At 68.6% G+C, this 57,131-nt stretch carries 47 protein-coding genes and 1 pseudogene; 19 read left to right on the forward strand and 29 right to left on the reverse strand.

Annotated features, from left to right (window positions below; genetic code table 11):
- Positions 1-349: 349 nt before the first annotated feature.
- The gene (locus tag AB8810_RS23565) at positions 350-1,387 is read left to right on the forward strand and encodes an SMP-30/gluconolactonase/LRE family protein (protein ID WP_369915078.1); all 1,038 of its coding nucleotides are present in this window, start codon (positions 350-352) and stop codon (positions 1,385-1,387) included.
- Positions 1,388-1,425: 38 nt separating this feature from the next.
- Entirely contained in the window at positions 1,426-2,142 is a 717-nt protein-coding gene (locus AB8810_RS23570) for a hypothetical protein (RefSeq protein WP_369915079.1), read from the forward strand.
- Between the two features lie 7 nt (positions 2,143-2,149).
- Here the strand turns inward: AB8810_RS23570 and AB8810_RS23575 are convergent, their stop codons facing one another.
- On the reverse strand, positions 2,150-3,019 hold the full coding sequence (locus tag AB8810_RS23575; protein WP_369915080.1) for an aldo/keto reductase family oxidoreductase: 870 nt from the start codon (positions 3,017-3,019) through the stop codon (positions 2,150-2,152).
- A gap of 112 nt (positions 3,020-3,131) precedes the next feature.
- On the opposite strand from AB8810_RS23575, the gene AB8810_RS23580 reads away from it, so the two are divergent.
- Positions 3,132-4,028 (forward strand): LysR substrate-binding domain-containing protein, encoded by an 897-nt coding sequence (locus tag AB8810_RS23580; RefSeq protein ID WP_369915082.1) that lies wholly within the window; start codon positions 3,132-3,134, stop codon positions 4,026-4,028.
- A gap of 186 nt (positions 4,029-4,214) precedes the next feature.
- Here the strand turns inward: AB8810_RS23580 and AB8810_RS23585 are convergent, their stop codons facing one another.
- Together AB8810_RS23585 and AB8810_RS23590 are read right to left on the reverse strand one after the other, a co-directional pair.
- Positions 4,215-4,778 carry a hypothetical protein gene (locus AB8810_RS23585; protein ID WP_369915083.1) on the reverse strand — a complete coding sequence of 188 codons (564 nt, stop codon included), beginning with the start codon at positions 4,776-4,778 and terminating at the stop codon, positions 4,215-4,217.
- A 219-nt stretch (positions 4,779-4,997) separates the two neighbouring features.
- Complete coding sequence (locus tag AB8810_RS23590; protein WP_369915084.1) at positions 4,998-5,435, reverse strand: SymE family type I addiction module toxin; 438 nt, start codon at positions 5,433-5,435, stop codon at positions 4,998-5,000.
- A 571-nt stretch (positions 5,436-6,006) separates the two neighbouring features.
- Here AB8810_RS23590 and AB8810_RS23595 point away from each other — a divergent pair.
- The 4 genes from AB8810_RS23595 (at position 6,007) to AB8810_RS23610 (ending at position 8,946) form a co-directional block, all read left to right on the forward strand.
- Entirely contained in the window at positions 6,007-7,020 is a 1,014-nt protein-coding gene (locus AB8810_RS23595; RefSeq protein WP_369915085.1) for a hypothetical protein, read from the forward strand.
- 58 nt (positions 7,021-7,078) lie between these two features.
- Positions 7,079-7,843 carry a hypothetical protein gene (locus AB8810_RS23600; protein ID WP_369915086.1) on the forward strand — a complete coding sequence of 255 codons (765 nt, stop codon included), beginning with the start codon at positions 7,079-7,081 and terminating at the stop codon, positions 7,841-7,843.
- Positions 7,844-7,860: 17 nt separating this feature from the next.
- Positions 7,861-8,196, forward strand: a complete 336-nt coding sequence (locus tag AB8810_RS23605; RefSeq protein WP_369915087.1) for a hypothetical protein — start codon at positions 7,861-7,863, stop codon at positions 8,194-8,196.
- A gap of 363 nt (positions 8,197-8,559) precedes the next feature.
- Positions 8,560-8,946: a metal-dependent hydrolase gene (locus AB8810_RS23610; RefSeq protein WP_369915088.1), complete on the forward strand. Its 387-nt coding sequence runs from the start codon at positions 8,560-8,562 to the stop codon at positions 8,944-8,946.
- A gap of 240 nt (positions 8,947-9,186) precedes the next feature.
- On the opposite strand, the gene AB8810_RS23615 is transcribed toward AB8810_RS23610, so the two are convergent.
- From AB8810_RS23615 to AB8810_RS23675, 13 genes are all read right to left on the reverse strand, one after another.
- Positions 9,187-10,737 carry a cryptochrome/photolyase family protein gene (locus tag AB8810_RS23615; RefSeq protein ID WP_369915090.1) on the reverse strand — a complete coding sequence of 517 codons (1,551 nt, stop codon included), beginning with the start codon at positions 10,735-10,737 and terminating at the stop codon, positions 9,187-9,189.
- A gap of 142 nt (positions 10,738-10,879) precedes the next feature.
- Positions 10,880-11,122, reverse strand: coding sequence for a hypothetical protein (locus AB8810_RS23620; RefSeq protein ID WP_369915091.1), 243 nt, complete (start codon positions 11,120-11,122; stop codon positions 10,880-10,882).
- Positions 11,123-11,184: 62 nt separating this feature from the next.
- The gene (locus tag AB8810_RS23625; RefSeq protein ID WP_369915092.1) at positions 11,185-11,508 is read right to left on the reverse strand and encodes a hypothetical protein; all 324 of its coding nucleotides are present in this window, start codon (positions 11,506-11,508) and stop codon (positions 11,185-11,187) included.
- A gap of 560 nt (positions 11,509-12,068) precedes the next feature.
- Positions 12,069-12,431, reverse strand: a complete 363-nt coding sequence (locus tag AB8810_RS23630) for a hypothetical protein (protein ID WP_369915093.1) — start codon at positions 12,429-12,431, stop codon at positions 12,069-12,071.
- A gap of 70 nt (positions 12,432-12,501) precedes the next feature.
- On the reverse strand, positions 12,502-12,900 hold the full coding sequence (locus AB8810_RS23635; RefSeq protein ID WP_369915094.1) for a hypothetical protein: 399 nt from the start codon (positions 12,898-12,900) through the stop codon (positions 12,502-12,504).
- 127 nt (positions 12,901-13,027) lie between these two features.
- The gene (locus AB8810_RS23640; RefSeq protein ID WP_369915096.1) at positions 13,028-13,510 is read right to left on the reverse strand and encodes a hypothetical protein; all 483 of its coding nucleotides are present in this window, start codon (positions 13,508-13,510) and stop codon (positions 13,028-13,030) included.
- On the reverse strand, positions 13,507-13,911 hold the full coding sequence (locus AB8810_RS23645; RefSeq protein WP_369915097.1) for a hypothetical protein: 405 nt from the start codon (positions 13,909-13,911) through the stop codon (positions 13,507-13,509). The genes AB8810_RS23640 and AB8810_RS23645 overlap by 4 nt, the downstream gene beginning before the upstream one ends.
- A 174-nt stretch (positions 13,912-14,085) precedes the next feature.
- Complete coding sequence (locus AB8810_RS23650) at positions 14,086-15,549, reverse strand: mannitol dehydrogenase family protein (RefSeq protein ID WP_369915098.1); 1,464 nt, start codon at positions 15,547-15,549, stop codon at positions 14,086-14,088.
- A gap of 452 nt (positions 15,550-16,001) precedes the next feature.
- Positions 16,002-18,746, reverse strand: coding sequence for a glycoside hydrolase family 3 C-terminal domain-containing protein (locus AB8810_RS23655; RefSeq protein WP_369915099.1), 2,745 nt, complete (start codon positions 18,744-18,746; stop codon positions 16,002-16,004).
- A 3-nt stretch (positions 18,747-18,749) separates the two neighbouring features.
- Positions 18,750-20,450, reverse strand: coding sequence for a glycoside hydrolase family 43 protein (locus AB8810_RS23660; RefSeq protein ID WP_369915100.1), 1,701 nt, complete (start codon positions 20,448-20,450; stop codon positions 18,750-18,752).
- Between the two features lie 5 nt (positions 20,451-20,455).
- Positions 20,456-21,715, reverse strand: a complete 1,260-nt coding sequence (gene manD / locus AB8810_RS23665; RefSeq protein ID WP_369915101.1) for a D-mannonate dehydratase ManD — start codon at positions 21,713-21,715, stop codon at positions 20,456-20,458.
- 10 nt (positions 21,716-21,725) lie between these two features.
- Entirely contained in the window at positions 21,726-23,717 is a 1,992-nt protein-coding gene (locus AB8810_RS23670) for a sialate O-acetylesterase (RefSeq protein WP_369915102.1), read from the reverse strand.
- Positions 23,714-25,888 carry an alpha-glucuronidase family glycosyl hydrolase gene (locus tag AB8810_RS23675; protein ID WP_369916715.1) on the reverse strand — a complete coding sequence of 725 codons (2,175 nt, stop codon included), beginning with the start codon at positions 25,886-25,888 and terminating at the stop codon, positions 23,714-23,716. The genes AB8810_RS23670 and AB8810_RS23675 overlap by 4 nt, the downstream gene beginning before the upstream one ends.
- A 209-nt stretch (positions 25,889-26,097) precedes the next feature.
- Between AB8810_RS23675 and AB8810_RS23680 the strand changes: the two genes are divergently transcribed.
- Positions 26,098-27,174: a LacI family DNA-binding transcriptional regulator gene (locus tag AB8810_RS23680; RefSeq protein ID WP_191826135.1), complete on the forward strand. Its 1,077-nt coding sequence runs from the start codon at positions 26,098-26,100 to the stop codon at positions 27,172-27,174.
- Positions 27,175-27,200: 26 nt separating this feature from the next.
- On the opposite strand, the gene xylA is transcribed toward AB8810_RS23680, so the two are convergent.
- Complete coding sequence (xylA, locus tag AB8810_RS23685) at positions 27,201-28,541, reverse strand: xylose isomerase (RefSeq protein ID WP_369915103.1); 1,341 nt, start codon at positions 28,539-28,541, stop codon at positions 27,201-27,203.
- Positions 28,542-29,063: 522 nt separating this feature from the next.
- On the opposite strand from xylA, the gene ttcA reads away from it, so the two are divergent.
- The 3 genes from ttcA (at position 29,064) to AB8810_RS23700 (ending at position 32,421) form a co-directional block, all read left to right on the forward strand.
- On the forward strand, positions 29,064-29,939 hold the full coding sequence (ttcA, locus tag AB8810_RS23690) for a tRNA 2-thiocytidine(32) synthetase TtcA (protein ID WP_179570175.1): 876 nt from the start codon (positions 29,064-29,066) through the stop codon (positions 29,937-29,939).
- Positions 29,940-30,071: 132 nt separating this feature from the next.
- Positions 30,072-30,980: a recombination-associated protein RdgC gene (locus tag AB8810_RS23695; RefSeq protein WP_179570177.1), complete on the forward strand. Its 909-nt coding sequence runs from the start codon at positions 30,072-30,074 to the stop codon at positions 30,978-30,980.
- A gap of 661 nt (positions 30,981-31,641) precedes the next feature.
- On the forward strand, positions 31,642-32,421 hold the full coding sequence (locus tag AB8810_RS23700) for a SprT family zinc-dependent metalloprotease (RefSeq protein WP_369915105.1): 780 nt from the start codon (positions 31,642-31,644) through the stop codon (positions 32,419-32,421).
- A gap of 122 nt (positions 32,422-32,543) precedes the next feature.
- Here the strand turns inward: AB8810_RS23700 and AB8810_RS23705 are convergent, their stop codons facing one another.
- From AB8810_RS23705 to hemH, 4 genes are all read right to left on the reverse strand, one after another.
- Positions 32,544-32,849 carry a hypothetical protein gene (locus tag AB8810_RS23705; RefSeq protein ID WP_369915107.1) on the reverse strand — a complete coding sequence of 102 codons (306 nt, stop codon included), beginning with the start codon at positions 32,847-32,849 and terminating at the stop codon, positions 32,544-32,546.
- 343 nt (positions 32,850-33,192) lie between these two features.
- Positions 33,193-35,373, reverse strand: coding sequence for a methyl-accepting chemotaxis protein (locus AB8810_RS23710; protein ID WP_369915108.1), 2,181 nt, complete (start codon positions 35,371-35,373; stop codon positions 33,193-33,195).
- 321 nt (positions 35,374-35,694) lie between these two features.
- Positions 35,695-36,537, reverse strand: a complete 843-nt coding sequence (locus AB8810_RS23715) for an alpha/beta fold hydrolase (RefSeq protein ID WP_369915109.1) — start codon at positions 36,535-36,537, stop codon at positions 35,695-35,697.
- Complete coding sequence (hemH, locus tag AB8810_RS23720; protein ID WP_369915110.1) at positions 36,534-37,493, reverse strand: ferrochelatase; 960 nt, start codon at positions 37,491-37,493, stop codon at positions 36,534-36,536. The genes AB8810_RS23715 and hemH overlap by 4 nt, the downstream gene beginning before the upstream one ends.
- 164 nt (positions 37,494-37,657) lie before the next feature.
- Between hemH and AB8810_RS23725 the strand changes: the two genes are divergently transcribed.
- The 4 genes from AB8810_RS23725 (at position 37,658) to tatC (ending at position 40,180) form a co-directional block, all read left to right on the forward strand.
- Positions 37,658-38,569, forward strand: coding sequence for a lipid-binding SYLF domain-containing protein (locus AB8810_RS23725; RefSeq protein WP_369915111.1), 912 nt, complete (start codon positions 37,658-37,660; stop codon positions 38,567-38,569).
- 87 nt (positions 38,570-38,656) lie between these two features.
- Entirely contained in the window at positions 38,657-38,884 is a 228-nt protein-coding gene (gene tatA / locus AB8810_RS23730; RefSeq protein WP_179570189.1) for a Sec-independent protein translocase subunit TatA, read from the forward strand.
- A gap of 16 nt (positions 38,885-38,900) precedes the next feature.
- On the forward strand, positions 38,901-39,443 hold the full coding sequence (gene tatB / locus AB8810_RS23735) for a Sec-independent protein translocase protein TatB (RefSeq protein WP_369915112.1): 543 nt from the start codon (positions 38,901-38,903) through the stop codon (positions 39,441-39,443).
- Positions 39,440-40,180: a twin-arginine translocase subunit TatC gene (gene tatC / locus AB8810_RS23740; protein ID WP_145704247.1), complete on the forward strand. Its 741-nt coding sequence runs from the start codon at positions 39,440-39,442 to the stop codon at positions 40,178-40,180. The genes tatB and tatC overlap by 4 nt, the downstream gene beginning before the upstream one ends.
- A gap of 177 nt (positions 40,181-40,357) precedes the next feature.
- On the opposite strand, the gene AB8810_RS23745 is transcribed toward tatC, so the two are convergent.
- The 7 genes from AB8810_RS23745 to AB8810_RS23775 form a co-directional block, all read right to left on the reverse strand.
- Entirely contained in the window at positions 40,358-41,257 is a 900-nt protein-coding gene (locus tag AB8810_RS23745) for a BPSS1780 family membrane protein (RefSeq protein ID WP_179570193.1), read from the reverse strand.
- Positions 41,258-41,304: 47 nt separating this feature from the next.
- A complete protein-coding gene (locus tag AB8810_RS23750; protein WP_179570194.1) occupies positions 41,305-42,054 on the reverse strand; it encodes a glutamine amidotransferase in 750 nt (249 codons plus the stop codon).
- Between the two features lie 171 nt (positions 42,055-42,225).
- Complete coding sequence (locus tag AB8810_RS23755) at positions 42,226-44,919, reverse strand: bpX6 domain-containing protein (RefSeq protein WP_369915113.1); 2,694 nt, start codon at positions 44,917-44,919, stop codon at positions 42,226-42,228.
- Positions 44,912-46,762 (reverse strand): hypothetical protein, encoded by a 1,851-nt coding sequence (locus AB8810_RS23760; protein WP_369915114.1) that lies wholly within the window; start codon positions 46,760-46,762, stop codon positions 44,912-44,914. Before AB8810_RS23760 ends, AB8810_RS23755 begins: the two co-directional genes overlap by 8 nt.
- Positions 46,759-47,169, reverse strand: a complete 411-nt coding sequence (locus AB8810_RS23765) for a hypothetical protein (protein WP_206230215.1) — start codon at positions 47,167-47,169, stop codon at positions 46,759-46,761. Before AB8810_RS23765 ends, AB8810_RS23760 begins: the two co-directional genes overlap by 4 nt.
- Complete coding sequence (locus AB8810_RS23770; RefSeq protein ID WP_369915115.1) at positions 47,166-48,296, reverse strand: AAA family ATPase; 1,131 nt, start codon at positions 48,294-48,296, stop codon at positions 47,166-47,168. The genes AB8810_RS23765 and AB8810_RS23770 overlap by 4 nt, the downstream gene beginning before the upstream one ends.
- Before the next feature lie 269 nt (positions 48,297-48,565).
- Complete coding sequence (locus AB8810_RS23775) at positions 48,566-50,386, reverse strand: GspE/PulE family protein (RefSeq protein ID WP_369915116.1); 1,821 nt, start codon at positions 50,384-50,386, stop codon at positions 48,566-48,568.
- A 75-nt stretch (positions 50,387-50,461) separates the two neighbouring features.
- Between AB8810_RS23775 and glyQ the strand changes: the two genes are divergently transcribed.
- The 3 genes and pseudogenes from glyQ (at position 50,462) to AB8810_RS23790 (ending at position 53,812) form a co-directional block, all read left to right on the forward strand.
- A complete protein-coding gene (glyQ, locus tag AB8810_RS23780; protein ID WP_003469925.1) occupies positions 50,462-51,370 on the forward strand; it encodes a glycine--tRNA ligase subunit alpha in 909 nt (302 codons plus the stop codon).
- A 159-nt stretch (positions 51,371-51,529) separates the two neighbouring features.
- Positions 51,530-53,269, forward strand: a pseudogene (glyS, locus tag AB8810_RS23785) (glycine--tRNA ligase subunit beta); the annotation flags it as partial.
- A gap of 54 nt (positions 53,270-53,323) precedes the next feature.
- On the forward strand, positions 53,324-53,812 hold the full coding sequence (locus tag AB8810_RS23790) for a DALR anticodon-binding domain-containing protein (RefSeq protein ID WP_369916716.1): 489 nt from the start codon (positions 53,324-53,326) through the stop codon (positions 53,810-53,812).
- Between the two features lie 384 nt (positions 53,813-54,196).
- Here AB8810_RS23790 and rep read toward each other — a convergent pair whose 3' ends face one another.
- Complete coding sequence (gene rep / locus AB8810_RS23795; RefSeq protein WP_179570198.1) at positions 54,197-56,173, reverse strand: DNA helicase Rep; 1,977 nt, start codon at positions 56,171-56,173, stop codon at positions 54,197-54,199.
- Between the two features lie 135 nt (positions 56,174-56,308).
- Here rep and AB8810_RS23800 point away from each other — a divergent pair, with 135 nt between their 5' ends.
- The gene (locus AB8810_RS23800; protein ID WP_179570199.1) at positions 56,309-56,929 is read left to right on the forward strand and encodes a thymidine kinase; all 621 of its coding nucleotides are present in this window, start codon (positions 56,309-56,311) and stop codon (positions 56,927-56,929) included.
- Positions 56,930-57,131: the final 202 nt, after the last annotated feature.

The raw sequence follows: 57,131 nt of genomic DNA on the forward strand, positions 1-57,131 counted from the left end.
TTGTAGTGGGAATCGATGAAGGTGGGGGTTGCGCACCGGCGCAGGCGGCCAGCAGCGCCGCCGCCAGCAGGGCAGTGCCGCGCTGCACGAGCCGGCGCCCAGCGCGCGGCGGTGGGCGGATGTCGCCGGGGGAAACAGAGTCCATGGTGCGCCTCTCCTTTGAACGCCTGTCGCGCGTGTCCGCGGCCAGGCATGTTGCCGGCGATTGTAGCCATCGCGTCGGCGCGCTGCAGCCCGCACGGGCGCGCCACCTTGGCCGCGAGCATACGCAGCCGTGCGGGCGCGCGGAGGTGAAGAGCACGCGCCCGGCAGATGGCATCATCGCCCCACACCACCCAGGAATCCTCCGATGCGATTGCCGACCCGCGTCCTGCTCGCCGCCTCCGTGCTGGCGTTGCTCGCCTGCTGTGCGAAGAGCCAGCCGCCCGCGCCGCGCTTCCCCGTGATCGGCCATGTCACTGCGTTCGACCCCGCGTTCAGCGACACGGTGGCGGCGGACGCGCGCATCGAACGCATCGCCGAAGGCTTCACCTGGTCGGAAGGCCCGGCCTGGGTCCGCGACGGCGGCTACCTGCTGTTCAACGATGTGCCGCAGAACACCATGTACCGCTGGTCCGAGCGCGACGGCCTGTCGGTGTTCCTCAAGCCCTCCGGCTACGCCGGCCCGCCGCTGGACGCCCTGCGCGAGGCTGGCGCCAACGGCATGCACGCCGAGCCATCCGGCAGCGTGCTGCTCGCCGATTCAGGTACGCGCGCCGTGGCCCGGCTCGATCCGGCCACGCGGCGCAAGACGATCCTGGCCAGCGCTTACGACGGCCACCGCCTCAACAGCCCCAACGACCTGATCCAGCGCAGCGACGGCGTGGTGTTCTTCACCGACCCGCCGTACGGCCTGAAGGACGGGGACAACTCCCCGGTCAAGGAACTGCGCTTCAACGGCGTCTATCGCCTGGACACCGACGGCAGCGTGCACCTGCTCGACGACAGCCTGAGCCTGCCCAACGGCATCGCCCTGTCGCCGGACGAGCGCACCCTGTACGTGGCCAACTCCGATCCGGCGCGGCCGATCTGGACCGCTTACACGCTCGACGCGCGCGGCGGAGTCACCGGCAAGCGCCTCTTCGCCGATGCCTCCGACATCGTCGGCGACGCCAACCCCGGCCTGCCGGACGGCATTGCCGTGGCCAGCGACGGCCGCCTGTTCGCCACCGGCCCCGGCGGCGTGCTGGTGTTCGCACCCGACGGCCGCCGCCTGGGCCGCATCGAAACCGGCGGCCCCGTCGCCAACTGCGCCTTCGGCGACGACGGCCGCACCCTGTACATGACCTCGCACAAGATTTTGGCGCGGGTGCGGGTGAAGGCGACGGGGCTGGGGTTTGCGCCGTAGGGCGGCGCGGATGCATCTGTTCGACGCTGACGAGTTGCGTGCCAAAAAGCCAGACGAAAGAGATTCAAGGCACGAAAAGATTCCTACCATCGCCTGGCTCCAAAGCGCTGATTCGCCCGGATATTCATCGATCGCCGAAGGCGCGTTTGAGCGAATGGCATTATCGCGATGCAATGGAGCATTCGCGCCAGCGCCTCTGCACGACTCGACCAGACTTAGGGCTTAGGCACATGCTCTTCGGCAATTCCGACACCTTCGCGCTCGAAGCCATTGTCGAACCTGGCCCTGACTTCCCCTCCTTTCTCGGGGCTAATGTCACAGGAAGATTCCGGCTCTTTTTCGACAGGCTTGAAGTTGGCCTGTTCTCGGAGCCTTGTTGCGTCTTGGGAACATTGAGCGGGCACTTGATGGACAAGTGCGCAAGCAGCAATGCGCTCTGGCATCCATCGCTTGCGGGCAAGACGCCTGATGTCTGGTTCAAGCTCCTGGACGACGCGCTTTACCGTGTTGGCCACCCAGAGCAGCAAGATGCCTACCATTGCATGGATTTCCTAACCAACGTCTCCGAAGCATTGAACAACGTCAAAGGCTTTCTGCTCGCCCCTCCGGGTGGGACGTTGCATGTGCTCTTGCAGCTGCCGGGCTCCGACGTCGTTCACCACAAGACCGTTCCATTGCCCGAGTTCTGCGCTGTTTCATCCCAGTTCTCGTTATGGCTGGGAGAACAAGAACGCCGGCGCGTGGAAAGCGACTGACCACTCGCTACTCTTGCCCGATCCGATCCAACGCAGCCAACACATCGTCCGACAACGACAACTCAGCCGCCGCCAGGTTCTCCCGCAGATGCGCGACAGACGAGGTGCCTGGGATCAGCAGGATGTTCGGCGCACGCGCCAGCAACCATGCCAGCGCCACCTGCATCGGCTTCGCGCCGAGATCTTGCGCGATGGACGACAACGAATCGGACTGCAGCGGGCTGAAGCCGCCGAGCGGGAAGAACGGCACATAGGCGATGCCGTCGCGGCCCAGCGCGTCGATCAGCGCATCGTCGGCGCGGTGCGCCAGGTTGTAGTGGTTCTGCACGCACACCACCTTGGCGATGCCCCGCGCTTCCTGCACCTGCGCGGCGGTGGCGTTGCTGATGCCCAGATGCCGGATCAGCCCGCGCTGCTGCAGCTCGGCGAGCGCGCTGAACTGCGCCTCGATCGAACCCTCGCTGGGCTTGTACGCATCCAGCATCACCCGCAGGTTGACCACGTCCAGCACCTCGACGCCAAGGTTGCGCAGATTGTCGTGCACCGCCTGGGTCAGCTCGGCGGGACTTTGCGCCGGCAGCCAGGAGGCGTCGTCGCCACGCACGGCACCGACCTTGGTGACGATGGTCAGCTGCTGCGGATACGGATGCAGCGCCTCGCGGATCAGCTGGTTGGTGATGTGCGGCCCGTAGAAGTCGCTGGTGTCGATATGGTCCACGCCGGAGGCCACCGCCTCGCGCAGCACCGCCAGCGCGGCGTCGCGGTCCTTGGGCGGCCCGAACACGCCCGGCCCGGCCAGCTGCATCGCGCCGTAGCCGATGCGGGTCACCGTGCGGTCGCCGAGGGAAAAGGTGCCAGCTGTCGAAAGCTTGCTCATGACTGCCTCCAGAAGGGGTGGGCCGAAGCCCGGATGAGGCCTGCACTGTAGGCCGCGCGCCGATGCGCGATAATCCGGTCGAATCGGCACGGGCTGTGCGGGATCTCGAACAATGACCACGGACCTGCAAGACCTCTACGCCTTCCTGGCGGTACTGCGCGGCGGCGGCTTCCGCGAAGGCGCGCGGCTCAGCGGCAGCTCCGCCTCCAGCCTGAGCGAGGCCGTGCGGCGCCTGGAAACCCGCCTCGGCGTGCGCCTGTTCAACCGCACCACCCGCAGCGTGCTGCCGACCGAGGCCGGCGCGCGCCTGGCCGAACGCCTGATCCCCGCCCTCGGCGAAGTGGAAGCCGCGTTGGACGTGGTCAACGGCTTCCGCGACCGCCCCAGCGGCACCCTGCGCCTCAACGTGCCGGGCGCCGCCGCGCGCCTGGTGCTGCCGGCGATCGTCACCCCGTTCCTGAAGGCCTATCCGGAGATCAGGCTGGAGGTGATCGTGGAAGACAGCTTCGTCGACATGCTGGCGGCCGGCTGCGATGCCGGCATCCGCTACGACGAGCGCCTGGAGCAGGACATGATCGCCGTGCCGATCGGCCCGCGCGTGCAGCGCTTCGCCACCGCCGCCTCGCCCGACTACCTCGCCGCACACGGACGCCCGCAGCACCCACGCGACCTGCTCGCGCACGCCTGCCTGCGCGGCCAGTTCGCCAGCGGCGCCATCCCGGCCTGGGAATTCGAACGCGACGGCGAGGTCGTGCTGGTCGAACCGACCGGCCCGTTGTTGGTGCGCCTGGGCGCCGCCGTAGACCTGGCCATCGACGCCGCCGTCGGCGGCCTGGGCGTGATCCACCTGTTCGAAGACTGGCTACGCCCGCACCTGGACAGCGGCGCGCTCGAGCCGGTGCTGGAACCGTGGTGGCAGAGTTTCAGCGGCCCGTTCCTGTACTACCCCGGGCGCCGCCACCTGCCCGCACCGCTACGCGCATTCGTGGATTTCATTCGGACGCCGTGAGTTCGGTGCAGGGGAGACGCCACGACGCCGCTCCGGCATTCGGAATACATCGCTAACCGCTGCTCCCCGCTCCCTGCTCCCTGTAGGAGCGGCTTCAGCCGCGATCCGCCTCACCGACAACGCCCAGCGCGCCAGCCGGAGGCGCGCCATCTGCACCGCCCCCACCACTTGCAAGAAAACTCCCAGCTACTCCCGAAACCGCCGCAACCAAATAAACCCCGGCACCGCGATCCGCATCTTCGACGTCCCATCCCACGCCAACACAAACCCCGCATCCACCAACGCCGCAGCGACCTGCAGCCCGACCGCAAGATCCGCATCCGCCCCACCCTGCAAATCCCCGAACGCGATAAACAGCCCACCCCCGTCCACCGCGCACTCCACATCCTGCCCGTGGTAGAAACAATAGCCGCGGTACTCGCCCTCCGGCGCCTCCGCCACCGCCTCGGTCACCTCGGTGTGGCCATCGGACATCGTGTAGCCGGCATTGGCCAGCGCGCAGATGCCCGCATCGTGCAACTGCTCGAACACCGCATCCAGGCGATCGCAATCGATCAGCGACGGCCAACCCTGCTCCGCCTGCTGCTTGGTCTGCCACTGGCTGCCGACCGCGGCACGCAGCATCGGTTCGTCGCAATCGTCTTCCAGAATGTCGTCGAGCATCTCCTCGCGGATCTCGGACTCAGAGTAATAGCCGGACCAGACCCACTTCCGGATCGAATCGAGGACATACGCATCGGTGTCGTTCACGCTCACTCCCTTGGAGGCCAGGCGCTTGCCTGGCGCGCACGGTAACAGGGCGACGTTTCGATCTTGGAAACGCCGAGTGAATCTCAGGATCGAGGCCAGCGCTATCGAAGCAAAAGCCGATCACCGACACCACGCCAGTCGCCGCCTCACGCGACGCTGGCGTGGCGATGGCGTGGCGATGGCGGCGCATGCCACACGGACATGCGCACACCAATAACGTCAGACCTTGGATCGCAGCGGATGCGAAGCGGCGCGCGTTGCCCGCGCCTTCTTCTTCCCTGCAGCCCGCGCCGATGGCACGACCACAGCCGGCACGCGACTGATCAACAACACCCCGCGTCCCACCGTCACCCGCAACGCATCGCCCACCGCAAAACCGTACTGCTCCAACCAGCGCCCGGACAGGCGCAGCTTGGGCACCGCACAGCCGACGATATCCTCGGCGCGGCGCAAGTCGTAGTGCTGATAGCTCATCGTGCAGCGCTCGGGCACGCGGAAGCGCAGGCGCGACGCGGTGGGTGTGGCGAATGGGGAGGCATCGGCGGTCGCTGGTTGCTCAGCGGCCTGCGTGTCGGCTGATCGAGCGCGGCGCTTGGTTGTACGCGACGCGGAGGCAGCCTTGGGGGGAGTGAAGCTTGTTCTGTTGAAACGGCGCATATCGGACTCCTCGGTTGGATTGGAGTCCGCCCCTCGCTGTCAATCGGGGTGGCGGACGGTACGCGGTTGACAGACCGGACCGAGGACCGGCAGACCTTGCGGTCTCCGCGCACCGCCCGCCAGAAAGCAGGCACGTTCCCATTGCCATGCAGACACAAAAAAGCGCCGGCATCGACGATGGGCGCTGTGCGCCTCGGTCGTTCGAGCTGTCAAACTCGGCTGCGGGATTTACCGCAGCACTCGGATCATCCGACTTGACATTAGATCCTGTCAACAGGTGTACATCCATCCTTTCAAAAAGCTTGCTGGAAAAGAGACCCTTGCGACAACGAATAAGGTGTCTACGGGACAGATGGGAAGACCGCTTGCGACCGTCGAATTATGCTGATAGCGTCACATTAACTGTATCCAAGGGAAGAACACCGTGATTAGGCACAGGGATTACTCACCTGTTGCAGAGAAATCTATCGGTGTGACAGGGCTGCTACGGCAAGTTGGCCTAACGAGTGCGGGGATAGACACCTTTGTTACAACCCAGACTGTCGTCGATAGTAGTTAGAGGGCGCTGAACGTGGACTACGGACATTTGCCACAGGAGTTCCACTTCAGTCACAACTTCTGCTTCTTTCTGCATGATCAGTTAGTCGCTGCGCTAAAGGCAGGTGAAGAAGCAAAGATCTTTGACGCAGAGCTTGTCAGCGACCGGGAGGTTCCTGCGGACCTTAAAGGCGAAGCACTGTTTGAGTGGCTCAGCGATAACGGCCACAGATCGGTAATCTTGGACATGTACTACCGACAGATTACGGCAGCGCTTCTCGCTGACATGCTTCACTTTCTGTATGAGTCTTTGCGGTGCTCCGCGAAAGGAAAGCTCACTGTCTCATTTGCGCTACTCCGTAAGCCACTAAAGGAAAACTTGTTTTACCTGGAATGGCTACTCGCAGACCCGGACGATATGCTTTCTGCTTTCGAAGACGAAAAGCCGTCCGCAAAATCCATCAAGCTACTGAGCGACGTTCGAAAGAAGGAGGTCATTCGGCTTGCTGTCGAGAAGACATCAATGGGCCACTGGTTGGATCCAGAGATGATATATGACCTTCGTTACAACAAGAGATTTAATGCGGGCTTTGAGGATCTGTTTCAAAAGGCCAACCACCTAGTTACCAGCTTTAAAGCGTTAGAGACGGAGCCTGCAAACTTCAATTTTGTGTTCTCGAACGACCAAGCTCATTACTCACAGTGGGATGGACTTTACTCCTATCTTCCGCTTCTGCTACTACATACGGTCGAGGTCGTTGAAGCTCTCTTGAAGACTTTTGCAAAGCGACAAGAAGGCATTGACTTGACCCAGATCCGAAACGCTATTGGCTTTGCCTACTGGATCGATTCTGGCCCACACAAGCATTTGGGTACGGATGCACTCAGGGACATGAGATCGGCCTTGCTTAGCGAGGAGCTACCTTGTCCATCGTGCGATACGCAGATCTTCAGTTCAGAAGAGTCGATGATCACTCTCTACAACGAGAACACCGTGTGCTGTAGCAAATGCGGCTGGAGCTTTGACCTCAATGCACGCGCCCTCTAACAGTTCATTCAAGCCGATGCCGCTTGGCGGCGCGGCTTAACTCAGGCGTTAGGTATCCATGAGCCATCGCGATTTCTCAAACCAGCTAGAGAGCTTTAGGCAAGAGTCCGAGGTAGTTGCGCAGCTAGTTTACGGAGATTTCGCCGTAAATCAGGCCGCTCTGGACTCTGATGAGGTCTTCGCAGCTATGAACGAGACCCCTCGTTTATGGAATCTTTGGGCGTACGCAACTCAGGTTGCAAGCTTTATGGCACTGGGCCGAGTATTCGATATCAAATCAAACTATTCTCTTGATGCTTTACTGGACTCTATGCAAAAGAACATCCAGGACTTTCAGGAGAATGGCCTTCGTGCTCGCAAAGATCCAAAGGGCGAGAACCCAGCATGGCTCGATAGCTATTTAGCAGAGGCCTATTACCCAACTCATGATGATGTGAAGCGGCTTCGAAAAATGGTCGATCGCCGCCGAGCGATCTACGACCGAATGATAAAACCTGCCCGCCACAAGTACTTCGCTCACCGTGAGAAGCACGAAGCAAATGCGGTGCGGGATCTTTTCCAGCGCGGAACAATAGATGAGCTCTGGCTTCTCACATCCTTCCTACTTCAGCTTCACGACCAGCTATTCCAGCTCTATTTCAACGGCCGTAAGCCGGTGTTTCGTCGCACTCCGTACTCGATTCGCTCTGTACGCAAACGGGCAGCAAACAGTAGTCGTCCGCATCACAAGTTGATACTTGAGGTATCCGAGACTATGCGGCGCATAGTCGCTGGATCGCCTAACAATTCATTCAAGCCGAACCCGCTTCGTGGGTCGGCTTAATTCAGGCGTTAGGCCTCATGTCCAGCTCTCCTGCAATCTTCGAGAAGACCTATTTGCAGTTCACCTCATGCACTGGTGGAGGGTTTCAAATGGAAATCCTCGCGGGAGGCCCAAACGGCGAATTCATTCCTAGCCGTCCCAAAGCGGTCGCAAGAATTCTCGCTGACGACAATGAAGTTCGCTGGTTTGAGTTCTTCACCCCTGAGGGGCCGGTTCGCCTGCCGCTATATGAGATTGAGCAGGCAATTGCGGCGGGTAAACTGGACGTGCACGGAGAGGCCTGGTGTGACAAACAAGTGCCTGGGCGAAATATCGAAATATCGGGGTCAGGTTCACTTAAGAAGTCAACCTGACCCTCGTATTGTGAAAGCGGATGACAGTACACGTCGGCCCGCTCGAGCGACATCGGCGGGTCCCAGCCGCACGTGCAATATCGGCATGCGCAATCGATGGAGCCGGCCTTTGCAGTGGCTCGGACACGCAATGCTCGTCGATTCTTTCGATGGCACGTCAGCGGCAGGCAGGCGACTTCACCACAGAGACGAGATCATGAGACAGTCCTTCCGAGATCACGAGCCCGACATACGGTTTTACCTCACATCTTAGTCCGCGACCGAATGCCCTTCACACCCATACATCTCGGTCCAGGACTGGCTTTCAAGGCCGCGGGAGGGCGCCATTTCAGCTTCATGGTGTTTGGCGGCTCGCAAGTCCTCATGGACATCGAGCCTCTGATTGGAATCCTGCAAAACAAGCCGATCCTCCACGGCGTTACACACACACTGTTCGGCGCCATGGTCATCGGCAGTCTAGCGGCGGCCACTGGCAAGCCCGTCAGCTCAGCTGTGTTGAAACTTCTCAGGATTCCCCACCCGCCACTCACATGGACTGCCGCAGTGTCGGGCGCGTTCGTCGGGACTTACTCCCATATCGTGCTTGACGGCATCATGCATTCGGACATCGTGCCTCTGTGGCCACTGGTGTCAGGCAACCCGTTGTTTCGCGTCGTTGACATCGATCAGCTTCATATCGTTTGCCTGCTCGCTGGCGTCATTGGCCTTGCGTGGCTCGGACTGAAGGCGGTGTTCAAGCGGCGGACCTGAGGCATGCAAACGTCGGGCCGCAGGAAGGTCACAAAATGTGGCCAGAGGAAATATCCAACCTCAGGCGCACACTCCTCCTTCTTGCCTTCTCCAGCTTTTTTAGCTCGACCGCAACTTCCTCACTCTTTCGATGGATACAGCACAGGCGCACATCGCATGGCGCAAGCTACCAATTAAACATAGATCCACGGCAAATGAAGCGCTTTCTGTGCCTAAGTAGCGTGCCGACTCTCTCACCCGCTAAAGCGTCTCCAACTGCTCACGCACCCACCCGGCGTGCTCACGCAGCGCCTGCAACTGCACGTCCTCCATCTTGCCGAGTTGCCGATACACCATCGCCAGCCGCGGGTTCCGCCCAAGCGTCGCCTGGTGGCGAGCGAAGAAATCCCAGTACAGTGCGTTGTACGGACAGGCCCGTTCGCCGGTTTTCTGCTTCTTGTCGTAGTGGCAGCCCTGGCAGTAGTCGCTCATGCGGTCGATGTAGGCGGCGCTGCTGGCGTAGGGCTTGGTGGCCAGCAGGCCGCCGTCGGCGAACTGGCTCATGCCCAAGGTGTTGGGCAGTTCCACCCACTCGAAGGCGTCGATGTACACGCCCAGGTACCAGCGGTGCACGGCGGCAGGGTCCAGCCCGGCCAGCAGGGCGAAGTTGCCGATGACCATGAGCCGTTGGATGTGGTGGGCGTAGGCCTCGTCCAGCGATTGGCCGATGGCTTGGCTTAGGCAACGCATACGCGTGTCGCCAGTCCAGAACCAGCCGGGCAGCGGCGTGTGCTGGTCGAGCGCGTTGCGTTGGGCATAGCCAGGCATGTGCGCCCAGTAGATGCCGCGCACGTACTCGCGCCAGCCCAGGATCTGCCGAATGAAACCCTCCACCGCCGCCAGCGGCGCGGCGCCGGCGTCGTAGGCGGCCTGCGCGCGTTCCACCACTTCCTGCGGGCGCAGCATCTTGGTATTGAGCGCGAACGACAGCTGCGAGTGGAACAGGCGCGGGCTGCGCGTGCTCATCGCGTCCTCGTAGGGACCGAACTGCGGCAGCGCGCTGGCGATGAAGTGATCGAGCCAGGCTAGCGCCTCGCCGCGGTTGAGCGGCCAGCGAAGCTGGGCCGCCTGTGGCTGGCCGAAGCTCGCCACGCCGGCGGCCTGGATGGTGGACCACAGTGCGCTGTGATCGTGCGTAGGGCGCGCATCCGGCGGCGGCGGCGGAGTCCCGGGCCAGGGCCGGCGGTTGTCGTGATCGTAGTTCCACTGGCCGCCCTCGGGCGCGCCTGTGGCGTCGATCAGCACGTGATGGCGCTGGCGCATGCGTCGGTAGAAGTGCTCCATCAGCCACTGCTTGCGCCCGCCAAACAGCTCGGCCAGCTCGGTGCGCGTGGTGTAGAAATGCGCGCTGTCCACCGCCTGGGTGGCGAACGGCTGCGCGGCGCACCATTGCCGCAGTTGCGCGTCCAGCCGCCATTCGTCTGGGTCCTGGTACTCCAGACGCTGCGCGCGGTAGTGCGCTATCAGCGCGGCCAGGTTGTCGGGGATGGACTGTCGGTTGCTGACGTCATCGATGGCGACATAGCGCACGCGGTGCCCGGCCGCGCGCAGCTGCCGGGCGAAATCGCGCATGGCAGCGAAGAGGGCCAGGATCTTCTGCGCGTGGTGCAGGACGTAGTCGGTTTCCTGGCGGACTTCCATCAGCACGTAGACCACGCCGGAATCGCACACGTCGAACCACGCGTGGTCGGGATTGAGCTGGTCGCCTAGCACGAGGCGCAGGGTGTGGGGCTGGGACGACGTGTGGTTCATGCGTGGTGGCGGACGCGCGAAGTAACAGGGTCAGATTCACTTAAGAAGCCAACTTGACCCTGAGGTTTCCTGAGGTTTCGCTGTTGCACGCGATGACAGCCAAGGCTTTAAACCATGCGACGAAGCGATGTCGCCCGCAGTATCAGGCGAGCCCGTCATCGGGACCACTGGACAAGAGCGAGCCATCCCGCGCGACACTTGCGCCGCACGCCGGGCAGTGCCATCCCCCCAGCATCGCTTCGCGCGTATTGCTTGGCTTGCGGAACCTCGGCAGGAGCGTCTTGCATTTCGGGCACGACTTGCGAGGAAGCAGGAACGCCACGACCAGTACCGCTGCACCGCCAGTGATACCGCCAACCACCGCGAATGCCAGAATCGCGTACATGAACATGCTGCCAGGGCCTCGCGTGTGGGTTGAGCGGTTGCGAAACCTTCCGCCCGAATACGTCAGTTCCATAGTACGACCACGGCAACGACGGATGAAGCCACGAGAAGTGGCAAGGCCAAGAGCAGCAGCTCCGCGAGGCGGCGACGCGGCCGAGGCGCAGGCAGACGCACAAACGACCCGACCCCGAGACCCAGGGCAACCAAGGAAAGAAAGCACATGGCCAACAACCCGAGCCCCCAGGCCCCGAGCAGGGGCATGCCGCACACGCCACCGTCCTGCGTCTCGGCCCACTGGCTGAAGCGCCAGGAAAAATAGGCGACGTACGCGGCCGGCGCGAGCACCGACAGCACCAACATGGCGATGGAGCAGGATCGAAACGTCATCTCCGTGCCACCCCCGGCGTCCTCTCGGCGCAGACAACACAGCGCTGCTGAAACGTCGCGCATTCAACGCAAATCTTCCATGCACTGTTGCAGTAGTTTTTGCTTGCAGCGCCGCCTTGACCGTTCCAGGTTGCGCCGCACAGCGTACAGCTGCGGAAAGAGCGGTTGCGTTCAGCCACCTTGCAAGCTTGCGAGCAGAAGGGCGTATCTCTCTGAGACGCCATGTCGTTCTCTTGGTCTCCAGCTGTCATGTAAGCGCCTGAAAGCGGCGTTGCGGCGAGTATCCGCGAACGCCAGAAGCCTGGGAAGAGAACAGCTCCCACCCTGCATCGGTGATTGGCGAGCCACGGCTGGCGATCCTTCACCGATAGGGGAAGCGACCCATACCCGACGGTCACCGCCGTCGGCGCCACCTGACTGTACGGATTCCAGTTCGAGATCAAGGTGATCGCGACGCTGCCCGAGCTACGGTAGCGGGCGGACTCGAAAATTGGACGCCGAACTGCAGTGATGCACGCACCGCGTGCGGACACGATCCGGGTGATGCCGCTCGCCCTGGCTCACTCCCCTGGAGGCCACTCACGGAAATTCACGCACACGGTGCTCTTGTCCAGCATCGCGAACTCGCGCGAGCCCCAGGGCCGGAGCGCGACGGTGTTGCAATTCGGGTGGAGCAGATGCGGCACGCGTGAGGACATTTCCGCGAAGATCGCATCGACATCGTCGGTGTCGATGCTGAGTTCCGGACGGTCCTTCGCCGCCCACTCGGGGTTCTCGACCAGATAGGCCTTGGCGCCGTCGCGTGCGACGACCGCCATCGTGCCGTCCTGGTACTGGATGGCAAAGCCCAGGCCGTCGACGAAGAAGTCGAGTCCGTCCTGCAGGCGGTCGTAGAAGATCTTCGGAATGAGGTTCTTGAACATCGGGGTCTCCTGCGCTGGAAGCCTGCTGGCGGCTGGAACTACGGTAACACCGAGAAGCGCCGGGTCTTGCTCACAACTCCGCGGCATCCTCCGCAAGCGCCCATTCCTTCATGTCCGGGATCACCTGTCCCGCCACGAACGCGAAGACGTCCTCGAAGCTGGCGACGACGATGTTCCAGGTGCGCGGCGATGGCGTGGAACTCTCGGCGAACACGGGATGAAAGCAGACGACGGTGTCGCTGATGCGGCCATCGACCACCAGCAACCCGGCGAAGTCTTCGCGGTCCTGGCGCCTGGCGAAGGTGAAGACGTCGCCACCGCTCACATCCTCGCGGCTGAATGCGCGCGACGCGAACGCCAGGTCCGACGCTTCGGTGATGAAGTGCCAGGGGGTGAAGCTGGTCAGGTCCTGCGCAAGAAACCAGCGCAGTGCGTTGGGCCAGGTTGGATCTATCCAGGCGTGTTCCATGACTGTCCGGGTGGCTTGCGGGGACGAAATAGGCGATCAAGATTGTGCATGAGACCCGGCTTGCGCAGATACCGCATTGCTCAACCAACAGCGAGTGTGCATCGACGCACTGGCGCAACGCTTGGAATCAGCGCAACCCTGGTTCGCTCGCCGTTGTCCAATAACCATGAACTTTTAGGATGTCGTCTGGGGCGCCATAGCGTTCGATGGCATCTGCTCGGCTTTCGATGAGGTGTTCGAGAAATATGGCAATGGCCTGGCGTTGTGCCGTTGAACACCAGGCGACAAGCGCGTTGTCCGGGCCATCTCCTTCGAGGTGGAACAGCAACTGCTGCCAGTAAGGCGAAACACCCTCAGGCTCCTGTCTCAGCGCACAGCTGACCAGCGTGGGCATGTAGTACGCCTTGCCTTCGGCAGAGCAAAAGCAAAGCGGATCCCAGCCTGGATTGGCGAGTTGCTCGAGACCGAGCGTCTCTCGGTCATGGCTCTGCAGCACGTTGTCGTGTTCCGCGCATTCTTCGCAGTGGTCGCGGCGCGTGAAGTGCGGCGGCTTGGGTACTTGCTGGAATGCGAGCTTCACCGCCTCGATGACGACGTCGTCCGTTCTCATGCCTGCAACTCGATGAGCGCAATTTCCGGCTCTTCGTCGAGTACGGCATGCAATTCGGCCTGCAGCTTCTGCAATGCGCCACGCGTTTGCGGCCTGCGAAAGAGCTTCTGCAGCAGGCTTGCTTCCGCCACGGCGAAGCAGCGCCAAACGATGGCGTCCTTTGATGCGTCGATGTCGGCCTCATCCATGTTTCCGCATCCGATCCACAACAGGAGCGGATCGCGCGACAGCATCACGCAGTAGCCCCAGTCCTCTTCGACGATTTCTGACGCATAGCCAAGCTGCGCAAACCGCGCTTCCAGCCACAGTGCAAGCTGCCGACCATACCGGCCAGGATTGAGCTGGGCATCTTCGCCACGCTCGATCTCGAAGAGCGTGGACGTGAAGGAGAATCCATCCACGGCAGCTAGTCCTGGCTGAAGCCGCTCTGGAAAGCGGCAAGATTGAGCGTCTTTTCTTGAATCAGGCGGATCCAGCGGTGGACGGCAAACGCCTCCTGCCCCTGACGCCCGGGCCGGAGCGCAGCGTAACCGATACGGCGCTACACAGCTCCACTCGATGTGGTGTCTGCGTGTCTAGATCGCCGACAGCGACCGCTCGACGTCCTCCGTGCCGCATCCGCCCAGCGTGGCATAAGTGTCGCGCAGCGCCTGAGTGAAACGCGCATCTTCAGACAACGGCGAGAAGACCGCGTCCAGTGCCAGGAAGGCGTTCACGTCGTGCCCCGCATCGCCGGTCGCGCCGCGCCCGATCCCGGTCAGCACGTCGCTCATTGGATCCACCAGGGCCACGCTCTCGCGCGCCTGCCGCCGCACGAACTGCATCCACGCTGCGATCGGCAAGCAGAGCCGGTCGATGCGGCGGCCGGCGGCCAGGGCATCGGCGATGGTGCCGAGCAGGCGCACCGGCAGTTTCTGTGAGCCGTCCCAGGCGATCTGCGCCAGGCGGTGGGCGATGGCGGGGTTGCGGAAGCGGGCGAGGATGGCGCCGGTGTAGTGCTGCGGGTCGAAGCCGGGCATCGGCTGTAGCGTCGACGCGATGTCCTCGCGCATCAGGGTTTCGACGAAGGCGGCCAGTTGCGGGTGGCGCATGGCGTCGGCGACGGTGTCCAGGTCGAGCAGGGAGCCGAGGTAGGCCAGCGCGGAGTGCGGGCCGTTGAGCAGGCGCAGCTTGGCGCGGTCGTAGCCGGCGATGTCGTCGCTCAGGGTGACGCCGGCACGCTCGAAGGCGGGGCGGCCGTTGCAGAAGCGGTTTTCGATCACCCATTGGCTGTAGCGCTCGCGCTGGATCGGCCAGGCGTCGTGGCAACCCAGTTGCGCGGCGACGCGCTCGCGCAGGGCGTCGTCGCTGGCCGGGGTGATGCTGTCGACCATCGATCGCGGGAATGCGGCTTCGGTCTCGATCCAGGCGGCCAGCGCGGGGTCGATGGTGTGCGCGAACTGCAGCACGGCGCGGCGCAGCTTGCCGCCGTTGTCGGGCAGGTTGTCGCAGCTGAGCACGGTGTACGGCGCCAGGCCCAGGCGCAGGCGTTCGCGCAGGCCGGCGACGAGGTAGCCGATGGCGCTGCGCGGGGCGTGCGGAGCGGCGAGGTCGTGGACGATGTCCGGATGGGCGAAGTCGAGCTGTTCGCCGGCCAGGCAGTAGCCTTTCTCGGTGACGGTGAGGGTGACCAGGCGCACCGCCGGGTCGGCCAGGCGGACGAGCACGGCGGGTTGTTCGTCCTGTGCGCAGAGCACTTCGCGGATGGCGCCGATGATGCGCAGCGCGGGGGGTTCGTCGAGCAGGGCGAGGGTGTAGAGGCCGTCCTGCGGGCGCAGTGCGTCGCGGACCTGCGGGCTGTGCAGGGAGACGGCGCTGATCGCCCAGTCCGGTTCGTCGGCGAGCAGGTCGTCGAGGTAGACGGCCTGGTGGGCGCGATGGAAGGCGCCGGCGCCGAGGTGGACGATGCCGATGCGGACGCGGTCCAAGGCGTAGGTTGGGCGCGCGATGGCTGGCGGCAGGTTGGGGAGCTTGGCGGCGGTGAGGCGTGGTTCGGTCACGGGATTTCCATGGGGAGGAGTTTGGTCTGAGGCTTGGTCGGTAAGGCTGTCGGGACTGAAGTCCCTCCCACAGTGGAGCTGAGGCGCGCTGGTGGTTGGTCGGTGAGGCGGTCGCGGCTGAAGCCGCTCCTACAGGGGAGTTGAGGCGAGCTGGTGGTTGGTCGGTGAGGCGGTCGCGGCTGAAGCCGCTCCTACAGGAGAGTTGAGGCGGGCTGGTGGTTGGTCGGCGAGGCGGTCGCGGCTGAAGCCGCTCCTACAGGGGAGTTGAGGCGGGCTGGTGGTTGGTCGGTAAGGCGGTCGCGGCTGAAGCCGCTCCTACAGGGGATCGTGGGGGCCGGCGGGTGATCGCGGGGGGCGGTGCATGGTTGGTGACGTGCGTGGGGCTGATCTCGGTCGTCCGCGCCCGCTCTTTCGGTGGTGCGAGCGTTGGCTGCTCGCACCACCGATCGCGGTCACTTGTGCGGCGTTGCATCCGCCACGGGTGACGGCTGCACGCTGAAGCGCTGGCGCACGCGCACGTCGCTGCTGGAGGCGCCGACCTGCAGTTCGTAGTCGCCCGGGTCCACCACGTAGGCCTTGCGCGCTTCGTCGTAGCTGCGCAGGTCGGTCTGCGGGGAGATGGCGAAACTTACTTCGCGGGTTTCGCCGGGTTGCAGGGCGATGCGCTGGAAGCCGCGCAGTTCCTTGGTCGCGCGGTCGCGCTTCGGCGACAGCGGGTGCAGGTACAGCTGCACCACTTCGTCGCCGGCGCGCTGGCCGGTGTTCTTCACCTTCAGCGTGGCGTGCAGGCTGCCGTCGGCCGCCAGCTTGCTGCGGTCCAGGCGCAGGTCGGAATAGGCGAACTGGGTGTACGACAGGCCGTGCCCGAACGGGTACAGCGCGGTGCCGGCGAAGTAGCGGTAGGTGCGGCCGCGCATGGCGTAGTCGTCGAAGGCGGGCAGCTTCTCGCTTTCCTTGTAGAACGTGACCGGCAGGCGACCGCCGGGGTTGGCGTCGCCGAACAGCACGTCGGCCACGGCGCTGCCGCCGCGCTGGCCGGGGTACCAGGCCAGCAGGATCGCCGGCACGTGCTGCTGCGCCCAGTCGATGGCCAGCGCCGAGCCGGTGGTCAGCACCGCCACCACCGGTTTGCCGGTGCCCTGCAGCGCTTCGAGCAGGTCGCGCTGCGGCTTGGGCAGGCGCAGGTCGGTGCGGTCGCCGCCGGCGAAGCCGGGATAGTTGACCTTCATCTCCTCGCCTTCCACGTCGCCGGTCAGGCCGCCGACGAACACCACCACATCGGCGCGGCGCGCCGCGTCCAGCGCGTCCTGCAGCGGCGGCTTGGCGCCGGGCTGGCGCCAGGCCAGGCGGATGCCGGCATCGCGCTCGCCTTCGAAATACTCCAGGCGCAGGTCGTAGCTGCGTCCGGCTTCCAGGCGCACGTCGACGCCGTCGGCGTGCAGGCGGTCGCTGGCGCTCCAGCGGTCGATCAGGCGCTTGCCGTCCAGATACAGGCGCACGCCGTCGTCGGCCGCGGTTTCCAGGTGGTAGGTGCCGGTGGCCGACGGCACCAGCTTTCCGCTCCAGCGGATACTGAAGTTGTCCGCCGGAATGGCCTGGTCCGGCCCGGCTTCGCCGCGTGCGAGCAGGTTGTCGGTGGGCGAGCCGCGGTCCCATTTGAACCCGATCTGCGCATCGGTGCGCACCAGCGCCGGGGGGCCCGACAGGTCGCGGTTGCGGAAATATTCGCCGCGCAGGCCGCGCTCGGGCGAGTCCGCCGACGGACGCAGGTACTGCGGTTCGATCAGCGGCGTGGCGGCGGGATCGTCGCGGCCTTCGACCAGATCGGCGCCGCGCGCATAGAGCACTTCGGCATCGGGCGCGGCCTCGCGGATGCCCTGCAGCACGGTGACCGGCGCGGCCGGGGTGCCGTAGTAGTTGCCGAGCAGCGCCATGGTGTCGTCGGCGGTGGGGCCGATCACGGCGATGCGCTTGATCTTCGCGCGCGACAACGGCAGCACGCCGTCGTTCTTCAGCAGCACCAGCGACTCGCGCGCGGTGCGCCGGGCGAGCGCGTCGTGTTCGGGCGACTGGTTGGCCGAGATGGGAATCTGCGCCCAAGCCAGTTTTTCCGGCGGATCGAACATGCCCAGGCGCATGCGCGAATACATCAGCTTCTGCAAGGCCTTGTCGACCTCGGCTTCGCTGATCAGGCCCTTGCGCACCGCGGCCGGCAGCGTGGAGTACTCCTCGCCGCATTCCAGTTCGGTGCCGTGCTTCACCGCCAGCGCGGCGGCTTCCTCGCGGGTGGCGACGATCTTGTGGTTCTTCCAGATATCCACGATCGCCCAGCAGTCGGACACCACGTAGCCGTCGAAGCCCCAGGTGTCGCGCAGCACGTCGCGCAGCAGGAACTTGCTGGCGCTGGCCGATTCGCCGAACACGCGGTTGTAGGCGCCCATCACCGAATCCACCTTCCCTTCCTTGACCAGCGCTTCGAACGCCGGCAGGTAGGTCTCGTAGAGATCGCGCTGCGACGGGTGCGCGTCGAAGTGGTGACGGTCGGCCTCCGGGCCGCTGTGCACGGCGAAGTGCTTGGCGGTGGCGTCGAGCTTGCGATAGGCCTCGCCCTGCGCGTTCTTCGGCACATCCGCGCCCTCGCCCTGCAACCCCTGCACGAAGGTCACGCCCATGCGCGCGGTGAGGAACGGATCCTCGCCGTACGTTTCCTGGCCGCGGCCCCAGCGCGGGTCGCGGAAGATGTTGATGTTCGGCGACCAGAACGTCAGGCCCTGGTAGCGCGCGTGCTGGTCGTGGCGCAGGGCCTCGTGGTGCTTGGCGCGCGCCTCGTCGCTGATCGCGGTGGAGACGTCGTGCATCAGCGGCACATCGAACGTGGCCGCCATGCCGATCGCCTGCGGGAACACGGTGGCGCCGCCGGCGCGGGCCACGCCGTGCAGCGCCTCGTTCCACCAGTCGTAGGCCGGCACGCCCAGGCGCGGGATCGCCGGCGCGGCGTTCTGCATCTGTGCGGCCTTTTCCTCCAGCGTCATCCGCGACACCAGGTCGGCGGCGCGCTGCTCGAAGCTGCGCTGGGTGTCCAGGTACGGCGGCGGCGCTTCGGCCGCGGATGCCGCGCACGGCGCGATGGCCAACAGCAACGCCAGCGTCGCGACGCGGCGGCCACGTCCTTGGTACGGCGCAGTCTCGGTGTGCATTGCCTACTCCTTGCTGGATCGATCCGGTTCGCGGCGGGCGTACGGCCCGAGGGTGGTGCCGGTGAAACCGCCGGCCACGGCCGTACTGAGCATCGCCGCATCGTCGTCGCGGCGCAGCCACTGCCAGTCCTCGCCATCGGCGGCGAAGGCGAAGGCATAGCGGCCGCCATCGCCGGCGATCTTCAGGCGCAGCGCGCCCTTGGCATCGACCGTACTGCGCACGACGGTGGTGGTGCGCTTGCCGTCGCGCTTGTCGAGGAACACTTCGGCGCGTGCGCCGCGGCGGCGCACGCCGAGCACGTACCAGGCATCGGCATTCTGGAACGCGGCCAGGCCGGCGACCAGGCCCGGCTGCGCCGGTATCTGCACGGCGGTGCTGGCGTCGAAGCGCGTGTGCTGCTGCCGGTAGCCCAGGAACGCGGGATTGCCGCTGCCGTCCAGGCCTTGCGCATCGGGTTGCAGCGTCAGCCAGCCCGGGCGCGCGCGCAGGTCGAGCCATTCGCGCTTGGGCGTGCGCAACAGCAGCCAGCGGGGATCGCGCTGCGGCGCATCGAAGCCGTCGCGCCAGGTGAAGTTGCCGCTCAGCGGCGCGGTCTCGGCATCGGCGCGCAGCCCGGCCGGCCCCGGCGCGACATAGGGAATCGGCTGCCCGGCGGGCAGGATCGACGGCCAGCCGTCGTGCCAGGTGACCGGCAGCAGGAAGGTCTCGCGGCCGGTGTTGTAGCGCTCGCCCGCGTACGGGCGGCTGGCCAGGAACAGCGCCCACCACTTGCCATCGGGGCCTTCGACCAGGTCGGCATGGCCGGCGTTGCTGATCGGGTCAGCGCGCTCGGCGGGCAGGTCGCGCTGGGTCAGGATCGGATTGTGCGGCGCCGGCACGTACGGCCCCCACGGCGTGCGGCTGCGCAGCGCCACCTGCGAGTGCTGCGGGCCGGTGCCGCCTTCGGCGCAGGACAGCACGTACCAGCCGTCGCGCTTGTACAGGTGCGGGCCCTCGATCCAGATCGGCTTGCTGGCCAGATCGGTGCCGCCGTTGACCAGCACCTGGCGCGGGCCGACCGGCTGCATTCGCGCCAGGTCGAAGCGCTGCATCCAGATCGCGCGGTGGCCTTCGTACAGCGGCGCGCCGTCGGGCGGGCCGTTGTTGAGCAGGTAGGCGCTGCCGTCGTCGTCGAAGAACAGCGACGGGTCGATGCCGTCGATGTCCGGCAACCAGTGCAGCGGCGACCACGGCCCGGCCGGGTCGTCCGCCGTGGCGATGAAGTTGCCGCCGCTGTCCACCGCAGTGCCGACCACGTAGAAGCGGCCGTCATGGTGCGCGATGCTGGCGGCGAACATGCCGCGCGACACGCGCAGCCCGTCGTAGTCCAGTTGCCCGGCGCGCTCGACGACGTTGCCGACCTGCCGCCAGTGCACCAGATCGCGGCTCTCGAACACCGGGAGCGCCGGGAAATAGGCGAAGGTGGAATTGACCAGGTAGTAGCGGTCGCCGGCGCGGACGACACTGGGATCGGGATAGAAGCCGGCCAGCACCGGATTGCGGTAATGGCCGGGCGGCAGCGGCGTGGCGAACACCGCGTCGTCGCCGCGGTACTCGAACCAATCGAATTCGGCGATGTCGGCGGCCCGCCCGCGCTGCGCCGACGCAGCCTGCATCGCCACGACACACAGCAGTGCCCCAACCAGTGCGCGTCCCCAGCGCATGCGCCTCACCAGTCCCACATCGCGCCGTCTTCCAGCCGCGCCACCGGCAGCTGCTTGGGCGCGTACGGATAACGTGCAGCCAGGGTTTCGTCGATGTCCACGCCATGCCCGGGCGTTTCGCCGCAATGCAGGCGGCCGGCGTGGAAGGTGTAGTCGTGCGGGAACACCGCATTGGCCTCGTCGGAATGGAACATATATTCCTGGATGCCGAAGTTCGGCACCCAGGTGTCGAAGTGCAGCGCGGCACCCATGCACACCGGCGAGAGATCCGTGGCGCCATGGAAGCCGGTGCGCACCTGGTGCAGCGCGGCGAAGTCGGCCAGCCGGCGCACGTGGGTGATGCCGCCGGCGTGCACGATGGTGGTGCGGATGTAGTCGATCAGCTGCTGCTCAATCAGGTGCTTGCAGTCCCAGATCGAATTGAACACCTCGCCCACCGCCAGCGGCGTCACCGAATGCTGGCGGATGGTCTCGAACGCGCGCTGGTTTTCCGCAGGCGTGGCGTCTTCCAGCCAGAACAATCGGTACGGCTCCAGGTCGCGCGCCAGCCGCGCCGCCTCGATCGGGGTCAGGCGGTGGTGCGCGTCGTGCAGCAGTTCGATCTCGTCGCCATGGTCGGCGCGCAGCTGTTCGAACAGCTTCGGCACCACGCTGAGATAGCGCGGCGTGGACCACACGGTCTCGGTCGGCAGTTCGCTCTCGGCCGGTTCGTAGGGCTTGCCGCCGCTGGAGATGCCGTAGGTCTTCTTGATCCCGGGCACGCCGCATTGCGCGCGGATGGCGATGAAGCCGAGTTCGCGGAAACGGGCGACCTCCTCGCTGGTCTCGACGATGTCGCGGCCGTTGGCGTGGCCGTAGACCAGCGCACCTTCGCGCGAGCGCCCGCCCAGCAGCTGGTACAGCGGCATGCCGGCCATCTTGCCGAGGATGTCCCACAACGCCACGTCCACCGCGGCGATCGCGGTCATCGTCACCGGCCCGCGCCGCCAGTACGCGCCGCGGTAGAAGAACTGCCAGATGTCCTCGATGCGGCCGGCGTCGCGGCCGATCAGGTTCGGCACCACGTGGTCCTGCAGGTAGGACGCCACCGCCAGTTCGCGGCCGTTGAGGGTGGCATCGCCCAGGCCGTACACGCCGGAACGGGTGACGATCTTGAGGGTGACGAAATTGCGCCCCGGGCAGGTGACGATGACCCGCGCCTCGACGATCTCGCGATCGCGGGCCGAGCCTTGGGCGGAAGAAGCGCTATCGGAAGTCTGGGTCATCGCGGATCGCTCACGGGGAAGAAGCCGCGGCCGCACGGGCCGCGGACGGGAGGGAAAGCTCGAACGGACCGGCCGGCAGCCCGGCGCGATCGAACAGGGTGCACACCGGGCTGTCGGCCCAGCAGTAGCGCACGCGGGTGGGCGCGGTGCCGGCGGGCACCGGCAGGCGCACGCTGCGGCCGTGCAGTTCGGCTCGCGCGTAGCGGCAGCTGGCGGATGCCGCGCCGCACAGTTCGAAACCGATCGGTGCGTCCGCGCTATAGGCCTGCAACGCGCCATCGACGTCGTCGAAATCGACGACCAGCGCCGCGCCATCGCGACGCAGCGCATGCGGCACCGGCCCGGACGGCGCCAACGCCTCGCCATAGGCCACGTGCCGCGCCGCGCGCGCCAGGCGCCGGCCGAGTTCCTGCTTGTTGGCCGGATGGATGTCGTAGCGATCGCCGATGTCGATCGCCACCGCCAGGCCGGCATGCGGATCAGCGGCGACGAAGCGCCGTTGCGCCTCGCGCAGCTGCGCCCAGCCGCTGTCGCCCGGCTGGGTGGGCGGCGCGCCGTAATTGGCCAGCTGCACCACCAGCAGCGGCAATTGCACGCCGAAGCGCTGCCGCCAATCGCGCTGCCAGGCGTCGAGCAATGCCGGATAGCCGGCGGCGTCGCCGGTGTTGGATTCGCCCTGGTACCACAGCACGCCGCGCAGGCCGACCCGGCCCAGCGGCGCGATCATGCCGTTGTACAGCGTGGTCAGGCCCGCGGCCGAGGACCACGGTGCGCGCGGCGGCGTGCCCAGCTGCGGCGGCACGATGCGGTACTGCCATCCGGCCAGCGCCACCCGGCTGCCGTCACCCAGTTGCAGCTGCTGCGCCTGCGCATCGCCGAGCAGGCCGCCGCGGCGGTAGCTGTTGTACACGTTGACCACCACGGTGTTCTTGCCCGCATGCAGCACGCCGCGCGGCAAGCGGTAGCTGCGCGGCTGGTCGGCGCCGTAGCTGCTGCCCACCGCCTGGCCGTTGACCCAGGTCTGGTCGAGTTCGTCCACCGGCCCCAACGCCAGCGTCGCCTGCTGTTTCGCTTGCTCGGCGCTCAGCGTGACCGTGCTGCGGTACCAGACCATGCCGTTGAAATTGACCAGCTGCGGTACGCCCCAGTCGTCCCAGGCGCCCAGCGCCGCAGGCGCGTCGCGCCAGTCGCCGCCTGCATCGTCCGGCTGCCACGGCGCGCCGCTGCCGTGCGCGCGCCACCACGTTTCCCACAACGTGCCCCAGCGCGGCGCCGCCTGCTGCGGATCGATGGCGTAGCGCGCCAGCACATCCAGCGCCGGCGCGTTGCCGTCCACCTTGCGCAGGGCCGCATCGCCGATCCATGCCTGCATCTGCGAACCGCCCCAGGAGGCGTTGATCAGCCCCATCGGCACGTCCACGGTCTTGCGCAGTTCGCGGGCGAAGTAATAGCAGGCCGCGGAGAACGCGCCCACCGTCTCCGGCGTGGTCGGCTGCCACGCGGTCGCGCCGCCGAACTGCGCCTGCGGGGTCGGGCTGGACTGCGCCGGCACCTTGAACATGCGGATCGCCGGCTGCTGCGCATCGGCGATCTCGCTGCGCGTATCCAGCGTGCGCTGCACCGGCAGCTCCATGTTCGACTGGCCCGAACACAGCCACACGTCGCCGAGCAGCACGTTGTCGGCGCGCTGCACGCGGCCGCGCGCGGTGCTGGCCTGCAAGACGTACGGCCCGCCGGCCGGCAACGGCGCCAGCTGCGCCTGCCAGCGGCCCTGGCGGTCGGCGCGCGCCTGCACGCGCTGCTGCGCCAACTGCACGGTCACCGTCTCGCCGGCCGCGGCCTGCCCCCAGACGCGGATCGGCGCATCGCGCTGCAGCACCGCGTGGTCCTGGAACAGGGCATTCAACAGCGGCGCGTCGTCGGCATGCGCGAACGCGGGTACGCACAGCGCCGCCAGCAGCAGGCGGCGGGCGATGTGGACAGCGAAACGGTGCGGCGTCATTTCGGATTTCCCGGTGCGTACGGAAACGACAACGATTGGTAATACGCCAGCGGATGCGGCGGCGGCGCGGTGCCCGGCGGCAACGCACGGCCCGACACCTGTTGCCAGTAGGCGATGCTGGCATCGCGCCACCACTGCGCCTCGTGCTGCTGGATCGCCAGGAAATCGGCGACCTGGCGATAACGTTGCGCATCCACGTACGGCGCCAGCCCGGCCCAGGTCGCACGCATCCGTGCCACCTCGGCCACGCCGTGGTCGTAGCGGCCGAGCAGCGCGTTCCACAGCGGCTGGCCCGAGGCCATGCGGTGGTCCCACGGCACGTGGTGGAACCACAGCAGGTAGTCCTCCGGCACCGTGCGCACGTCGCCGAAGCGGCGCGCCAGCGGCGGCGCGTACTGCGCCACCGCGTTGCTGCCGGTCGCGCTGCGGTCGAAGCCGATGCCGTTGCGGTCGGCGCGGTGGTAGTACACCGGGTCCCAGTCCGGCCGCGCGCTGCCCGCGTCCCACGGCGCCGGGCCGTAGTGGTGGCCGCGGCCCATCAGGTGATGCAGGCCGAGCGGGGTCATGTAGTCGACCGCCGCCTGGTGCGAGGCCATCATCATGCCGACCACCGGTGCGACCAGCGCCGGATCGTTGCCGAACGTCATCCGCACCCAATCCTCGGCGATGGCCTGCGCATCGCCCTGCGGATCCCAGGCCAGCCGCCCGAACGCGTACCAGTTGGCCTGGTCGAAGATCGAGCCGCACCAGTTGCGGTCCGCGCCGATGTTGGCGACCCCGGCGATGCCGCTGAGCGCGTGCCCATCCACGGCGCCCTCCACCACCCGCGCCACCGTCGCGCGCTTGCCGCGCCGGGTGTCGGATTGCAGGGTTTCCTGGTACAGCGTACCCAGGTAGACCAGGTGGGTGGCGAAACCCAGGTACTCCTTGGTGATCTGGAACTCCAGCATCAGCGGCGTCTTCGGCATCGCCCCGAACAGCGGATGGAACGGCTCGCGCGGCTGGAAGTCGATGGCGCCGTTCTTGACCTGCACCACCACGTTGTCGCGGAATTTCCCGTCCAGCGGCACGAACTCGCTGTAGGCCTGTTTGGCGCGGTCGTCCGGCTGCTCGTGCGAATAGACGAAGGCCCGCCACATCACCACCCCGCCGTGCGGCGCCAGCGCGTCGGCGAGCATGTTGGCGCCGTCGGCATGGCTGCGCCCGTAATCCTGCGGTCCGGGCTGGCCTTCGGAATTGGCCTTGACCAGGAAGCCGCCGAAATCGGGAATGCGTGCGTAGATCTCGTCCGCCTTGGCCCGCCACCAGCGCTGCACCGCCGGATCCAGCGGATCGGCAGTGCGCAGTCCGCCGATCTCGATCGGCGCGCTGAAGCGCGCGCTCAGGTACACGCGGATGCCGTACGGGCGCAGCGCCGCGGCCAGCGCCGCGGTCTTGTCCAGGTACGCCGGGGTCAGGCTCACCGCCTTGGCATTGACGTTGTTCAGCACCGCGCCGTTGATGCCGATAGAGGCGTTGGCGCGCGCGTAGTCGGTGTAACGCGGGTCGATGTAATCGGGCAGTTTCTGCCAATCCCAGAGCGAGGCGCCGGCATAGCCGCGTTCGACCACCCCGTCCAGGTTGTCCCAGTGATCGAGCACGCGCAGCTTCACCCGTGGCGCATCGCGCAGCGCCAGCGGCGCCGGCGCCTGGCCGGTCTGCAGCAGACGCAGGAAGCGGAACGCTGCATACAGGGCGCCGCGCTCGCCACCGCCGACGATCGCGGTGACCGGGCGCCCCTCGACCACCACGCTGCGGATCAGGTAGCCCTCCTCGCCCAGGCCGCGCGTGTCCAGCCGCAGCCGCGCGATCGCCGGCGTGGCCGGGGTGCCGAGCACGATCGCGCCGGCACGGTCCGCGCTGGCCGCCAGCGGCGGCTCGGCGCCGAGCAGGCCGCCCAGGCCCCGACGCAACTCGTCGCGCGCGGCCTGCTGCATCGGTGTTTCGGCGCCGGCCACCAGTTGGGTGGCGGCCGCGCGCCACGGCGCGGCCTGCGCCTCGGCCAGCGGCTGGTAGCGCAACCATAGATCGTAGCCGTCCTCGGCCTGGGCCACGGCGATCGGCAATAAAAACGCCAGCCACAGGCAAGCGCTGCGCAGCCAGCCGCCGCGCAACGGACGCCGACGCTGCAGCGCGCGCAACCGCGCGTGGCCGCTCATGCGCGCCCCCGCCGGCACGGCGCCGGCGCACGCCGGCGGTCGCCGCCCACCCGGCTTCCCGGTACCATGCAGGCGTCACTCGTATCGGGATCCACACCGTGTCGCGGCGCCGCCGCACACGCGGCTTGCGCAGCACGTCCCCGGTCGCGAGCCACGCCCGCAAGCCAACGAAGAGGCGCATCTTGGAGAAGGTCAGGAAATCGGTTCGCCGCAAGAGCCTCGCCGTGACCATCGACGAGGTGGCCGCACTGGCCAAGGTCTCGCCGATGACCGTGTCGCGGGTGATCAACGGCCAGGGCAACGTGCGCGACAGTACCCGCGAGCAGGTCATGCGCGCGGTCGACACGCTCGGCTACACGCCGAACCTGGCGGCCAGTGCGCTGGCCGCCGCGCAGAGCACGCGGGTCGCGCTGATCTACAGCAATCCCAGCGGCGCCTACCTCGGCGAGCTGCTGGTCGGGGTGCTGCGCGCGGCCTCGCGCACCTCGATCCAGGTGGTGATGGACTACTGGGACGACCTCGGCCCGGAAGCCGAACGCAAGGCCGCGCGCAAGCTGGCCAAGAGCGGTGTCGCCGGGGTGATCCTGCCGCCGCCGCTGTGCGAATCGGATGCGGCGATCCGCGAGCTGGTGCGCGCCAAGGTGCCGGTGGTGGCGATCGCCTCCGACCGCTTCAGCGACCAGGTCGCCTGCGTGCGCATCGACGAATTCAACGCCAGCAAGGACATCACCGCCTACCTGATCGCGCAGGGCCACACCCGCATCGGCTACATCGCCGGCCGCTCCAACCTGTCGGCCAGCGCGCGCCGCTTCGAAGGGTTCCAGGCGGCGCTGGCCGAAGCCGGGCTGCGCCTGGACCGGCACCTGCTGCAGCCAGGCGACTACACCTACCGCTCCGGCCTGGACGCCGCCGAGAAACTGCTGTCGCGCCGCCATCGGCCCAGCGCCATCATCGCCAGCAACGACGACATGGCCGCCGCGGCGATCTCGGTCGCGCACCGGCGCGGCCTGGACGTGCCGCGCGACCTGTCGGTGGTCGGCTTCGACGACACCTCCGCCGCGACCACCGTGTGGCCGGAACTGACCACCATCCGCCAGCCGATCGCGGCGATGGCCGATGCGGCGATCGACATCCTGTTGCGCAGCATCCGCAGCAAGGAACGCACGGCCCGGACGAAGATCGATCATGTGCTCGCTCATCAGCTGGTCAAGCGCGATTCGGTGGCCGCACCGGCCGCCGCGCGCACCGAACGGCGCTGACGCGGCGGCGGGCGGCAGGGTCCGCATCAGCGGATCAGGTACTGGTTGATCAGGTTCTCGTAGGCTTCCTGGCGGCCGCTGACCTGCTTGGGCGCGCCGGCCTTGGCCGCGTGCGCCGCCAGGTCCGCCAGCGTGCTGCTGCCGGCCGCGAACGCCGCGCCGGCGCCGCTGTCGAAGCTGCTGTAGCGCTCGGCGCGCCACTGCTCCAGCGGCGAGGCCGTCAGCAGCGCATGCGCCACTTCCAGCCCGCGCGCGAACGCGTCCATGCCGCCGATGTGGGCCAGGAACAGGTCCTGCGGATCGGACGACTCGCGCCGCACCTTGGCGTCGAAGTTCAGCCCGCCCGGCGCCAGCCCGCCCTGCCGCAGCACCACCAGCATCGCCCCGACCGTGTCGTACAGGTCGGTTGGGAACTGGTCGGTGTCCCAGCCGTTCTGCGGGTTGCCGCGGTTGGCGTCGATGCTGCCGAGCAAGCCGGCGTCGCTGGCCACCTGCAGGTCATGCTCGAAGCTGTGGCCCGACAGCGTGGCGTGGTTGGCCTCGATGTTGAGCTTGAAATCTTTGTCCAGGCCGTGCTGGCGCAGGAAGCCGATCACCGTGGCGCTGTCGAAGTCGTACTGGTGCTTCATCGGCTCCATCGGCTTGGGCTCGATCAGGAAATTGCCGGTGAAGCCGATGCTGCGGCCGTAGTCGCGGGCGATGGTCAGAAAGCGCGCCATGTTGTCCTGCTCGCGCTTCATCTGCGTGTTGTGCAGGCTGGCATAGCCTTCGCGGCCGCCCCAGAACACGTAGTTCTCCCCACCCAGCTCGACCGTGGCCTCCAGCGCCGCCTTGACCTGCACCGCCGCGCGCGCGACCACGTCGAAGTCCGGGTTGGTCGAGGCGCCGTTCATGTAGCGCGGATGCGAGAACAGGTTGGCGGTGCCCCACAGCAGCTTGATGCCGGTGTCGGCCTGGCGCTGCTTGGCGATGCCGACCATGTGCTTGAGGTTCTTCTCGTACTGGCCGACCTCGTCCGCGTCCGGCGCCAGGTCGATATCGTGGAAGCAGTAGTACGGCACGCCGAGCTTGGTGAAGAACTCGAACGCCGCATCGGCCTTGGCCTCGGCGCGGCCCAGCGCGTCGCTGCCGGCGTCCCACGGATAGGCGCGCGTGCCCGGGCCGAACGGATCGGCGCCGTTGCCGCAGAAGCTGTGCCAGTACGCCACCGCGAAGCGCAGGTGCTCGGCCATGGTCTTGTCGCCGATGCGCTTGTTCGCGTCGTAGACCTTGAAGGCGAGCGGGTTGTCCGAGGCCTTGCCTTCGAACGGAATGCGGCCGATGCCCGGGAAGTATTCCTTGGCGCCGATGTAGACGGAGTTGCTCATGGGAAGTGGAATCCTGTCGAGTGGGAGGAACAAGCAGACGTGGGTTCGGCCGCGACGGCGGCGGCGGGCAACGGGATGGACCCGGGCGCGCATGGATGGGGCAGCGCCGGCCCGGACGTGCGCACGGCGCGATCGCCATGGCCGGCCCGTGCACCTGTCGCGCGGATGCTGCAGGCGCAGTCCCGGGCGGCATGCAGGCGCCGCATCCGGTCGCCTGCGCGCCTGGCGCGCCGCGCCATACGCGAGGTTATGGTAGCGCTACCAGAAACCGCGCTAAAAAAAGCTTCGCTGCGGAGGGAAGCCGACGGGGCCATCAGATGCGGTTCGCAAGCCGGGGGACAGGCGGACTTTACCCAGCCCATCGGCGAAACGCTTGCTGCGCTGCGCCATCCGCGCGCGCAGCGTACGCGCCAGCACAGTGGGACACGCCGGCAGCAATGTGCGCCGCGTCGCGATCGCGCGCGGGTAGCGCATCCGTCGCGCGCAACGCGCTTTCGGTCGCGCCGACTACAATGCGCGCCGATGACCCCTACGCCGCTGCCGCTGCCGCACCACCTCGCCGATCCCGCCCCGCGCGACCGGCGCACGCCCTCGGCGCTGGGCAAGCGCCTGTGCCGGCAGGTGGGCCAGGCGATCGCCGATTTCGGCATGATCGAAGCCGGCGACAAGGTGATGGTGTGCCTGTCCGGCGGCAAGGACAGCTACACCCTGCTGGACATCCTGCTGCAGCTGCAGCGCAAGGCGCCGGTGCCGTTCGAGCTGGTGGCGGTGAACCTGGACCAGAAGCAACCCGGCTTCCCCGCCGAGGTGTTGCCCGACTACCTGCGCACGCTCGGCGTGGCCTGGCACGTGATCGAGCAGGACACCTACTCGGTGGTCAGCCGCGTGGTGCCCGAGGGCAAGACCCTGTGTTCGCTGTGCTCGCGGCTGCGCCGCGGCGCGCTGTACCGGTATGCCGCCGAAAACGGCATCAGCAAGATCGCGCTGGGCCACCACCGCGACGACCTCGTCGCCACCTTCTTCATGAACCTGTTCTTCCACGCCAGGCTCGCGGCGATGGCGCCGAAGCTGCGCAGCGACGACGGCCGCCACGTGGTGATCCGGCCGCTGGCCTACGTGCGGGAGGCCGACATCGCCGAGTACGCGCAGGCGCGCGGCTTCCCGCTGATCCCGTGCACGCTGTGCGGCAGCCAGGAGACCCTGCAGCGGCGCCAGGTCGGGCTGATGCTGCAGCAGTGGGACCGCGAGCATCCCGGCCGCGTCGAGCAGATCGCGCGCGCCATGGGCAACGTGCAGCCGTCGCAGCTGGCCGACCCGGCGCTGTTCGATTTCCGCACGCTCGGCGCTGCCGATGCCCCGCCAGCCATGGGCTGGCCGCTCGACGACGACGACGCATGAGGCCGCCGCCGGCGGTGCGCGCGCGCCGCTGAACCGCGCGTTGCGGTATCCGGGCGGGAGCGATGCGACAATGCCCGCCGCCCACCCTGCGCACGGCGCCGGGCCGTTCCGTTTCCTTCTGCTGGATGCTCGATGTTCTTTCGCAACCTGACCCTGTTCCGCTTCCCCACCACCCTCGACTTCTCCGAGATCGACAAGCTCCTGCCGGAGGTGCAGCTCAAGCCGGTCGGCCCGCTGGAAATGAGCTCGCGCGGCTTCATCTCCCCGTTCGGCCGCGACGAGCACGAAGTGCTGTCGCACCGCATCGCCGAGTTCCTGTGGCTGACCGTCGGCGGCGAGGACAAGATCCTGCCCGGCTCGGTGGTCAACGACCTGCTCGAGCGCAAGGTCGCCGAGATCGAGGAGAAAGAAGGCCGTCGGCCCGGCGGCAAGGCGCGCAAGCGGCTCAAGGACGACCTGATCCACGAATTGCTGCCGCGCGCCTTCGTCAAGTCCTCGCGCACCGACGCGATGCTCGACCTGCAGCACGGCTATGTCGCGGTGGACACCTCCAGCCGCAAGACCGGCGAGAACGTCATGTCCGAGATCCGCGGCGCGCTGGGCAGCTTCCCGGCGCTGCCGCTGAATGCGGAAGTGGCGCCGCGCTCGATCCTGACCGGCTGGATCGCCGGCGAGCCCCTGCCCGAAGGCCTGAGCCTGGGCGAGGAATGCGAGATGAAGGATCCGATCGAAGGCGGCGCGGTGGTCAAGTGCCAGCACCAGGAACTGCGCTGCGACGAGATCGACAAGCACCTGGAAGCCGGCAAGCAGGTCACCAAGCTGGCGCTGATCCTGGACGACCACGTTTCCTTCGTGCTCGGCGACGACCTGGTGATCCGCAAGCTGAAGTTCCTCGACGGCGCCCTGGACCAGTTGGAGAACGCCGACCAGGACGGCGTGCGCGCCGAACTGGACGCCCGCTTCGCGCTGATGAGCGCCGAGGTGCGGCGCCTGTTCCTGCTGCTGGAAGAGGCGCTGAAGCTGAGCAAGGCGGAGACCTGAGGCGAGGCCGGCAGCGCGCCGCTCGGCTTGCCGGTTCCGCTCGTCGCGACGGAAGTCGCTCCCACAAGGGTGGATCGCCAAGCCGGCCATCTGCACTGCAGGCATGCGCTTCAGCCCCGACGGCCTAGGACGTCGGCCGACTCCGCCACTCCGCTCGTCGCGGCTGAAGCCGCTCCTACACAGGCCGCGCGCCTGCCGGCCGGGTGCCCTGTAGGAGGGGCTTCAGCCCCGACCGGCAGCTACCGAAGCCGGACAACTTCCCGACTTCGCTCGTCGCGACTGAAGTCGCTCCCACATGGGGCCTCGGCACGCTCGCTGGGTGCACTGTAGGAGGGGCTTCAGCCCCGACCAGAAGCTACCGAAGCCGGACAACTTCCCGGTGCCGCTCGTCGCGACTGAAGTCGCTCCCACAAGGGAGTCCCAGCATGCTGGCGGGGTGCACTGTGGAAGGGACTTCAGTCCCGACTGCAGCCGAAGCCGGACAACTTGCCGGCTTCGTTCGTCGCGGCTGAAGCCGCTCCTACAGGGGCCGCGGCGTGCGCCGCTCGGCTCCACTGCCGAACGCTCCGGCGGCGACGGTGACGGAAATTCAGCTGAAGCATGCAGCGCGATCGGTGCACGCTGTCACCGTGCGCGCGCGCATGAGCGGTATGCTGTGCGCATGCCCGATTTCCTCCGTCGCCTGATCGCGCCGCCCGCAACGGCCGTCGAACGCGACCTCGTCCGCCTGCGGTTGGGCGAGCGCGAGATCGAGGTGCTGCGCGTGCGCGACCCGCGTGCGCGGCGGATCAAGCTCAGCGTCGACGAACGCGGCGCGCGCCTGACCCTGCCGCTGCGCGCCAGCCTGGTGTCCGGCGAGCGCTTCCTGCTCGAACACCGGCACTGGCTCGGCGAGCAGCTGGCGCGCTATCAGGAAGACGACAACGAACCCGGCCTGCAGCGCGGCGTGCCCGGCTGGTTGCCGCTGCGCGGCGAACGCCTGCCGCTGCGCTGGAGCGAGGGCCGCTACGCGCGGCTGCAGGTCGATGCGGAGGGCGCGCAGCTGCAGTTGCCGGCGCGCGCCGGCGATGCGGCGATCGCGCGCGCGCTGCGCGAGTTCTACGAAGCGCAGGCGCGCGCCGATGTCGGCCGCTGGTTGCCCAAGTACCTGCCCTCGCTGCCGCGCGCGCCGGCGCGGGTGCGGCTGAAGGTGATGTCCTCGCAATGGGGCTCGCTGGCGCCGGACGGCTCGATGGCGCTGGATCTGGCGCTGGTGCTGGGACAGCCCTCGGCGTTCGAGTACGTGCTGGTCCACGAGCTGTGCCACCTGATCCAGGCCAATCACTCGCCCGCGTTCTGGCGCGAAGTGGAAGCGCGGTTCCCGGCCTGGCGTGCCGAGCGCGACTATTTCCACGCGCATGGGCGGCGCCTGAAGGCGCAGTTGCGGCGGCTGTTGAGCTAGGGCGTCTCGCGCGCCGTCGTTGCGCGCGCACGAGGCAAGGAAACACAGAAAAGCATGAGGCTGTTTCAGCCCGGACGCTGACCCAGCGCCTGGCACGAGGACAGCCGCTCGCAGAAACGGTCTTACAGGTCGCGATGCACAACGAAATCGTCGCCGGACACCAGCGACTGCACCGGCACAGGGATCGCCCTCGCGTCGCCGACCACGCGGTTGGCCGCGGCGCAGTGAACCGGTGCGGCGCAGCACCGCCCTGCCGGCACAATGCGCCACGGCGGCAAGGCAGGCAGTCGCGACAGGCCGGGTGAATCCGGCGGCGTTCGGGAACGGATCGTTCGCCTCGAGGCGCGCAGCGCCGTGGCGATGGACAGATTCGGAGAAAACGGAAGGACGGCGGGTTTCGCCTCAGCGCTGCGGAAGAAGAACTCCATGCGCAGCGCCCGGCAGGCCCCCTCTCCCCGCCTACCTCACACCTGGCGCGACCTCCGGCACCAGCGAACGATACGGTCCGAGCGGCACTACGCCGGCATGTCAGGACGCCGGGATCGGGCCGCGTACGCAAGACGTATCGCGTCTATGCCTGTTTTGTCGGCAGGCGTGGCGGGAACTTAAGCGAAATTTTTTCTACACACAAGCTTCACGAACACCGTGCAGGCGACGCATTCAGCCGCCAGCGGCCATCCCCGCGCGCTGGCCGTCCTGGACGCTCCGGCAGCGCCGCGCGGGCGGAAAGCAACCGCGCACGACGCCACCGCGCGACCACGCGCTGCCCGGCTAGGCGCCGACGGCCAGGTCGAGCTCGGCCGGTGCCGGAGCGGCCATGGCGGGCCGCTGTTGCGGCGCCTCGGCGCGTGCCTGCAGCCGGAATACCGCCACCGCCGCGGCCAGCGTGCCGGCTTGCTGTTCCAGCGCATGCGAGGCCGCGGTGGCCTGTTCCACCAGCGCCAGGTTCTGCTGCGTGGTGCGGTCCATCTGCGCCATCGCCTGGCCGACCTGTTCGATGCCCGCCGACTGCGCCTGCGAGGCCACCGCGATCCCGGCCACGACGTCGTTGACCTCGCCCACCGACGCCAGCACCCGGCCCATGGTCTGGCCCGCGCCGTGGACCTGCGCCGACGCCACCGCGACCTGGGACAGGGAGGCCTCGATCAGCGTCTTGATCTCCTTTGCCGCCCCGGCCGAGCGCTGCGCGAGCGCGCGCACCTCGCTGGCGACGACGGCGAAGCCGCGGCCCTGCTCGCCGGCGCGCGCCGCCTCCACCGCCGCGTTCAGGGCCAGGATGTTGGTCTGGAACGCGATGCTGTCGATCACCGCGATGATCTCGCCGATCTTGCGCGACGACCCCTGCACGCCCTGCATCGCCGCCACCGCTTCGTCGATCGCCGCGCCGCCCTGGCGCGCGACCGACGCCGCGGCGGTCGCCAGCTGGTTGGCCTGGTCGGCGTGCGCGGCATTCTGTTTGACCGTCTCGGTCAGTTGCGCCGCCGATGCCGCGGTGCGCTCCAGCGCGCCGGCCTGCTCGGCGCTGCGGCGCGACAGGTCCTGGTGCCCGCCGGCGATGGCACCGGCCTCGCTGTCGATCGCCGCCGCCGCCTGCTGGATGCCGGCCACGATCCCCGCCAGCTGGTCGGCGGTGGCGTTGGCGTCGTCGCGCATGCGCGCGAACACGCCATGGAATTCGCCGTGCATGCGCACGCCCAGGTCGCCGCAGGCGATCGCGCGCAGCAGCGTCGACAGCGCGCCGAGGTTGCCGTCCACCGTGGCCATCAGCTGGTTCAGGCTTTCCAGCATGGTGCGGAAATCGTGCTGGTGGCGGCCGACGTCGCCGCGCGCGCTGAAATCGCCGGCCGCCGCGGCCGCCGCCAGGTGCCAGATGTCGCGGTTGAGCGCGCCGAGGTTGGCCTTGATCGCGTCCATGGTGTCGGAGATCGCCGCCTGCTCGCCGGGCAGGCGCGGCATGTCCTCGCTGAGGTCGCCGATGGCGTAGCGCTGCATCAACGCAACGGTGGACTGCACCGTGCCCACATGCAGATCGACCAGCGCATTGGCGTCGTGCAGCAGTTGCCCGTATTCGCCGGGGAACCCCGCCGCGTCGCTGCGGTGCGCGACCGCGCCGGCGGCGTGGCGCTGCGCCATCTGCCGTTGCTCGGCGAGCACCGCGCGCAGCTGCGTCTGCATGGTCTGCATGCTGCGCAGCAGCTCGGCGGCCTCGTCGTTGCCGTGCACCGGCAACGGTGCGTCGAGACGGCCGGCGGCGATCGCCGCGGCGATCCGCGTCCCTTCGCGCAGCGGCCGCACCAGGCTCTGGGTGATGCACCAGCCCAGCCAGGTGGCCACCGCCAGCAGCAGGCCGCCGCCGATCAGCAGCATCCAGCGCGCGCGGGCCATCGTCGCCACCGCATCGACATAGGCCTGGTCGCTGAGCGTGCGCAGGTGCGCGGCATTGTGCTGGATCGCCTGCTGCCAGTTCGCCAGCAGCGGCTGCAGCGTGTACAGGTGCAGGGTCTGCGCGTCCAGGTTCTGGTTGTCGGCGGCCAGCGCCAGCACCTGGGTCTGGAACGGCTGCACCTGGACATAGGCCTGGTCGATCGCGGCGCGGCGCTGCGCGCCGGTGCGGTCGGCCGGATCCAGGCGCATCGCGAACAGCTTGCGGCGCACCTGCGCGTAATCGCGCGCGGCCTGGCCGATCGCGCGCACGATCTCCCGCTTCTCGTCGGGGTTGGTCAGGATCACATCGTTGAGCAGGCCGATTTCCAGCCGCGCCTGGGCGGTGACCATCGCATCGGACAGGCGGATCTTCTCCATCTTGTCCAGGCTGATGTCGTCGAGTTGGTGGCGCGCCATGGCCATCGAGGCCAGGCTGGCGACGATCAGCGCACCGCAGAGCAGCAGCAAGGCCGCGAAGGCGAAGGTCAGTCGGGGACCGACTGGATAACGACGGAGGAGACGGATCATCGGGGCGGGGAGAGGTTCGGGCGCAATTGCCCACGCGTACCCTGGCCACCAAGCTTTACCGAAACGCGACCGGCCTACGACAACATGGCGAACTGTGACGCCGGGTGGATCGCAACCGCGGCGTGCCGCGCGTCCCAAGGCGTGTATCGGCGGCGATGCCGGAAACTTGAGCGGGCGCACGCGACCTCCGCGCACGCGTCGGCGTCCACACGCGTGTGCTGGACGTGCGACGGCATCGGCTCGGGCCAGCGGCGCAGCGTCCCGCTGCGGCTGTCGCGCGATGCAGCGGTGGCAGGGCGGCGAACGGCGCCGGCCAGCAACTCAGAAGAAGTCGCGCAACAGCGCCGCCACCGCGGCCGGCTGCTCCATGTGCAGATGGTGGGTACCCGGCAGCAGGTGCACGCGGCCATGGCGAAGCAGCGCCGCGCGCTCGCTGCGCAGCGGCTCGGGGAAATACGGCTGCGCCGGGTCGGCGTAGATCACCCGTGCCGGGCAGTCGATGCCGGCCAGCAGCGCCTGCACCTGCGCCTCGCTCAGCCGCACCGCGGTGGGCAGGGTCAGGCGCCGGTCGCTGCGCCACACGTAGCCGCCCTCCACCGCCTCGACCCCGCGCTCGACCAGCAGCCGCGCCGCCGGCTCGCTGAGCTGGTTGGCCTGCATCCGCGCGCGTACCGGTGCGGCCAGGTCGGGGAACACGCGCAGCGGCGCGCTGTTGGCGCGGCGGGTCGCGGCGACGCTGTCGCGCAGCCGCTCCAGCGTGCCCTCCACGGTCTCGGCCAGGCCGCCGAGCATCTCGATCGCGACCAATTTTTCGACCCGCTGCGGCGCCGCCGCGGCCAGGGTGCTGGCGATCGCCGCGCCCATCGAATGCCCGATCACCGCGAAGCGCTCCCAGCCCAGCACGTCGGCTGCGTCCAGCAGTGGATGCAGCGCGCTGGTCAGCAGGTAGTCGGCGCCGGCCGGCAGGGCGTCGCTGTGTCCGTGGCCGGGCAGGTCCAGCATCACCAGGTCCAGCTGCGGCAGCTGCGCGCTCAGCGGCACGAAGCTGGCGGCGTTGTCCAGCCAGCCGTGCAGCGCCAGCACCTTGGGCCCATGCGGATCGCCGCTGCGCAGCCCGGCCAGCGTGCCCACCCGCGACGGGCAGGCGAACGTGCGCAGCGTCATGCGGCGCGGGCAGCCAGCTGCGCCAGCGCGCGCGCGTGCGCCGGGGCGTCGTTGAGACAGGGGATGTAGCGCACCTGCATGCCGCGCGCGGCGCAGGTCTCGACGAAGCCCATCGCCACTTCCTCCAGCGTTTCCAGGCAGTCGGTGGCGAAGCCCGGGCAGATCACGTCGACCCGCTTGGTCCCCTGCTCGGCCAGCTGCCACAGGCTCGGCTCCGCATACGGCTGCAGCCAGCGCTCGGCGCCGAAGCGCGACTGGTAGCCGAGCTGCCACTCGCCGGCGCCGAGGCCCAGCGCCGCGGCGATCGCCTGCGCGCTGGCCTCGCAACGCTGCGGATACGGGTCGCCGTTGTTGGCCACGCGCTGCGGCAGGCCATGGAAGGAGAAGAACAGGGTCTCGCCGCGGCCGTGCTGCGCCCAGTGCGCGCGCACGCTGTCGGCCACCGCCTCGACCCAGGCCGGGTCGGTCGGATAGTCCTCGATCAGGGTCACCGGCAGCTGCGGATTGCGCGCCTGCCAGGCCTGCACCACGTCCTCGATCGAGGCGGTGGTGGTGGTCGAATACTGCGGATACAGCGGCAGCACCACGATCCGGCGCACGCCGCCGTCGCGCAGCGCGTCCAGTGCCGGCGCCAGCGCCGGGGTGCCGTAGCGCATCGCCCAGGCGACGCGGTGCCCGGGCAGTTCGCGCTGCATGCCCTCGGTCAGGCGCCGGGTGTAGACCGCCAGCGGCGAGCCTTCCGGCAGCCACACCAGTGCGTATTTCTCCGCCGAACGCGGCGAGCGCCGCGGCAGGATCACCCAGTTCAGCAGCGGCCACCAGAACAGCTTGGGGATGGCCACAACGCGTTTGTCGCCGAGGAACTCGGCCAAGTAACGGGCGACCGCAGGCGCGGTCGGCGCCTCGGGCGTGCCTAGATTCACCACCAGCACGGCGGTCTCGGGTGCGTCGCTCATGCCTACATTGTGGCAGAGCCGCCTGCCGCGCGTGTCGCGATCGTGTCTATCGCAACGATCGACACGCCCGCGTATTGCGGTGGCACTCATTGCCGATTCATTGCGCTGTGACTAAGTTCAAGGACTTGCAGTATCTTGCTGCGGACCTATTTCGGAAGCCCGCCATGCCCCGCCTGCCGCGCCTCGCCCTGTTGTTGAGTACCACGCTGTTCGTCGGCCACGCCGTGGCCGGCCCGGAAGAAGACGAGCGCGCCCGCAACGCGCTGCGCGTGCTGACCGACATCCAGGAGATCCCGGAGCAATCCATCCCCGACAAGCTGCTCGACGAGGGCCGCGCGATCGTGGTGATCCCGGACACGCTCAAGGCCGGCCTGGTCATCGGCGGCCGCCGCGGCCACGGCCTGATGTCGGTCAAGCGTCCCGACGGCACCTGGTCCAACCCGGTATTCGTCAAGCTCACCGGCGGCAGCATCGGCTTCCAGGTCGGCGTGCAGTCCTCCGACGTGGTGCTGGTGTTCCGCAACGACCGCAGCCTGGACAACATCGTCAACGGCAAGTTCACCCTTGGCGCCGATGCCGGCGTCGCTGCCGGCCCGGTCGGGCGCAACGCCTCCGCCGCCACCGACGGCCAGCTCAAGGCCGAGATCTGGTCGTGGTCGCGCGCGCGCGGCCTGTTCGCCGGCGTGGCGCTGGACGGCGCGGCGCTGCAGATCGACGATGCCGCCGACCTCAACGTGTACGGCAGCAACACCACCCCGCGCATGATCTTCGAAGGCCGCACCACCGGCCTGCCGTCCAACGACGTGGTCGCCTTCCGCGACAAGCTCGAGGAAGCCACCTACGCCGCGCGGCAGAACCGCGGCACCGACAGCGCCGGACGCGCCGCCATGGGCCCGCCGCCGCCGCGGCCGCAGCCTTCGGCACAGGCCGCACCGCCGCCGGTGGCCGAACCCGCCGCCGCCGACGGCGCCAGCACCGCGCCGCTGCAGGCACCATCGCAGACGCCGCCGCAGCAGGGCTTCCAGCCGGTGTCCGAAGGCGAGATCCGCACCGAGTCGCTGGACGGCAACCGCTAGAATCCGCGGCACGGCGTGCCGCACTGAACGCACCGCGGCGCGGTGCGTTATCCTCCTTATTCCTTACGACTTCTCTGCGAGCGGATCATGGGCGGTTTTAGCATCTGGCACTGGCTTGTCGTGCTGGTGATCGTGCTGCTGGTGTTCGGCACCAAGCGGCTGACCAGCGGCGCCAAGGATCTGGGCAGTGCGGTCAAGGAATTCAAGAAAGGCATGCGCGACGAGGACAAGCCCGCCGGCCAGCTCGGCGACGAGTCGCGCAGCAGCGAGCAGTCCCGCGAGACCCAGGCCGAACGCGACCGCGACGCGCGCTGAATAGGACGCTGTCGGCGTGTTCGATATCGGATTCAGCGAACTGCTGCTGATCGCAGTGGTGGCCCTCGTGGTGCTCGGCCCGGAACGCCTGCCCAAGGCAGCGCGCTTCGCCGGCCTGTGGGTGCGCCGCGCGCGCGCGCAGTGGGACTCGGTGAAGCAGGAACTGGAGCGCGAACTGGAAGCCGAGGAACTCAAGCGCAGCCTGCAGGACGTGCAGGCCTCGCTGCGCCAGGCCGAATCGCAGTTGCGCGACAGCGGCCAGCAGCTGCAGCGCGAGACCGACGCGCTGCGCCGCGAGATCGACCCGACCGGGCCGGAACCGCTGGCCGAGGGCGCGCCTGCGGCCATCGCACCGACGACGACGCCAGCGCCGGAACCAGTGCCGCCGTCCGGCGCTCCCGCCGCCGACCACGCGGTGCCGGCCACCACGCCAGCCGCGCCGACCACGCATACGCACGCGCCAAGCGACGCGCCGGCGCCCGCCGCGCACGACCCTGCCCCCACACCGCCGGCGCCTGGCGCCGCACCGCCCAACGGCGACCCTGAGGCGCCGCGATGAATCCGGAAGCCGAAAGCAGCCTGATCGAGCATCTGGTCGAATTGCGCGCGCGCCTGGTGCGCGCGCTGATCGGCCTGGGCGTGGTGGTGCTGGCGCTGCTGCCCTTCTCCAAGCCGATCTACACCTGGCTGGCCGCGCCGATGCTGGCGCAGCTGCCGATCGGGCAGAGCGTGATCGCCACCCACCCGGCCGGCGCGGTGTTCGCCCCGCTCAAGCTGACCTTCTTCGTGGGCGTGTTCATCGCCGTGCCGTGGCTGCTGTACCAGGCCTGGGCGTTCGTCGCCCCGGGCCTGTACCAGCGCGAGAAGCGCCTGGCATTGCCGCTGCTGGCCTCGGCCGTGCTGCTGTTCTACGTGGGCTGCGCCTTCGCCTACTTTCTGGTGCTGCCGGCGGTGTTCCACTTCCTGACCACGTTCAAGCCGGACATCATCCAGCTCACCCCGGACGCCGGCGCCTACCTGGATTTCGTGCTGGCGATCTTCTTCGCCTTCGGCGCCAGCTTCGAGCTGCCGGTGGCGCTGGTGATCCTGGCCCTGCTGGGCTGGGTCACTCCGCAGCAGCTGCGCGAAGGCCGCGGCTACGCGGTGGTCGGCATCTTCGTACTGGCCGCGGTGCTGACCCCGCCGGACGTGGTCTCGCAGCTGATGCTGGCGATCCCGATGTGCCTGCTGTACGAGATCGGCATCATTGCGGCTAGTGCGGTGACCAAGAAGCCGGGAATCGAGGCTAGGGAATAGGGAATGGGAACGGCGTAGTGCGTCGGGGCTGAAACCCTTCCGCACCAGCAGGCACCTCCAGTGCCGCAGCAGTGACCTGGTCTCGCCCGCCACATCGCGCAAAAAAGAAGCGGCCCCGAAGGGCCGCCTGCTGTTGCTGTTACCGATTCCCGATTCCCCGTTCCCGATTCCCAGCCCTCAAGCGGCAAACACATTCGAAGGCGGCGGCGGCACTGCCGGCGCGGCGTCGCCGCTGTGCACGAACATCTGCTTCCAGGCCGCGTAGACCGCGCCGGCCAGCGCCGGCATCGCCAGTGCCATCAGCAGCAACTGCGCGACCAGGGCGGCGATGGTCGGCCCGGCCAGCGCCTGCACCAGCAGGATCACCAGCACCAGGGCGAAATACAGCGCGAACATCGCGATGAAGGCGAGGACGAAGAACACCAGCATCGCCGGCAGGTTGTGCAGGCAGGCGCGCAGGCTGTTGCGCATCGCCGCCAGGCCGCCGCGGCCGTCGAACATCACCTGCGGGGCGAGCACGAACAGGGTCAGCGTCACCGCCACGAAGCCGACGAACACCATCAGCAGCCACAGCAGGATGCGCATCGCCGGCAGCGTGGCCACCAGTTGCTCGACCTGCGCCGGATCCGGCTGGGCGCTGGACTGGCCGAGTTCGTTGAGCTGGTTCATCACCGTGCCCAGCTGCTCCCAGCCGCTCTGGCCGACCACCACCAGGGCCAGCGCACCCAGCGCCAGGCCAACCAGCACCTGCGGCAACAGCGCCACCAGCAGGCGCGGCGCACGGCCGTCGTGCAGGCCCTGCAGCAGGTGCGCCGGCTGCGCGACACGGCCCTGGTCCACTTCGCGCACCGCCCACACCAGCCCGCCGAACAGCAGCGGTCCGGCCAGGCCCAGCAGCAATTGCGCCAGCATGCCCAGGGTCGGATTCAGCGCGCCCATCAGCAGCGCCAGCAGCGCCGCCAGGCCCCAGATCACGCCCAGCAGGCCCAGCGCCAGCGGCGCCCGGCGCAGCAGCGCAATTCCGCTCAACAGCCATTCCGCGCCGGCCGAGGCCGGCAGCTTGCGAATCTCGATCATTGCCAATCCGAAGTGGGGGACGCCGTATAGCGCGGCGCCTGTACAGATTATCGCGGTTTTGCCTGGCCGCCGGCGGTTTGCTGGCCGCGCGCGTGCTGAACGAAGCGCCGCAGCAGCTTGCGCGCCAGCGGCGCGGCGCTGACCTCGCGGGCGATGGTACGGGCGCAGCGGCCGGCGCTGCGTAGACACTCGGCGCGGGCGTGCACGTAGCCGCGCATGTGATGGGTGGCGAATTCCGGGTGGAACTGCACGCCCCAGGCCGCCTCGCCCCAGCGGAAGGCATGGCACTGGTCCTGCGCCGAGCGCGCCAGCACGGTGGCGCCGGCCGGCGCGCGCAGCACCGTCTGCAGGTGCGTGGCGTGCGCCGGGAAGCGTTCGGGCAGGCCCGCGAACAGCGGATCGTCGAACGCCGGCGGATGCAGGTCGATGTGCACGGTGCCCGATTCGCGCCCGGCCGGGTTGTAGGCGACCTCCCCGCCCAGCGCGTGCGCCAGCAGCTGGTGGCCGTAGCAGATGCCCAGCAGCGGCGTGCCGGCGTGGGCGGCCTCGCGCAGCCAGTCGGCCGAGCGCTCGCTCCAGTCGGCGCGGTCGGTGACGAAGGCGGCCGAGCCGGTGACGATGATGCCGGCGAAGCCCGTGCGCGCGGGCAATGCGGCGCCGCCGGCGACATTGGCGACCACCGTGTCGCGCTCGGCCAGCCCGGCGGCGACGCGGATCCAGTGCGGGAAGCGCCCATAGCGCCGCATCGTCGCCACCGGCTCGCCGGTTTCGAGGATCAGGAAGGGCGCAGGCGTCATCGGCGGGCGGCAACTCGGAGGGGGTCGATCCGATTGTAGACAGACCTTCGCGGCTTTTTCCAAGCCTGCGGCGCACTGCGCGGCTGTCGCGCGTCGCAATTCAGCTGCACGACACCGCGCAGCGGCACATATCGCGGCCCCGGCAACACCGCGGCGCCCGCTGCGGCGCGCTCAAAGCAGCGAGAGCGGATGCGCCAGCGACAGGCGCAGGTCGATGTCCAGCAGGCGGCCGTCCGCGGCATACAGCAGCAGGTGTTCCGCTTGCTCGCGCGCGCCCAGCGGCAGGCCCGCCGGCGTCTCCAGTGTGGCGATGCAAGTGGCATCGGAGAAACGGATGACGAAGTAGCGGCTGCACGCGTGCAGATGCACGCCGACCAGGATGCCCTGCTCGAGCGCGACGAAGTGCTCGCCCTGGAGCACTTCCGCCTGCACCTGCGGCAGCACGCATGCCCGCTGCTGCGCGCCGTCGCGGTAGACGAAGGCGACCTCGCCGTCCTCGCGCACCTCCAGCTGCGGCTGCTGCATCGCGCCGCAGCGGTGCGGCAGCACCGGCAAGCCGTGCAGCAGCACGCGCTCGTCGCGGCCGCGCAGGCGCCTGTGCGGCAGGGAATAGGTCCAGTCCTGCAACGTGTTGCCTGTGCGCACCAGGAACACTTCGCAGTCGGCGAAGAAGCCGGCGGCGGCGACCGGACCGGGCAGATCGCCCACGTGCCACAGAACCTCGCTCAGGCCCTTGCCGATGTCGATCACCAGGATGCGGTCGTTCACCACCACGGTCCAACCGGTCCCGTTGAGCGTCGGGGCGTAGAACTGCAAGGCCATCGCGCCGAGTTCGACGCTGCTGCGGGTCGCCAGGTCCAGGCGCGCGATTCGCGCCACATGCTCGCGCGGCGCCACCGCCAAGGCCACCTGCCCGCTCGCCGCGAGCACCAAGCGGTACGCCGGCGCCGCGTAGCGCTGGGTCACCCGACCACGCGCATCGAGCACGGCGGCACCGGCCTCGCCCAGGGCCACCAGGTAGTGACGGTCGGGCAGCACCGCCGCGTCGTGGATCCGGTGCGCGCCGGCGGCGGGTAACGGCAAGTCCAGGGCCTCGTCCAGCAGCCAGAACGGCGACGGTCTGCCGGCCTGCGCAACGCGCCACGGCGGCATGTCGCTCTTGAGGCAAGCGTCGGCGGCGAGCTGCATCAGCCGATCCAGGTCGCTGCGCCCCAGGCCGTTGCGGCCGGCGCTGCCATCGGCGGCGACGGCCGGCAACACGCAGGCGGCGAGGCGCCGCAGCGCGACCCCGTTGCCCTTGATCGCCAGCAAGGCCTCCGCCAATGCGGCCCGCGGGTACGGGTCGGTGCCCGGGTCGGCCAGCGCCTCGATCCTGGCCGCGTACTGCTGCAGCGTGTCCGGCAGCAGGCTGGCACGCTGCACCAGCGCGCGCGCCGACAGGGCAGCGCCCGCCTGCTCGGCCGCCAGCAGCCATTGCAGCGCCACGTCGCGCGCCTCGCGCAGCGGCCAGACCACCTCGACCGCTTGCAACCAGTGGCCGCCTTCGACCAGGGCATGGCCCCATTCCAGCCGCAGCTGTGCCGCCAGCGCCGGGTGAGTCCCTTGCAGCTGCTGTACCGCGTCGGCGAAGGCGCCGTCGCGCCTCGCCACCTGGATCGCGCGGCGCTGGTCGCCGGCCAGCATCAGCAGGCGGATGATCAGCGCCGGCGGCATGTCCCAGCCCAGCGCCAGCTCGGCGGCCTGCGCATGGCGCCCGTGCTGGACCAGATAGTCCAATGCTTCCTGCCGCGCATTGAGCAGCTCGGCCAGCACGAACACGGCCTCGTCGATCCTGCCCTTGCGGTCCAGGGCGGCGAACGCCTCGCGGTACATGCGCCGCAAATGCGCGGTCAGGTCGTCGCCCAGGCCGAGGTTGGCACTCTGCCCGATGCGGCCGGACAGCTGCAGGCTGTCGCGCCGGCCCGGGGCGCCGAACGCCTGGCCCAGGGATTGCCCGGCGCGGTCCAGCGGTAGGGCATTGCGCAGCGCCTCGTCCAGATCGCCCTGTTCGAACATCGCCATCATGCGGCGCAGATAGGCGCCATGCCGATAGCCGATCAGCTTGCCCAAGCGGCTGATCGCGGCCAGCCGCGCGAGGGTGTCGCGCCAGGCGCTGGGGCGCCCGCCGGACTGGCGTGCGGCCACGCGGCCGTGCGCTGCGGCAGCCGCGGTCTGCCGCGACAGCATTTGCGACAACAGCGCAAGGACGGCGCCCAGCACGCCTTCGCGCACCGCGACCATGCGTCCCCGCCGGGCGCCTGACGGACGTGCGCCGGCCATCGCCTGCAGGAACGCCTGGCTCTCGGCACTGCGTGGCGGGATGGCCTCGCCGAGCGCGCCGCGCACGTCCTTGCCTTGCAACTGCGCCACGTCCAGCGCCGGCGGCGGGACACGGCAGTCGTAGGTGTCGTGCAGTGGGTAGTCGTCCAGCGCGATCGCCTCGGACAGGTCCAATAGCGTGCCCTGATCGAAACGCAGCCCCACCACCGCAGCACCGGCGACCAGGCCGAGATCGATGGCGGGCAGGACAGCCAGCTCCGCCGCCGTCAACGGCGCGGAGTACAGCGCCCCCTGCAACCGGCGCAACGGCACCGCGCCCACGCGTTCGCAGTACAGCGGCTGCGCGTGGGCGAAGCACAGCGCGTCGCCGGCGTCGAATCGATAGGCCCGGCAACCCGGGTGCCAGGCGGCCAGCATGCGTGCCAGCCGCAGCGGCGCAGGCAGGATGCCGTCGGGCCACCACAAGCCGTCGAGTTCCTGCAGACCGCGCCACAGCGGATCGCGCACAGTGCCGACCGCGGTCGCCGCATTCACCGCTTCATTCATCGAGATCGCCTCCGCGCTGCCCGTGCACGCGCATCAGCACCCGGCGGCCGCCATCTCCCAGGACCAGCAACTGCCCTGCCAGGTCGACCAACGCCACCGCGTCGCCATCGAACGAAACCGACGCGGCGCTGATGTCGCTGGATGCCTGGTACAGGATTTCCTGGCCATGCTCGCCGATCCCGACCAGGGTGCGGCGGTCCGGGCGCAGCATCAACAGCTGGCTGCGCTCGGCGCTGTGCGGGTCCGGCACCAGGCCCAGCAACTTCCAGGCCGGCGGCGGACGCAGTTCCAGTTCGGAATAGCCGTCTTGCGGCCCGCCCTGGTACAGGCGGTAGACGCGTCCGCCATCGCGCTGGTCGCTGCGATATTCCAGACAGATGGCGCCCTGCCACTGCCCATCTCGCATCAGCCCGCGGAACACCAGCTGGCTCGGCCGCGATGGCGCGGTCAGCTGGGTCAGCAGTTCGGTGTTGCCCTCGCGGTGCAGGCAGCTGACCCGCAGGTGGCCGGACGCATAGCATGCATACACCAGCCGCTGCGCGTCGATCTGCTGCATCGCCAGCACGTCGTCGGCGACCTTTGCGTAGGCAGGCGCCTCGCGTCCGGGCTTGGTGCTGGCGTTGGTCCATGACAGCAATCGCCCGGCGCCATCCAATACGACCACACGCTGCGTCTGCGTCTTCGCGCCGCCCTTGAGCCAGGCGCAGTGCAGCCAGCGCGCGGTGCCCGGCACCGCGGCGAAGGCATCGGCCGGCGGCCGCGCGACCACGCTGAAGCCCAGCATCTTCCAGAAATACAGGTCTCCCCGCTGATGCGCCACGATGCCGGCGAAATCCTTGTGCACGATGACCCCGCAGAGCAGGTCGGCGCCGAAGATCCATGTGCTGTAGCGCGGCGCGGCCTTCTTGTGGCGGCCCTCGCGCGGGATCTTCAGCATCACCGCCTGGTGCTCGCCCGCCAGCGGCAGCGCCACATAGCGGCCATCGACGCTGAACAGCGGCGGCTGGCGCAGCGACAACCTGCCCTTCAGCGTGTCGCTGGGGGCCGCAACCGGTTGCGTCGGCGGCGCGCTGAAGTCCCCGCGCAGCAGGTGCGCGGCACAGGGCGAACGCGGCATGCCGAGCACCAGTTCGCGACGCGCGTGACCGGTCCTGACCGCCACGTGCAACTGGCCATCGAAGTCCTGGCGGATCTTCACGCTGTGGTCGCCGATGGCGGCGGCCTCGTCGTTGCCGGTCATCCACCAGCACTCGCTGGCGGCCTGGCCGCTGCGGGCGAGGTGCGCGCGCCAGGCGCTGCGTTCGGAGTCCGTCGCCAACTGGTGGGTGCGGGCCTGCAGCAGTCCGCGCAAGGCGTCCGCCGTGCCCGCGTCGTGCATCTCGCCCGGCCGCTGCAGCACGCCCCAGGCGAAGCGTGCGCGTGCCGACTGCGCGCGGCGCGCCAGCAGGATCCACATCGCCACGTGCAGCAGGCGCGGCGCGCCGCGCTGTGTGGGGCCGGCGTCGAACAGCGCGACGACCAGCGCGTCGGTCTGGCGCTGGATCAGCTTCGGCGCCAGGAACAGGTGCTCGTGATGCGCGGCGCGGCGCAGGAATTCGTCCGGCAGCAGGTCGGCCACGGCCCACTCGCTCAACAGCAGGCGTTCGTAGGGGCCGCGTCGGCGCAGATCCTCGATGCCGTCCGGATCGGCGATGCCGTGCTGCACGCGCGCGGCGCCGCGGCCGAGCAGCGGCTCCAGCCGCACCAGCCAGTCGCCGAGCATCGCGGCGATGTCCGGCTCGAACCATGCCAACCAAGCGTGCCATGGCTGCAGCGCCGGCGGCAGCGTCGGCGCCGCAGTCATGCCGCCCAGCGCCGGCGGATCTGCTCCGCCAGCGTCGCGCCGAGCGGCAGCAGGCGGTTCAGCGGAACCAGCGCCGCCGGCGCGCGCAGCATCAGCCACGGCGGATCGGGATGGCGGCGCGCAACGGCCTGCGCCAGCAGGTCCAGCGCGATGCCCGGACGCTGCGCGGTCGGCAACCACAGCGCCGGCGCTTCCGGGCGCGGCGCGATGTACAGCACGCCGTCGAGCCAGGGCAGCGCCGACGCCGGCCCGGTCAGGACCAGCAGCCCGTCGCTGGCCGTCGCCATCAGCGCATCTGCCGTCTCGCTGCGCGTGGCGCGCTCCAGCAAGCGCCGCGCGAGTTGGCCGATGCCCACGACGCCCTGCGGCGGCGGCGGCGCAGGATCGTCGTGCCACGACCACGTCATGCGGCGGCGCCGATCCGCTCGATCAGGCGCGCGCGCTCGGCGGCGAGCGCCTGCGGCAGGGACGCATCGGTGAAATTGGCGTCGATCTCGCGCAACACCGCTTCGGCGGCGGTGCGCGCGGCGGCGTCCTCGGGATCGGCATCGGCCAGGCAGCCCTGGGCCGCCTCGAGCAGCCGCGCCACGCGCGACATCGGCTGCAATGCCGCATGTTCCACCGCCGCACGCAGCGTCGGATTGGTAGCCAGCGCCAAGGTATCGCGCAGCGCATCCTGCGCAGCGGCCTGCGCCTCGCGCGTCGGCATCACATAGAACAGCGGCCACAGGTCGGCCTCGGTGGCGACGTTGCGCCCGGCCAGCACGGTCGCCGCCGCCACCAGGCGCTGCGTCTTGACGATGCGGCGATCGGACAGCGTCAGCCCTGCTTCGCGCAACTTTCGGACCGCCTGCGCCAAGGCGCCGCGCGCGTCGTCCATCTGCACCTGCCGCACCTGCCTGGCGAGCATGTCCAGGTCGGCCAGGTCGGCCGCATGCACGACTTCGGCGCGCTCGGCCTGCCAGCCGCCGGCCAGCAAGGCTTCCAACTGGTGGTCCGGGACCGCATCGACGAACAGATGCAGCAGGAACCGGTCGGCGAAGGCGGCCAGCGACTCGTCCTCGGGCAGCGCGTTGGCCGCGCCCACGCAGATGCGCAGCGGGCAGGCCACGTCGGTATGGCCGCGCCGGAACCGACGTTCGTTCAACACGCCGAGCAAGGTGTTGAGGATGGCGGTCGAGCCCAGGAAGACCTCGTCGAGGAAGGCGACTTCGGCCTCCGGCAGCATGCCGGCCACGTCGGTTTCGACCAGGCCCTCGCGCAGCTTGCGCAGGTCCACCGGACCGAACAGCTCGGACGGCTCGGTGAAGCGGCCCAGCAGATACTCGAAATAGCGGCCGCCCAGCGCGGCGGCGACGCGCCTGACCACCGCGCTCTTGGCGGTGCCGGGCGGACCGACGATCAGCAGGTGTTCTTCGGCGATCGCCGCCAGCACCATCAATTCGGCGAGCTGGTCGCGCCCGACCAGACCAACAGTGGCGGAATGGACGGCCTCGCGGACGCGCGCGGCGGCGGATTCGATGGAGAAGGGCATGCAGGCTATCGATGATGCGCGCCATGCGCGGGAAAGCCGCCACGGCGCGCGAAGAAGGAGGGTCCGACGCACTTTAGATCAATTCGAATGCAGCGCAAACCGCGTCGGGCGCGGGCATCCTGCCGACACAACGCGGTCAAGGCGCGAACCGATCGGCTGGCGCAGCGCTGCGAGACGACGCTGGGTCGTGCATCTGCTGCCGACATGTTGGGCCGTGTTCGCTGACGCCGGCCTCCGCGCGCGTGCGCGTCACCGCACACGCATTACGCTCACTCGCGCGGCGGCAGCACCGACAGCACTTCCTCGATGGTGGTGAGGCCGGCGGCGACTTTTTCCAGGCCGGCGCGGCGCAGGCTGCGCACGCCCTCGGCCTGCGCGGCGCGGCTGAAGCCGGCCAGGGCCATGTCGGCGCGGATCAGCGCGCGCAGGCGCGGCGTCACCGGCAGCAGTTCGTACAGGCCGACCCGGCCCAGGTAGCCGGTGCGGCGGCATTCCAGGCAGCCGACCGGGGCGTGGACCTGCACGTCGTCCGGCAGCGCTTCGCCCGGCTCGCGCAGCGCGTCCCATTCGATGTCGCTGAGCGTGTGCGGGCGCTTGCAGTGCGTGCACAGCGTGCGCACCAGGCGCTGCGCCAGCACGCCGTTGAGGGTGGAGGCGACCAGGTAGTGCGGCACGCCCAGGTCGAGCAGGCGGGTGATCGCCGAGGGCGCGTCGTTGGTATGCAGGGTGGACAGCACCAGGTGCCCGGTCAGCGAGGCCTGCACCGCCATCTGCGCGGTTTCCAGGTCGCGGATCTCGCCGATCATGATGATGTCCGGGTCCTGCCGCAGCAGGGTGCGCACGCCGCTGGCGAAGTCCAGGTCGATGTTGGTCTGCACCTGCATCTGGTTGAACTCCGGCGCGATCATCTCGATCGGGTCCTCGACGCTGCACACGTTCACGTCCGGCGTGGCCAGGCGCTTGAGCGTGGAGTACAGCGTGGTGGTCTTGCCCGAGCCGGTCGGGCCGGTGACCAGCACGATGCCGTGCGGGCGTTCGACCAGCGCCGCCCAGCCGGCCGCCTCCTGCGCGCTGAAGCCGAGCTGGTCCACGCTCTTGAACGCCGCGTCCGGGTCGAAGATGCGCATCACGCACTTCTCGCCGAACGCGGTGGGCATGGTCGACAGGCGCATCTCGGTCTCGCGCCCGCCCGGCGAGCGGGTCTTGATGCGCCCGTCCTGCGGGCGCCGGCGCTCGGCCAGGTCCATGCGTCCGAGCACCTTGATCCGGCTGACGATGGCGGTCATCACCGCCGGCGGCACTTCCAGCACCTTGTGCAGCACGCCGTCGATGCGGAAGCGCATGCGCCCGGCTTCGCGCCGCGGCTCCAGGTGGATGTCGCTGGCGCGCTGCTCGTAGGCGTACTGCAGCAGCCAGTCGACGATGTGCACGATGTGGTGGTCGTCGGCGTTGACGTCGCCGCCGCGGCCCAGTTCCACCAGCTGCTCGAAGCTGGGCAGGCCGCTGCTCTGCTCGTTGCGCCCGTCCTTGGCGCCGCGCACCGAGCGGGTCACGCCGAAGAATTCCATCGTGTAGCGGTGCAGGTCCAGCGGGTTGACCACCGCGATCTCGATCCGGCGCCGCGCCAGGTGCTGCACGTCGCCCAGCCAGTCCAGCGCCAGCGGCTCGCTGGTCGCCACCAGCAGGCGCTCGGCGTCCAGCGCCAGCGGCAGGATGCGGTGGCGGCGCGCGTAGGCGTGCGAGACCACGGCGGTGACCGCGGCCACGTCGACCCGGGTCGGGTCGATGCGCAGGTAGCGCAGGCCGCAGCGCTGCGCCAGCCATTCGGTCAGCCGTTCCAGGCCCAGCTCGCTGCCCGGCGGACGGGTGGCGGCCAGTTTCAGGTTGGACAGCAGCACCAGCGGGTGCACGTCGCTGACGGTGCGCGCGGACTGCACCGAGAACTGCATGCGGCCGCGCTCGGCCGGCGCGACCAGACCGTCGGCGAGCAGCGCGGCGGCCACGCGTTCGAAATTCAGGCGCCCGGGCGGCAGCGACACGGTGGCGGGTACAGGCACGGCGGGCGGCTGCGCGGCAGGTCGCGAATCCATGGTCAGGTCCGGTGCGCGGAAGTCCCCGCAAGTCGGTCGCTATACTAGCGCACCCCCTTTGCCGGCCTTTGCTGCATGCCCGTCTCCCGGTCCGTTCCGATCACGTTCCAGGGTCTGATCCAGACCCTCAACCAGTTCTGGGCGCAGCACGGCTGCGTGCTGATCCAACCGCTGGACCTGGAAGTGGGCGCCGGCACCTTCCACCCGGCCACGTTCCTGCGCGCGCTCGGGCCGGAGCCGTGGAACGCGGCCTACGTGCAACCCTGCCGCCGTCCCACCGACGGCCGCTACGGCGAGAACCCGAACCGCCTGCAGCGCTACTACCAGTACCAGGTGGCGATGAAGCCGAACCCGGACAACATCCAGCAGCTGTATCTGGATTCGCTGCAGGCGCTGGGCATCGATCCGCTGGTGCACGACCTGCGCTTCGTCGAGGACAACTGGGAATCGCCGACGCTCGGCGCCTGGGGGCTGGGCTGGGAGGTGTGGCTCAACGGCATGGAGGTCACCCAGTTCACCTACTTCCAGCAGGCCGGCGGACTGGAGTGCAAGCCGGTGCTGGGCGAGATCACCTACGGCCTGGAACGGCTGTGCATGTACCTGCAGAACTGCGACAACGTCTACGACCTGGTGTGGACCTACGGCCCGGACGGCGCGCCGGTGACCTACGGCGACGTCTACCACCAGAACGAGGTGGAGCAGAGCGCGTACAACTTCGAGCACGCCGACGTGGCCGAGCTGTTCCACCGCTTCGACGCCTGCGAGCGCGAGGCGCAGCGCCTGGTCGAACTCGGCCTGCCGCTGCCGGCCTACGAGCAGGTGACCAAGGCCAGCCACGCCTTCAACCTGCTCGACGCGCGCCGCGCGATCTCGGTGACCGAACGCCAGCGCTACATCCTGCGCGTGCGCGCGCTGGCGCAGGCGGTGGCCAAGGCCTACCACGCGCAACGCGAGAAGCTGGGCTTCCCCGGCGTGAAGCGCTGAGGCCATAGAGCCCCTCTCCCACCGGGAGAGGGGTTGGGGTGAGGGTCCAGGGCGAAGCCCTTCAGACCTGAACTTCCACAGGCTCCGCCGTACCCTCATCCGCCCCTTCGGGGCACCTTCTCCCGCAGGGAGAAGGGAACCGCTAGCAAGGTCTGACACATGAGCGCACTACATCCCCTGCTGATCGAACTGGGTACCGAGGAACTGCCGGTCAAGGCGCTGCCGGGCCTGGCGCAGGCCCTGTTCGACGGCGTGATCGCCGGGCTGGAGAAGCGCGGCATCGCGGTCGAACGCGGCGACGCCAAGCCGCTGTCCACCCCGCGGCGGCTGGCGGTGCTGCTGCCGGGCGTGGCCGCCGAACAGCCGGAGCAGCGCTCGGAAGTGCTCGGCCCCTATCTCAACATCGCCCTGGACGCCGACGGCCAGCCGACCAAGGCGCTGGCCGGCTTCGCCGCCAAGGCCGGCATCGACTGGACCGCGCTGGAGCGCACCAGCGACGCCAAGGGCGAGCGCTTCGTGCACCGTGCGGTGACCCCGGGCGCGCAGACCGCCGCGCTGCTGCCGGAGATCCTGCGCGAGGCGATCGCGGCGATGCCGATCCCCAAGCCGATGCGCTGGGGCGACCACGACTACGGCTTCGCGCGGCCGGTGCACTGGCTGGTGCTGCTGTTCGGCAACGACGTGGTGCCGGTGCAGCTGTTCGGCGTGCAGGCCGACCGCGTCAGCCGCGGCCACCGCTTCCTGCACGACGCGCCGGTCACGCTGGCCGAGCCGGGCGACTACGTGGCCGCGCTGGAAGCGGCGCAGGTGCTGGTGGACCCGGATGCGCGCCGCGCGCGCATCGTCGCCGAGGTCGAGCAGGCCGCGTGCCAGGCCGGCGGCAGCGCGCGCATTTCCGACGACAACCTGGAGCAGGTGGTGAACCTGGTCGAATGGCCGTCGGCGGTGCTGTGCCATTTCGAACCGGCATTCCTGGCGGTACCGCAGGAAGCGCTGATCGAGACGATGGAGAGCAACCAGAAGTTCTTCCCGGTGCTCGACGCCGGCGGCAAGCTGACCGAACACTTCATCGGCATCGCCAACATCGTCTCGCGCGACGTGGCCGAAGTGGCCAAGGGCTATGAGCGGGTGATCCGCCCGCGCTTCGCCGACGCCAAGTTCTTCTTCGACGAGGACCTCAAGCAGGGTCTCGAGGCGATGGGCGCGGGCCTGGCCAGCGTGACCTACCAGGCCAAGCTCGGCAGCATCGCCGACAAGGTGCAGCGCGTGGCCGCGTTGGCCGAAGCGATCGCGCCGCTGGTCGGCGTGGACGCCGCGCAGGCGCGCCGCGCCGCCGAACTGAGCAAGAACGACCTGCAGTCGCGCATGGTCAACGAATTCCCCGAACTGCAGGGCATCGCCGGGCGCCACTATGCCAAGGCCGCCGGCGAGCCGGGCGAGATCGCGCTGGCGATCGACGAGGCCTACCAGCCGCGCTTCGCCGGCGACGACATCGCGCTGTCGCCACTGGGCAAGGTGCTGGCCATCGCCGAGCGCCTCGACACCCTGGCCGGCGGCTTCGCCGCGGGGTTGAAGCCGACCGGCAACAAGGATCCGTTCGCGCTGCGGCGCAATGCGCTGGGGTTGGCGCGGACGGTGATCGAGAGTGGGTTTGATGTGAGTCTGCGCGATCTGCTCGCTAGCGCGACGCTGCAGACGCTTTTGGCGGTCGCTGCGCACGGCACGAAGAAGGACGCCGCCGCCAGTCAGCCAAGCGCAATTCCCGTCAGTGGCGATGGCACGCAGGGAAACAGCTTCGTCGCCGGCTTCCTGAAGGAGCATTTCAGCCAGCAGGGTCAGACGGTGACCTTCCTGGAGGCTGCCCCGACCGTAGCGGAACTGTTCGACTTCATCCTCGACCGCCTGCGTGGCTACTACGCCGACAAGGGCGTGCCGGCGACGCATTTCAACGCGGTGGCGGCCTTGTTCTCGGGCGGGGTTGAAGGAAGCGCAGCTTCTGTAGGAGCGGCTTCAGCCGCGACCGCCACGCACGGATCGCTCTACGACTTCGACCGCCGCATCGACGCGATCGGCATCTTCGCCACGCTGCCGGAGGCCGAGGCGCTGGCCGCGGCCAACAAGCGCATCCGCAACATCCTGCGCAAGGCCGAGGGCGCGATTCCCGCGCGGATCGACCCGACCCTGCTGCGCGAGCCGGCCGAAAGCGCACTGGCCGAGGCGGTGGAAGCGGCGATCGTGGAAACCGACGGCGCCTTGCGCCAGCACGATTACGTCACCGTGCTGAACTTCCTGGCGCGGCTGCGGCCGCAGGTGGACGCGTTCTTCGACGGGGTGATGGTCAACGTCGACGACCCGGCGATCCGCGGCAACCGCCTGGCGCTGCTCAAGCGCCTGGGCGACCGCCTCGGCAGCGTCGCCGCGATCGAGCACCTGTCGTCGTAAGCAGGGCAGCGGACTGCTGCAGGTAGGGGCTGCGAAAGCAGCCTCTTCTTTTTTGTGGGAGCGGCTTCAGCCGCGACGCGCGAAGCTGCAATTCCGCAATGCTGAGAAAAAAGCGTCGGGGCTGAAGCCCCTCCTACAGCGCACCAGGCTGGCCATGTACGAGCACCGCGTCGAGCCCCTCTCCCCTCGGGAGAGGGGTTGGGGTGAGGGTCCGGCGCGAAAGCGACTCGCGGAGTTGGATGCACCAGGCTGCGCCCGTACCCTCATCCGCCCCTTCGGGGCACCTTCTCCCGAGGGGAGAAGGGAAATCACTTCACGCAGGCCTGCCACGTACACTGCTGCGCACAACCGCCGTTACGAATCCCCACTCCCGAATCCCGGCCTTCAATCGAACAACGCCTGGATCGCCGCCAGCCCGGCATTGGCGCGCTCCTTCTTGCGCTCGGCGTCGGCCACCGGGTCGGCGCCGTCGCGCTGCATCTCCTCGGCCGGGATCTCGTCGAAGAAGCGGCTGGGCTTGAGCCGGATGTGTTCGCCGAACTTGCGGGTCAGCTTGCTGTAGCTCATCCACAGCTGCTCCTTGGCGCGGGTGATGCCCACGTACAGCAGGCGCCGCTCTTCCTGCAGGTTGCCCTCCTCCAGGCTGACCTCGTGCGGCAGCACGCCGTCCTCGCAGCCGACGATGAACACGTAGCGGAACTCCAGGCCCTTGGACGCGTGCATCGTCATCATCCGCACCTGGTTGCCGCCGTCGTCCTTGTCGTTGCGCGACAGCAGCGCCAGCTGCGCGGCCAGGTCGCCGACGGTGGCCCCACGCGGGCCGCCCTCGAACCACTTGGCGAGTTCTTCCAGGTTGCTGCGGCGGCGCTGGAACGTGGTTTCGTCCTTGCACTGGCTGCGCAGTTCGCGGATCAGTCCCGACTGCTCGGCGAGCTGGCGCACCACGTCGGCCGAGGACAGGGTCAGCGAGGCGGTGCGCAACTCGTGCAGGACGTCGACGAAATCGCTCAGGCCGTTGGCCGCGCGCGGCGGCAACTGCTGCAGCGCGCCCATCGACTCGGCCGCGCGCGACATCGGCAGGTTCTTCGCCGATGCCAGTTCGGCCAGCTTGGCCAGCGAGGTCGCACCGACCTCGCGCTTGGGCGCCTGCACCGCGCGCAGGAACGCGGCATCGTCGTCCGGATTGACCAGCAGCCGCAGCCACGACAGCACGTCCTTCACTTCCTGCCGCTCCAGGAACGCCGTGCCGCCGGTGATGTGGTACGGCACGCCGGCGATCTGCAAGGCCTTTTCCAGCGGCCGCGACTGGAAGTTGCCGCGGAACAGGATGCAGAAATCGCTCCACGGCACCTGCTTGGCGGTGCCCAGGTAGGCGATCTCGGCGGCGACCTTCTCCGCCTCGTGCTCGCTGTCGCGGCATTCCCATACGCGGATGCGCTCGCCGTCGGCCTGGTCGCTCCACAGGGTCTTCAGGTGCTCGTGCGGGTTGTGCGCGATCAGCGCATTGGCCGCGCGCAGCACGCGGTTGGAGCAGCGGTAGTTCTGCTCCAGCTTGACGATCTGCAGCGCCGGATAGTCGCGCCCCATCTGCATCAGGTTTTCCGGATTGGCGCCGCGCCAGGCGTAGATGCTCTGGTCGTCGTCGCCCACGCAGGTGAAATTGCCGCGCGGGCCGGCCAGCATCTTCAGCAGCCGGTATTGCGCGTCGTTGGTGTCCTGGCTCTCGTCCACCAGCAGGTAGCCGATGCGCTCGCGCCAGGCCATGACGATGTCCTCGTTCTCCTCCAGCACCTGCACCGGCAGGCGGATCAGGTCGTCGAAGTCCACCGCGTTGAACGTGCTCAGCCGCGCCTGGTAGCGCTCGTACAGGCTGGCCGCTTCCTGCTCGCGATTGCTGCGCGCCGCGGCCATCGCCTGCTCCGGCGACAGCCCGGCGTTCTTGGCGCGCGAGATCAGGTTCTTGGCGTCGTCGATCGCATCGGGCTTGGCGCCGTGCATCAGGTCCTTGATCTGCGCGGCGGCATCGTCGGCGTCGAAGATCGAGAAGCCGCGCTTCAGGCCCACCGCGGCGTGCTCGATCTGCAGGAACTTCAGCCCCAGCGCGTGGAAGGTGCAGATGGTCAGGCCGTCGGCGGCATCGCCGCGGATGCGCTTGGCCACGCGCTCGCGCATTTCCTTGGCCGACTTGTTGGTGAAGGTGATCGCGGCGATGCGCTTGGCCGGGTAGCGGCCGGTGGCGATCAGGTGCGCGATCTTTTCCACGATCACGCGGGTCTTGCCGCTGCCGGCGCCGGCCAGCACCAGCAACGGGCCTTCGCAATGCAGCACCGCGGCGCGTTGGGGGGGATTGAGACCGTGCATGAAGACTTCCCTGGGCCGCGCATTGTAGCGGGCGCGGCCGGCGGCGAGGACCGCGCCGCTGCGCGGGGCGCTGAACGGGTTTTCCCGGGCGCATCCGGCCTGCGACGGAGTTGTCCGCCGCGCTAGAATCGGGCCATGGCCAAACTGTACTTCTACTATTCGGCGATGAACGCCGGCAAGACCACGACGCTGCTGCAGTCGGCGCACAACTATCGCGAGCGCGGCATGCGCACCGCGATCCTGACTCCGCGCCTGGACCACCGCGACGGCAGCGGCGTGGTGGCCTCGCGCATCGGCCTGCGCGCAGACGGCAGCACCTTCGTGCCGGACACCGACCTGCTGGCGCTGCTGCAGGACGACATCGCCCGCGACGGCGCGCTGCATTGCGTGCTGGTGGACGAGGCGCAGTTCCTCAGCCGCGCGCAGGTCTGGCAGCTCAGCGAGGTGGTCGACCGGCTGCGCATCCCGGTGCTGTGCTACGGCCTGCGCACCGATTTCCGCGGCGAGCTGTTCGAGGGCAGCCAGTACCTGCTGGCCTGGGCCGACGAGCTGCAGGAGATCAAGACCATCTGCCACACCGGCAGCAAGGCGACGATGACCGTGCGCGTGGACGCCGACGGCCACGCCGTGCAGGACGGCCCGCAGGTGGAGATCGGCGGCAACGAACGCTACGTGTCGGTGAGCCGCGCCGAGTTCAAGAAGATCATGCGCGGCGAGGGCCGTATCGATCCGTTGCAGATCGCGTTGCAACGGTAGTCCATCCGCCGCGCCGGGCTGACGGCTGCGGCGCCAGACGAAAGACTGTGTAAGCCAGACTGTGTAAGCCGGAGGCGATACCGCCTTTCGCGGTTCAGCCGCATGGGCAGGAGAACGTCGCGCAAGCGCTCTGCACTGCCTTGGTGCGTCCATCCGCCGTCCCTGTTCGGCTGCAGTCGGCGTGACACCCACCATGAACGTC

This window comes from Xanthomonas sp. NCPPB 3005, from assembly GCF_041228095.2.
In the GTDB taxonomy this organism is placed as follows: domain Bacteria; phylum Pseudomonadota; class Gammaproteobacteria; order Xanthomonadales; family Xanthomonadaceae; genus Xanthomonas_A; species Xanthomonas_A bonasiae.

What these genes read in the sequence shown, in the direction of transcription:
- AB8810_RS23620 (WP_369915091.1), bottom strand. Translation starts at nt 11,122, where the DNA reads ATGTACGCGATTCTGGCATTCGCGGTGGTTGGCGGTATCACTGGCGGT.
- AB8810_RS23660 (WP_369915100.1), bottom strand. Translation starts at nt 20,450, where the DNA reads ATGCGCTGGGGACGCGCACTGGTTGGGGCACTGCTGTGTGTCGTGGCG.
- AB8810_RS23635 (WP_369915094.1), bottom strand. Translation starts at nt 12,900, where the DNA reads ATGGAACACGCCTGGATAGATCCAACCTGGCCCAACGCACTGCGCTGG.
- AB8810_RS23670 (WP_369915102.1), bottom strand. Translation starts at nt 23,717, where the DNA reads ATGACGCCGCACCGTTTCGCTGTCCACATCGCCCGCCGCCTGCTGCTG.
- AB8810_RS23800 (WP_179570199.1), top strand. Translation starts at nt 56,309, where the DNA reads ATGGCCAAACTGTACTTCTACTATTCGGCGATGAACGCCGGCAAGACC.
- AB8810_RS23715 (WP_369915109.1), bottom strand. Translation starts at nt 36,537, where the DNA reads ATGACGCTGCGCACGTTCGCCTGCCCGTCGCGGGTGGGCACGCTGGCC.
- AB8810_RS23575 (WP_369915080.1), bottom strand. Translation starts at nt 3,019, where the DNA reads ATGAGCAAGCTTTCGACAGCTGGCACCTTTTCCCTCGGCGACCGCACG.
- AB8810_RS23760 (WP_369915114.1), bottom strand. Translation starts at nt 46,762, where the DNA reads ATGACTGCGGCGCCGACGCTGCCGCCGGCGCTGCAGCCATGGCACGCT.
- AB8810_RS23695 (WP_179570177.1), top strand. Translation starts at nt 30,072, where the DNA reads ATGTTCTTTCGCAACCTGACCCTGTTCCGCTTCCCCACCACCCTCGAC.
- AB8810_RS23770 (WP_369915115.1), bottom strand. Translation starts at nt 48,296, where the DNA reads ATGCCCTTCTCCATCGAATCCGCCGCCGCGCGCGTCCGCGAGGCCGTC.
- AB8810_RS23700 (WP_369915105.1), top strand. Translation starts at nt 31,642, where the DNA reads ATGCCCGATTTCCTCCGTCGCCTGATCGCGCCGCCCGCAACGGCCGTC.
- AB8810_RS23755 (WP_369915113.1), bottom strand. Translation starts at nt 44,919, where the DNA reads ATGAATGAAGCGGTGAATGCGGCGACCGCGGTCGGCACTGTGCGCGAT.
- AB8810_RS23725 (WP_369915111.1), top strand. Translation starts at nt 37,658, where the DNA reads ATGCCCCGCCTGCCGCGCCTCGCCCTGTTGTTGAGTACCACGCTGTTC.
- AB8810_RS23655 (WP_369915099.1), bottom strand. Translation starts at nt 18,746, where the DNA reads ATGCACACCGAGACTGCGCCGTACCAAGGACGTGGCCGCCGCGTCGCG.
- AB8810_RS23745 (WP_179570193.1), bottom strand. Translation starts at nt 41,257, where the DNA reads ATGATCGAGATTCGCAAGCTGCCGGCCTCGGCCGGCGCGGAATGGCTG.
- AB8810_RS23750 (WP_179570194.1), bottom strand. Translation starts at nt 42,054, where the DNA reads ATGACGCCTGCGCCCTTCCTGATCCTCGAAACCGGCGAGCCGGTGGCG.
- AB8810_RS23640 (WP_369915096.1), bottom strand. Translation starts at nt 13,510, where the DNA reads ATGAGAACGGACGACGTCGTCATCGAGGCGGTGAAGCTCGCATTCCAG.
- AB8810_RS23610 (WP_369915088.1), top strand. Translation starts at nt 8,560, where the DNA reads ATGGACATCGAGCCTCTGATTGGAATCCTGCAAAACAAGCCGATCCTC.
- AB8810_RS23605 (WP_369915087.1), top strand. Translation starts at nt 7,861, where the DNA reads ATGTCCAGCTCTCCTGCAATCTTCGAGAAGACCTATTTGCAGTTCACC.
- AB8810_RS23630 (WP_369915093.1), bottom strand. Translation starts at nt 12,431, where the DNA reads ATGTTCAAGAACCTCATTCCGAAGATCTTCTACGACCGCCTGCAGGAC.
- rep (WP_179570198.1), bottom strand. Translation starts at nt 56,173, where the DNA reads ATGCACGGTCTCAATCCCCCCCAACGCGCCGCGGTGCTGCATTGCGAA.
- AB8810_RS23565 (WP_369915078.1), top strand. Translation starts at nt 350, where the DNA reads ATGCGATTGCCGACCCGCGTCCTGCTCGCCGCCTCCGTGCTGGCGTTG.
- glyQ (WP_003469925.1), top strand. Translation starts at nt 50,462, where the DNA reads ATGCCCGTCTCCCGGTCCGTTCCGATCACGTTCCAGGGTCTGATCCAG.
- AB8810_RS23775 (WP_369915116.1), bottom strand. Translation starts at nt 50,386, where the DNA reads ATGGATTCGCGACCTGCCGCGCAGCCGCCCGCCGTGCCTGTACCCGCC.
- tatA (WP_179570189.1), top strand. Translation starts at nt 38,657, where the DNA reads ATGGGCGGTTTTAGCATCTGGCACTGGCTTGTCGTGCTGGTGATCGTG.
- manD (WP_369915101.1), bottom strand. Translation starts at nt 21,715, where the DNA reads ATGACCCAGACTTCCGATAGCGCTTCTTCCGCCCAAGGCTCGGCCCGC.
- AB8810_RS23765 (WP_206230215.1), bottom strand. Translation starts at nt 47,169, where the DNA reads ATGACGTGGTCGTGGCACGACGATCCTGCGCCGCCGCCGCCGCAGGGC.
- AB8810_RS23600 (WP_369915086.1), top strand. Translation starts at nt 7,079, where the DNA reads ATGAGCCATCGCGATTTCTCAAACCAGCTAGAGAGCTTTAGGCAAGAG.
- AB8810_RS23625 (WP_369915092.1), bottom strand. Translation starts at nt 11,508, where the DNA reads ATGACGTTTCGATCCTGCTCCATCGCCATGTTGGTGCTGTCGGTGCTC.
- AB8810_RS23710 (WP_369915108.1), bottom strand. Translation starts at nt 35,373, where the DNA reads ATGATCCGTCTCCTCCGTCGTTATCCAGTCGGTCCCCGACTGACCTTC.
- AB8810_RS23580 (WP_369915082.1), top strand. Translation starts at nt 3,132, where the DNA reads ATGACCACGGACCTGCAAGACCTCTACGCCTTCCTGGCGGTACTGCGC.
- hemH (WP_369915110.1), bottom strand. Translation starts at nt 37,493, where the DNA reads ATGAGCGACGCACCCGAGACCGCCGTGCTGGTGGTGAATCTAGGCACG.
- tatC (WP_145704247.1), top strand. Translation starts at nt 39,440, where the DNA reads ATGAATCCGGAAGCCGAAAGCAGCCTGATCGAGCATCTGGTCGAATTG.
- AB8810_RS23615 (WP_369915090.1), bottom strand. Translation starts at nt 10,737, where the DNA reads ATGAACCACACGTCGTCCCAGCCCCACACCCTGCGCCTCGTGCTAGGC.
- AB8810_RS23705 (WP_369915107.1), bottom strand. Translation starts at nt 32,849, where the DNA reads ATGGAGTTCTTCTTCCGCAGCGCTGAGGCGAAACCCGCCGTCCTTCCG.
- AB8810_RS23590 (WP_369915084.1), bottom strand. Translation starts at nt 5,435, where the DNA reads ATGCGCCGTTTCAACAGAACAAGCTTCACTCCCCCCAAGGCTGCCTCC.
- ttcA (WP_179570175.1), top strand. Translation starts at nt 29,064, where the DNA reads ATGACCCCTACGCCGCTGCCGCTGCCGCACCACCTCGCCGATCCCGCC.
- xylA (WP_369915103.1), bottom strand. Translation starts at nt 28,541, where the DNA reads ATGAGCAACTCCGTCTACATCGGCGCCAAGGAATACTTCCCGGGCATC.